Origin of the sequence: Stutzerimonas nitrititolerans (assembly GCF_003696285.1) — a bacterium.
GTDB lineage: Bacteria > Pseudomonadota > Gammaproteobacteria > Pseudomonadales > Pseudomonadaceae > Stutzerimonas > Stutzerimonas nitrititolerans.
The window spans coordinates 1-56,227 of record NZ_RFFL01000010.1; the positions used below are offsets into that span (position 1 = coordinate 1).

General features: G+C 62.6%; 53 protein-coding genes and 5 tRNA genes (1 of these 58 cut by a window edge). 25 read left to right on the top strand and 33 right to left on the bottom strand.

What is annotated here, in order from left to right:
- On the bottom strand, nt 1-88 hold an 88-nt coding region (locus EA795_RS21415), incomplete at its 3' end, for a hypothetical protein (RefSeq protein WP_240645022.1).
- Nucleotides 89-392: 304 nt separating this feature from the next.
- On the opposite strand from EA795_RS21415, the gene qhpR reads away from it, so the two are divergent.
- Nucleotides 393-1,481, top strand: coding sequence for an AraC-like transcriptional regulator QhpR (qhpR, locus tag EA795_RS13335; RefSeq protein ID WP_014852227.1), 1,089 nt, complete (start codon nt 393-395; stop codon nt 1,479-1,481).
- Between the two features lie 90 nt (nt 1,482-1,571).
- Here qhpR and EA795_RS13340 read toward each other — a convergent pair.
- Nucleotides 1,572-1,661: transfer RNA gene (locus EA795_RS13340), tRNA-Ser, on the bottom strand.
- 226 nt (nt 1,662-1,887) lie between these two features.
- Between EA795_RS13340 and EA795_RS13345 the strand changes: the two genes are divergently transcribed.
- From EA795_RS13345 to EA795_RS13360, 4 genes are all read left to right on the top strand, one after another.
- Complete coding sequence (locus EA795_RS13345) at nt 1,888-3,192, top strand: HD-GYP domain-containing protein (protein WP_122077809.1); 1,305 nt, start codon at nt 1,888-1,890, stop codon at nt 3,190-3,192.
- Between the two features lie 116 nt (nt 3,193-3,308).
- On the top strand, nt 3,309-3,998 hold the full coding sequence (locus EA795_RS13350; protein ID WP_014852229.1) for a crotonase/enoyl-CoA hydratase family protein: 690 nt from the start codon (nt 3,309-3,311) through the stop codon (nt 3,996-3,998).
- 123 nt (nt 3,999-4,121) lie between these two features.
- A complete protein-coding gene (locus EA795_RS13355) occupies nt 4,122-5,342 on the top strand; it encodes an aspartate aminotransferase family protein (RefSeq protein ID WP_122077811.1) in 1,221 nt (406 codons plus the stop codon).
- Between the two features lie 52 nt (nt 5,343-5,394).
- Nucleotides 5,395-5,682, top strand: coding sequence for a hypothetical protein (locus EA795_RS13360; protein ID WP_058076601.1), 288 nt, complete (start codon nt 5,395-5,397; stop codon nt 5,680-5,682).
- A 47-nt stretch (nt 5,683-5,729) separates the two neighbouring features.
- Here the strand turns inward: EA795_RS13360 and EA795_RS13365 are convergent, their stop codons facing one another.
- Entirely contained in the window at nt 5,730-6,089 is a 360-nt protein-coding gene (locus EA795_RS13365) for a YgaP-like transmembrane domain (RefSeq protein ID WP_122077813.1), read from the bottom strand.
- A gap of 124 nt (nt 6,090-6,213) precedes the next feature.
- The gene (locus tag EA795_RS13370; protein ID WP_122077815.1) at nt 6,214-8,247 is read right to left on the bottom strand and encodes a S9 family peptidase; all 2,034 of its coding nucleotides are present in this window, start codon (nt 8,245-8,247) and stop codon (nt 6,214-6,216) included.
- Between the two features lie 434 nt (nt 8,248-8,681).
- Here EA795_RS13370 and fadB point away from each other — a divergent pair, with 434 nt between their 5' ends.
- From fadB to EA795_RS13395, 5 genes are all read left to right on the top strand, one after another.
- Nucleotides 8,682-10,829, top strand: a complete 2,148-nt coding sequence (gene fadB / locus EA795_RS13375) for a fatty acid oxidation complex subunit alpha FadB (protein ID WP_058076604.1) — start codon at nt 8,682-8,684, stop codon at nt 10,827-10,829.
- An 18-nt stretch (nt 10,830-10,847) separates the two neighbouring features.
- Nucleotides 10,848-12,023: an acetyl-CoA C-acyltransferase FadA gene (gene fadA, locus EA795_RS13380; protein ID WP_058076605.1), complete on the top strand. Its 1,176-nt coding sequence runs from the start codon at nt 10,848-10,850 to the stop codon at nt 12,021-12,023.
- Nucleotides 12,024-12,105: 82 nt separating this feature from the next.
- Nucleotides 12,106-12,339: a DUF1653 domain-containing protein gene (locus tag EA795_RS13385; RefSeq protein WP_058076606.1), complete on the top strand. Its 234-nt coding sequence runs from the start codon at nt 12,106-12,108 to the stop codon at nt 12,337-12,339.
- A 280-nt stretch (nt 12,340-12,619) separates the two neighbouring features.
- The gene (gene topA, locus EA795_RS13390) at nt 12,620-15,232 is read left to right on the top strand and encodes a type I DNA topoisomerase (RefSeq protein WP_122077817.1); all 2,613 of its coding nucleotides are present in this window, start codon (nt 12,620-12,622) and stop codon (nt 15,230-15,232) included.
- 70 nt (nt 15,233-15,302) lie between these two features.
- Nucleotides 15,303-15,812, top strand: coding sequence for a DUF6586 family protein (locus EA795_RS13395; protein WP_122077819.1), 510 nt, complete (start codon nt 15,303-15,305; stop codon nt 15,810-15,812).
- An 8-nt stretch (nt 15,813-15,820) separates the two neighbouring features.
- Here EA795_RS13395 and EA795_RS13400 read toward each other — a convergent pair whose 3' ends face one another.
- Complete coding sequence (locus EA795_RS13400; RefSeq protein WP_122077821.1) at nt 15,821-16,660, bottom strand: DMT family transporter; 840 nt, start codon at nt 16,658-16,660, stop codon at nt 15,821-15,823.
- 189 nt (nt 16,661-16,849) lie between these two features.
- On the opposite strand from EA795_RS13400, the gene EA795_RS13405 reads away from it, so the two are divergent.
- On the top strand, nt 16,850-17,083 hold the full coding sequence (locus tag EA795_RS13405) for a hypothetical protein (RefSeq protein ID WP_014852240.1): 234 nt from the start codon (nt 16,850-16,852) through the stop codon (nt 17,081-17,083).
- Between the two features lie 63 nt (nt 17,084-17,146).
- Here EA795_RS13405 and sulA read toward each other — a convergent pair whose 3' ends face one another.
- On the bottom strand, nt 17,147-17,617 hold the full coding sequence (gene sulA, locus EA795_RS13410) for an SOS-induced cell division inhibitor SulA (RefSeq protein WP_122077823.1): 471 nt from the start codon (nt 17,615-17,617) through the stop codon (nt 17,147-17,149).
- A gap of 10 nt (nt 17,618-17,627) precedes the next feature.
- Nucleotides 17,628-18,236, bottom strand: coding sequence for a transcriptional repressor LexA (lexA, locus tag EA795_RS13415; protein WP_014852242.1), 609 nt, complete (start codon nt 18,234-18,236; stop codon nt 17,628-17,630).
- 174 nt (nt 18,237-18,410) lie between these two features.
- Between lexA and EA795_RS13420 the strand changes: the two genes are divergently transcribed.
- The 7 genes from EA795_RS13420 to EA795_RS13450 all read left to right on the top strand — a co-directional run bounded on the left by EA795_RS13420 (nt 18,411) and on the right by EA795_RS13450 (nt 24,646).
- A complete protein-coding gene (locus EA795_RS13420; RefSeq protein ID WP_014852243.1) occupies nt 18,411-19,118 on the top strand; it encodes a TetR/AcrR family transcriptional regulator in 708 nt (235 codons plus the stop codon).
- Nucleotides 19,119-19,151: 33 nt separating this feature from the next.
- Nucleotides 19,152-19,676 carry a L,D-transpeptidase gene (locus EA795_RS13425; protein ID WP_122077825.1) on the top strand — a complete coding sequence of 175 codons (525 nt, stop codon included), beginning with the start codon at nt 19,152-19,154 and terminating at the stop codon, nt 19,674-19,676.
- A gap of 15 nt (nt 19,677-19,691) precedes the next feature.
- Nucleotides 19,692-20,687 carry a beta-N-acetylhexosaminidase gene (nagZ, locus tag EA795_RS13430; protein WP_058076610.1) on the top strand — a complete coding sequence of 332 codons (996 nt, stop codon included), beginning with the start codon at nt 19,692-19,694 and terminating at the stop codon, nt 20,685-20,687.
- Between the two features lie 184 nt (nt 20,688-20,871).
- Nucleotides 20,872-21,369, top strand: coding sequence for an LEA/WHy family protein (locus EA795_RS13435; RefSeq protein ID WP_043942541.1), 498 nt, complete (start codon nt 20,872-20,874; stop codon nt 21,367-21,369).
- A gap of 6 nt (nt 21,370-21,375) precedes the next feature.
- Nucleotides 21,376-21,570 (top strand): SEC-C metal-binding domain-containing protein, encoded by a 195-nt coding sequence (locus EA795_RS13440; protein WP_014852247.1) that lies wholly within the window; start codon nt 21,376-21,378, stop codon nt 21,568-21,570.
- 7 nt (nt 21,571-21,577) lie between these two features.
- Complete coding sequence (locus EA795_RS13445) at nt 21,578-22,036, top strand: DUF2489 domain-containing protein (protein WP_058076611.1); 459 nt, start codon at nt 21,578-21,580, stop codon at nt 22,034-22,036.
- 75 nt (nt 22,037-22,111) lie between these two features.
- Nucleotides 22,112-24,646: a penicillin acylase family protein gene (locus tag EA795_RS13450; RefSeq protein ID WP_122077827.1), complete on the top strand. Its 2,535-nt coding sequence runs from the start codon at nt 22,112-22,114 to the stop codon at nt 24,644-24,646.
- Between the two features lie 97 nt (nt 24,647-24,743).
- Here EA795_RS13450 and tsaA read toward each other — a convergent pair whose 3' ends face one another.
- From tsaA to EA795_RS13565, 23 genes are all read right to left on the bottom strand, one after another.
- On the bottom strand, nt 24,744-25,436 hold the full coding sequence (gene tsaA, locus EA795_RS13455) for a tRNA (N6-threonylcarbamoyladenosine(37)-N6)-methyltransferase TrmO (RefSeq protein ID WP_058076649.1): 693 nt from the start codon (nt 25,434-25,436) through the stop codon (nt 24,744-24,746).
- Between the two features lie 133 nt (nt 25,437-25,569).
- On the bottom strand, nt 25,570-26,892 hold the full coding sequence (gene rimO / locus EA795_RS13460; protein ID WP_058076613.1) for a 30S ribosomal protein S12 methylthiotransferase RimO: 1,323 nt from the start codon (nt 26,890-26,892) through the stop codon (nt 25,570-25,572).
- An 80-nt stretch (nt 26,893-26,972) separates the two neighbouring features.
- Nucleotides 26,973-28,043 (bottom strand): acyltransferase family protein, encoded by a 1,071-nt coding sequence (locus EA795_RS13465; protein WP_122077829.1) that lies wholly within the window; start codon nt 28,041-28,043, stop codon nt 26,973-26,975.
- Nucleotides 28,044-28,087: 44 nt separating this feature from the next.
- On the bottom strand, nt 28,088-29,086 hold the full coding sequence (locus EA795_RS13470; protein WP_058076615.1) for a glycosyltransferase: 999 nt from the start codon (nt 29,084-29,086) through the stop codon (nt 28,088-28,090).
- An 85-nt stretch (nt 29,087-29,171) separates the two neighbouring features.
- Complete coding sequence (locus EA795_RS13475) at nt 29,172-29,378, bottom strand: hypothetical protein (protein ID WP_122077831.1); 207 nt, start codon at nt 29,376-29,378, stop codon at nt 29,172-29,174.
- A 16-nt stretch (nt 29,379-29,394) separates the two neighbouring features.
- Nucleotides 29,395-29,697 (bottom strand): hypothetical protein, encoded by a 303-nt coding sequence (locus tag EA795_RS13480; RefSeq protein WP_122077833.1) that lies wholly within the window; start codon nt 29,695-29,697, stop codon nt 29,395-29,397.
- Nucleotides 29,698-29,727: 30 nt separating this feature from the next.
- Nucleotides 29,728-30,945, bottom strand: a complete 1,218-nt coding sequence (locus EA795_RS13485) for a glycosyltransferase family 4 protein (RefSeq protein WP_122077835.1) — start codon at nt 30,943-30,945, stop codon at nt 29,728-29,730.
- A gap of 134 nt (nt 30,946-31,079) precedes the next feature.
- A complete protein-coding gene (locus EA795_RS13490) occupies nt 31,080-32,198 on the bottom strand; it encodes a glycosyltransferase family 4 protein (RefSeq protein WP_122077837.1) in 1,119 nt (372 codons plus the stop codon).
- On the bottom strand, nt 32,137-33,567 hold the full coding sequence (locus tag EA795_RS13495; protein WP_122077839.1) for a hypothetical protein: 1,431 nt from the start codon (nt 33,565-33,567) through the stop codon (nt 32,137-32,139). Before EA795_RS13495 ends, EA795_RS13490 begins: the two co-directional genes overlap by 62 nt.
- Nucleotides 33,564-34,898: a hypothetical protein gene (locus EA795_RS13500; RefSeq protein WP_122077841.1), complete on the bottom strand. Its 1,335-nt coding sequence runs from the start codon at nt 34,896-34,898 to the stop codon at nt 33,564-33,566. The genes EA795_RS13495 and EA795_RS13500 overlap by 4 nt, the downstream gene beginning before the upstream one ends.
- Nucleotides 34,840-36,093 carry a glycosyltransferase family 4 protein gene (locus EA795_RS13505; protein ID WP_122077843.1) on the bottom strand — a complete coding sequence of 418 codons (1,254 nt, stop codon included), beginning with the start codon at nt 36,091-36,093 and terminating at the stop codon, nt 34,840-34,842. The genes EA795_RS13500 and EA795_RS13505 overlap by 59 nt, the downstream gene beginning before the upstream one ends.
- A 9-nt stretch (nt 36,094-36,102) precedes the next feature.
- Nucleotides 36,103-36,615, bottom strand: coding sequence for a transcription/translation regulatory transformer protein RfaH (gene rfaH, locus EA795_RS13510; RefSeq protein WP_122077845.1), 513 nt, complete (start codon nt 36,613-36,615; stop codon nt 36,103-36,105).
- Between the two features lie 52 nt (nt 36,616-36,667).
- Nucleotides 36,668-37,408, bottom strand: a complete 741-nt coding sequence (locus EA795_RS13515) for a WbqC family protein (RefSeq protein ID WP_122077847.1) — start codon at nt 37,406-37,408, stop codon at nt 36,668-36,670.
- A gap of 19 nt (nt 37,409-37,427) precedes the next feature.
- The gene (locus EA795_RS13520; protein WP_014852263.1) at nt 37,428-39,638 is read right to left on the bottom strand and encodes a polysaccharide biosynthesis tyrosine autokinase; all 2,211 of its coding nucleotides are present in this window, start codon (nt 39,636-39,638) and stop codon (nt 37,428-37,430) included.
- Between the two features lie 59 nt (nt 39,639-39,697).
- Nucleotides 39,698-40,621: a glycosyltransferase family 2 protein gene (locus EA795_RS13525; RefSeq protein WP_058073407.1), complete on the bottom strand. Its 924-nt coding sequence runs from the start codon at nt 40,619-40,621 to the stop codon at nt 39,698-39,700.
- A gap of 5 nt (nt 40,622-40,626) precedes the next feature.
- Entirely contained in the window at nt 40,627-42,153 is a 1,527-nt protein-coding gene (locus tag EA795_RS13530; RefSeq protein WP_240645019.1) for a lipopolysaccharide biosynthesis protein, read from the bottom strand.
- A gap of 4 nt (nt 42,154-42,157) precedes the next feature.
- Entirely contained in the window at nt 42,158-43,354 is a 1,197-nt protein-coding gene (locus EA795_RS13535; protein ID WP_122077851.1) for a DegT/DnrJ/EryC1/StrS family aminotransferase, read from the bottom strand.
- A 67-nt stretch (nt 43,355-43,421) separates the two neighbouring features.
- Nucleotides 43,422-44,195, bottom strand: a complete 774-nt coding sequence (locus tag EA795_RS13540; protein WP_205891489.1) for a hypothetical protein — start codon at nt 44,193-44,195, stop codon at nt 43,422-43,424.
- A 746-nt stretch (nt 44,196-44,941) separates the two neighbouring features.
- Nucleotides 44,942-45,018 (bottom strand) — tRNA-Met (locus EA795_RS13545).
- A 133-nt stretch (nt 45,019-45,151) separates the two neighbouring features.
- Nucleotides 45,152-45,228 (bottom strand) — tRNA-Met (locus EA795_RS13550).
- A 133-nt stretch (nt 45,229-45,361) separates the two neighbouring features.
- Nucleotides 45,362-45,438 (bottom strand) — tRNA-Met (locus tag EA795_RS13555).
- 133 nt (nt 45,439-45,571) lie between these two features.
- A tRNA-Met gene (locus EA795_RS13560) sits at nt 45,572-45,648 on the bottom strand.
- Between the two features lie 76 nt (nt 45,649-45,724).
- Nucleotides 45,725-45,961, bottom strand: coding sequence for a hypothetical protein (locus EA795_RS13565; protein WP_122077853.1), 237 nt, complete (start codon nt 45,959-45,961; stop codon nt 45,725-45,727).
- Nucleotides 45,962-46,030: 69 nt separating this feature from the next.
- Here EA795_RS13565 and EA795_RS13570 point away from each other — a divergent pair, with 69 nt between their 5' ends.
- The 3 genes from EA795_RS13570 to EA795_RS13580 all read left to right on the top strand — a co-directional run bounded on the left by EA795_RS13570 (nt 46,031) and on the right by EA795_RS13580 (nt 47,781).
- A complete protein-coding gene (locus EA795_RS13570) occupies nt 46,031-46,345 on the top strand; it encodes a hypothetical protein (protein WP_122077855.1) in 315 nt (104 codons plus the stop codon).
- Between the two features lie 111 nt (nt 46,346-46,456).
- The gene (locus EA795_RS13575) at nt 46,457-46,738 is read left to right on the top strand and encodes a hypothetical protein (protein ID WP_122077857.1); all 282 of its coding nucleotides are present in this window, start codon (nt 46,457-46,459) and stop codon (nt 46,736-46,738) included.
- 71 nt (nt 46,739-46,809) lie between these two features.
- Nucleotides 46,810-47,781, top strand: coding sequence for a tRNA dihydrouridine synthase (locus EA795_RS13580; protein WP_122077859.1), 972 nt, complete (start codon nt 46,810-46,812; stop codon nt 47,779-47,781).
- A gap of 75 nt (nt 47,782-47,856) precedes the next feature.
- Here the strand turns inward: EA795_RS13580 and EA795_RS13585 are convergent, their stop codons facing one another.
- On the bottom strand, nt 47,857-48,603 hold the full coding sequence (locus EA795_RS13585; protein ID WP_122077861.1) for an SDR family oxidoreductase: 747 nt from the start codon (nt 48,601-48,603) through the stop codon (nt 47,857-47,859).
- Nucleotides 48,604-48,719: 116 nt separating this feature from the next.
- On the opposite strand from EA795_RS13585, the gene EA795_RS13590 reads away from it, so the two are divergent.
- On the top strand, nt 48,720-49,166 hold the full coding sequence (locus tag EA795_RS13590) for an Hsp20 family protein (protein ID WP_014852273.1): 447 nt from the start codon (nt 48,720-48,722) through the stop codon (nt 49,164-49,166).
- A 31-nt stretch (nt 49,167-49,197) separates the two neighbouring features.
- Here the strand turns inward: EA795_RS13590 and EA795_RS13595 are convergent, their stop codons facing one another.
- Nucleotides 49,198-52,020 (bottom strand): EAL domain-containing protein, encoded by a 2,823-nt coding sequence (locus EA795_RS13595; RefSeq protein WP_122077862.1) that lies wholly within the window; start codon nt 52,018-52,020, stop codon nt 49,198-49,200.
- A 151-nt stretch (nt 52,021-52,171) separates the two neighbouring features.
- The gene (locus EA795_RS13600; RefSeq protein WP_014852275.1) at nt 52,172-53,092 is read right to left on the bottom strand and encodes a LysR family transcriptional regulator; all 921 of its coding nucleotides are present in this window, start codon (nt 53,090-53,092) and stop codon (nt 52,172-52,174) included.
- 216 nt (nt 53,093-53,308) lie between these two features.
- On the opposite strand from EA795_RS13600, the gene leuC reads away from it, so the two are divergent.
- The 3 genes from leuC to leuB form a co-directional block, all read left to right on the top strand.
- Complete coding sequence (leuC, locus tag EA795_RS13605) at nt 53,309-54,736, top strand: 3-isopropylmalate dehydratase large subunit (protein ID WP_122077864.1); 1,428 nt, start codon at nt 53,309-53,311, stop codon at nt 54,734-54,736.
- A gap of 10 nt (nt 54,737-54,746) precedes the next feature.
- Nucleotides 54,747-55,394 (top strand): 3-isopropylmalate dehydratase small subunit, encoded by a 648-nt coding sequence (gene leuD, locus EA795_RS13610; protein WP_122077866.1) that lies wholly within the window; start codon nt 54,747-54,749, stop codon nt 55,392-55,394.
- 93 nt (nt 55,395-55,487) lie between these two features.
- A protein-coding gene (gene leuB / locus EA795_RS13615) for a 3-isopropylmalate dehydrogenase (RefSeq protein WP_058075041.1) crosses the window boundary here: on the top strand, nt 55,488-56,227 show its 5' portion. It continues 343 nt past the right edge of the window; only the first 740 of its 1,083 coding nucleotides appear in the window; its start codon is at nt 55,488-55,490; the stop codon falls past the right edge of the window.

The following is a 56,227-nucleotide window of genomic DNA, read 5'->3' on the forward strand; positions in this document are numbered from 1 at the left end:
GGGCGACGAATTCGCCACCGATGTAGTTGCCATAGCGCGGCTTGAGGGAAACGACGGCGCCGGTGGTGCCAGGTTTGGCGTAGATCATGGGATCCTCCAGTCTTGTTGTTGTGCAGCTCTCAAAAGCGGCTCAGGTTGATCATGAGTCAGTTTCACGTGCCCAACTTGACCCGGGCAGAGCTCTGCTGTCGTCCAGGGTCAAGTTGTGGGGGAGTGCCGGTGTGTCGTCGGGTGTCATTCCGGTGCCCTGATTCGATGCAAGTGTTTCCCGTTTACCCGCATCAAAGCGATGAAATGGACGGACCACTCTCCGAATCGAGCGTCCTAGAGCTGTTCTGGGAGCACGGCGTGCTTCTTGCTTCATTCCGTGGTTCGTTAGGATGGAGGCTCTGATGAATTCCTTGTTCGCCAACCCTGAAGCGTCGGCCGGTCTGGCGCTCGTCACCGACGGACAAAAACATGCTGGCGTGCTGGCCGCGGCTGCCAGCGGCCTGTGTGGCTTCATCGAGAAGCAGGGGGGCGATGCCGAGCGTGTGCTCGGTGTGTCGGGAATCGATGCGGAGCTGTTGCAGCACCCCACCCTCAGTCTGGCACTGCCGAATTATTGCCAAGTGCTGGAGGAAGCGGCACGGCAGTCGGGCTGCGACAACTTCGGCCTCTACTACGGCCAGCAGTTCAAGCCGCAGGCGCTGGGCCTTTTGGGCTACATCGGCCTGTGTTCGGCCACGGTCGAGCAGGCGCTGATCAACTTCGCCCGTGCCTTCCCGCTGCACCAGCGCAACAGCCTGATCCGGCTGGTCGACGACGGGGAATGCTATCGCTTCGACTATCAGGTTCGGCACGGTGCCATTCTCTGCCGGCGGCAGGATGCCGAGCTGACCCTGGGCATGGCTCGCAACCTGATCCGTCACGTGCTCGGAAGCCAATGGGCGCCGCGTGCGGTGCACTTCGAGCACCCGCGTCCGGCGGACTGGCACGAGCACGGTAAGGTCTTCGATGCGCCGGTGTACTTCGAGCAGCCCTGCAACTCGCTACTGATCCCCAAGAGCGGCCTGACACGCGCGATGCCGGGACATGATCCGGTCCTGCTGATGGTGATGCAGGATTCCCTGCGTCAGCTCAGCCTGGCCGGACGCAATGAACCGGACGTCGTGGATGATGCCCGCGCGCAGATCCGCCAGCGCCTGGTGCTGGGCGAGCCGGTGCTGGAGGATATCGCCGAGCAGATGGGCATGAGCAGCTGGTCGCTGCAGCGTCGCTTGCGTGAGCAGGGGCTGACTTTCACCACGCTGGTGGACAAGCAGCGTCAGGAACTGGCCACTTACTATATGCGCCAGCAGCAGCTGCCCATCTCGGAGTTGGCTCCGTTGCTTGGCTACTCCGAAACCAGCGCGTTCTCGCGTGCGTTTCGCCGGTGGTTCGGGGTGAGTCCTCGCCAGTGGCGTCAGCATAGCGATCTGGTGACCACGAGCCGTCACTAGTCCGCTTTCCGAGCCTTCCGCATGTGATCGGCACGCAAACGAAAAAGCCCTGAAAACTCTTCAGTTTCCAGGGCTTTTCAGTATCGAAAGTGGCGGTGAGGGTGGGATTCGAACCCACGATACGATTTCTCGTATACACACTTTCCAGGCGTGCTCCTTCAACCGCTCGGACACCTCACCGGATCCCGACGGAGGTTCATGTCCGTCGAGGCGCGCTAATGTATCCGAAGCGTTCTGCGATGGCAAAAGTTTTTTAGCTTTTTCATGTGTTTATGCGGCAGTTTGTGGAACGGGGAAGCGCTGCTTGAAATGAACCTCTCGCTTCGCCAGGGTTCCTAAATTGCGTGGCCGCCAGGCTGGAAGATCTTGCGCCGGGGCATCGTCGATATAAGCCAGGATAGGCTGTATGAAGCTGTTCAAGAATAGACGCAAGCGTCTCGATACGCTGCAAGTGCCAACCAGACGTCGCCTTCACGTGAGCCATCTCGAGATCGGGATGTACGTGTGCGAGCTCGATCGGCCCTGGCGGCAGACGGATTTCCTGTTCCAGGGCTTTCCGCTGCTCAAGATCGAGCACATCCATGCCGTACGCGAACGCTGCGACTATGTTTTCGTGGACGACACCCGGAAAGTACGCCTCGATCAGGGCGAACTCCTGGTGCCCTCGGCGGCGCCTGGGCGGGTGCAGCGCAATCTGCCGCGCATACCCTTGTCGCTGGAGGTCGAGGAGGCGCGTCGGGCGTATCGAGCCGGTAGCCTCGTCATCGATCAGGTGCTTCTCGATGTGCAGCAGGGGCGGCCGATCGACACCCGTTCCTGCCAGGTGCTGGTCAAGCGAAACCTCGAGAGCTTGCTTCGCAACGAAAGCGCCATGCTCTGGCTGACCCGCCTGAAAGCGCAGGATCGCTATACCGGCCTGCACTGTCTGTCGGTTTCCATCCTCGCGATGGGCTTCGGCGTGCACCTGGGGCTTTCCGACGAGAAGGTCGAAACGCTCGGCATCGCCGGCTTGCTGCACGACGTCGGCAAGATGAAGATCGATCCTCGCATTCTCAACAAGCCGGGCAAGCTGACGCCGGAGGAGTTCGAGCAGATCAAGCTGCACCCCGCCTTCGGTTTCCAGGCGTTGCAGAACCAGCCCGGTATTCCGCCGGCTGCCGTTCAGGCGGCCCATGCGCATCACGAGCGCCTCGACAGCCGTGGCTATCCCCTGGGGCTGGATCGCTATCAGATTCCTTTCACCACCCGCATCATCACCATCGTCGATGCGTTCGATGCCATCACCAGCCACCGTTCCTACGATGACGCCAGGCCCATTCAGGTGGCCTACGACGTGCTGCGCAGCGGTGGCGACAAGCAGTTCGACGAAGCGCTGGTGCACGAATTCATCCGCTGGCTGGGAGTCTTCCCTGTCGGTACGCTCGTCGAGCTGCACACCGGTGAAGTGGCGCTGGTGCTGGAGAAGCACGAGAAACTGCACCTGCGACCGAAAGTGGTGGTGCTGCGCGATGCGCACAAGCAGCCTTGCGAGGCGCGCTATCTCGATCTGGCGCAGCTCACGGTGGATGCCGAGGGCGTGGCGTATCGGATCAGCACAGGATTGTCCGACGGCTCTCACGGGCTATACATGGCCGATCCCGAATTGCAGTCGATCCTGCATCCGGAGCTGCTCGCCACGCTGGAGCCGGAGCGCGAACCGGCGTTCGACTGACATCGAATCCGCGATCGCGGCTGCCGATTTCCATGACTCGCCAGTCAGTCAGCGCGCTTTACCTCGAGAGATGTGCTGGGTAACGTCGGCCCACTTCTTAAACAAGGAATTGAGTCATGAGCGATCTGGTTGCCTACCAACTCGACGATGGCATCGCCACGCTGACCCTGAACAACGGCAAGGTCAATGCGCTGTCCCCGGCCGTTTTCGAAGCCCTCAACGCGGCGCTCGACCGTGCCGAACAGGACCGCGCCGTGGTGATCCTCACCGGTCAGCCGGGCATCCTGTCCGGTGGTTACGACCTCAAGGTGATGACCTCCAGCCCTGAGAATGCCATGGCGCTGGTGGCCACGGGATCCACGCTTTCGCGGCGGATGCTCGCCCATCCGTTTCCGATCGTCGTCGCGTGCCCGGGCCATGCCATCGCCAAGGGTGCCTTCCTGCTGCTGTCGGCCGATTACCGCATCGGTGTCGAGGGTGCCTTCAATATCGGTCTCAACGAAGTGCAGATCGGCATGACCATGCACCATGCTGGTATCGAGCTGGCGCGCGATCGCCTGCGCAAGTCCGCCTTCCATCGTTCGGTGATCAACGGCGAGATGTTCGATCCGCAGGGCGCGCTGGACGCGGGCTTCCTCGACAAGGTGGTCGCACCTGAAGAGCTGATGACGACGGCCCGAGCCGCCGCCGCGCAATTGCAGAAGATCAACATGACGGCGCACAAAAACACCAAGCGCAAGGTGCGCAAGGCGCTGCTGGAAACCCTGGATCAGGCGATCGCGCTGGACCAGCAGCACTTCGGCTGAACTTCAAGAGAATTTTCTTGCGAGCGCTCAATCCGAGTGCTCCTGCGTTTAAACTGCGACGGCAACGCCCCGCCATGCCGGGGCGTTTCATTTCCCTTCATGTCGCATCGCAGGAGAATCCTGATGTCCGCCCCGCACACCCCGGTAGAACGTTCCGATTTCGACCAGGTCATCGTTCCTACTTTCGCCCCAGCCGCCTTCATTCCGGTGCGTGGTCAGGGTTCGCGAGTATGGGATCAGCGCGGGCGTGAACTGATCGACCTCACCGGCGGCATTGCCGTGAACGTGCTGGGGCATGCGCACCCGGCGCTGGTGCAGACGCTTACCGAACAGGCCGGCAAGCTCTGGCACATCTCCAACATCTTCACCAACGAACCGGCGTTGCGCCTGGCCAGAAAGCTGGTGGACGCGACCTTTGCCGAGCGTGCCTTCTTCTGCAACTCCGGTGCCGAGGCCAACGAGGCGGCCTTCAAGCTGGCGCGGCGTTATGCCCATGACACCTTCGGCTCGGAGAAGTACGAGATCGTCTCGGCGCTCAACAGTTTCCACGGCCGCACCCTGTTCACCGTCACGGTGGGCGGGCAGCCGAAGTATTCCGATGGTTTCGGCCCGAAGATCGAGGGCATCAAGCATGTGCCTTACAACGATCTGGAGGCGCTGAAGGCCGTCGTTTCCGACAAGACCTGCGCCGTGGTGCTGGAGCCGATACAGGGAGAAAGTGGCGTTCTGCCGGCCGATCAGGCCTATCTCGAGGGTGCCCGCAAACTGTGCGACGAGCACGGCGCGCTGTTGATCTTCGACGAGGTGCAGACCGGCATGGGGCGTACCGGCGAGCTGTTCGCCTACATGCACTACGGTGTCACGCCGGACATCCTCACCAACGCCAAGAGCCTGGGCGGCGGCTTCCCGATCGGGCTGATGCTGACCACCGACAAGGTCGCCAAGCACTTCAGCGTCGGCACCCACGGCACCACCTTCGGCGGCAACCCGCTGGCGTGCGCGGTGGCGGAGACGGTCGTCGATATCGTCAACACGCCGGAAGTGCTGCAGGGCGTCAGGAATCGGCATGAGCGGCTGAAGGCTGGCCTGCTGGAGCTGGGCGAGCGCTACGGCGTGTTCAACCAGGTGCGCGGCATGGGCCTGCTGATCGGCTGCGTGTTGAACGAGGCCTGGAAGGGCCGCGCGCGCGAGATTTTCGATGCGGCCGAGCAGGAGGCGCTGATGCTGCTGCAGGCCGGCCCTGACGTCATCCGTCTGGCACCGAGCCTGGTGATCGAGGAGGCGGACATCGTTGAAGGGCTGGCGCGTTTCGAGCGTGCCCTGGCGAAGCTGACTCAGGCCTGATTTCCTCGGGGCGGCTGTGTCGCCCCGTTTTTCCAGACAGAGAGAAACCAATATGAGCGATGCCCTGCAACTGATCCTCGAAGACGTGGACGGCACCCAGCTGGAAACTTCCTGCACGCGTTTTGCCGTGATGTGGCAGGGGCGCGAGGTGTGGATCCAGCAGGTGGGTAACAACCAGTTGATGATCGGCGTCGATGTGGAGGATGGCGACACCGAGTACGCCAACCTGCTGCTGCGTCCGCTGGCGACCAACCTGGTCAGCCTGGAGCTGGAAATGGAGCCGGTCGAAGCGGGCGACGAGGGGCACGTGCATGGTCCCGACTGCGACCACGATCACTGATATGCGGCTTCGGCTACTGCCATGACGGCGTGGCCGTCGGGTAGCTTTCAGGCGCCCGCTGGCGGGTTGTCCAGCGAATCGTTGCCGGTCACCGTCGCCGTGGCGGTGGCCGCCTGGGCGTTGGTCTTCAGCTGTTGCTGATCGGTTTCGCGATGCAGGGGCATGCTGCGCGAGGTACCTTCGGCCATCGCCGCATGTTCGTTCAGCTCGCACAGCACCCGCTTGGCTTCACAATGGCCGCTGATGCCACGAGCCAGTGCCAGGCCGCCCACGGCCAGTTGCAACAGGCTGCCCAGCCCGCCGCGACCGAGCCCTTTGCCCAGAAAATAAAGCCCGCCGGCAATGGACGCGGCGCGTTCCCAGCCATGCACGTTCGAAGTGGATTGCGCGGAAGGATTCTGTTTCATGGTGCTCGCTCCAGCTGGATGGTCTGAGTGGATGACTGCTGCAACCCAAGCGCGTTCCAGCCGCAGGTCGGATGCTGCTGCGGATCGTTGAGGCCGGCGCGCAGCGTTCAACGACCTGCTCGCATCAGACGTCCGTCAGGCCGAACACCTTCAGTACGAAGGCATATTCCAGCGCGGCATCCTTGAGTGCTTGATAACGACCGCTCATGCCGCCGTGGCCGGCGCCGAGCTCGGTCTTGAGCAGCAGCAGATTGCTGTCGGTCTTGTTGGCGCGCAGCTTGGCGACCCATTTCGCCGCTTCCCAGTACTGAACCCGGCTGTCGTTGTAGCCGGCGACCGCCAGGATCGCCGGATAGGCCTGGGCCTGGACGTTCTCGTAGGGCGCGTAAGCCTTTATCCGCGCATGCACGTCCGGCTCGTTGGGGTTGCCCCATTCGTCGTACTCGGTGACGGTCAGGGGCAGCTCTTCGTTGAGCATGGTGTTGAGCACATCGACGAAGGGCACTTCGGCGATGGCGACAGCGAAGAGTTCCGGACGCTGATTGAGCACCGCGCCGATCAGCAGGCCGCCGGCGCTGCCACCGCTGATGGCCAGGCGTTGTGGCGTGGTATGGCCGTCGGCGATCAGTGTCTCGGCGCAGGCGATGAAGTCGCCGAAGGTGTTCGTCTTGTGCTCCAGCTTGCCGGCGCGATACCAGGCTTCGCCCAGATCGCCGCCGCCGCGCACGTGGGCGATGGCGAAGATGAAGCCTCGGTCGAGCAGCGACAGCCGCGCGTGGGAGAACCAGGGGTCGAGGCTGTGGCCGTAGGCGCCATAGCCATACAGATAGAGCGGTGCGGCTTTGCCGAAGGTCTCGCGGCGTCCCACCAGGCTGATCGGCACCTGGGTGCCGTCCGCCGCGGTGGCCCAGATACGTCGGCTCTCGTAGGCGTCGGCATCGAAGGGGCCTTCCACCGGGGTTTCCTTGAGCACCTGTTGTTCACCGTCGGCCAGTTGCAGCTGACGAATCTGCGCGGGGCGGTTCAGCGCTTCGTAGCGCAGGCGAATCACCGGACTGTCGAACTCCAGGGTGTTCTGCACGTGCAGGCTGTAGGCCGCGTCCGGCAGTTGCAGGCGATAGGCCGCATCGTTCTGCGGCCGCACCTCGATGATCGGCAGGCCGGCTTCGCGCAGGCTGAGGGTGAGGGCGCTGGCGTTGAGGCTGATGTCCTCGAGCATCACCTCGTCCCGGTGGGCGACCAGCTCTTGCCAGTGCTCGCGCTGCGGCGCACTTTCCGCCGCCTGATACAGGGCGAAGTTGATGCCGGTCTGGTTGCTGCGCACGAACCAGCACCACTGGCCATCCAGTCGGCCATGGTCGGGGTAGTACTCGTGGTTTTCCTCGCGCGGAGCGAGGCAGGTCCAGCGGCCTTCCGGTTCGTCGGCCGGCAGTACCCAGGCTTCGCTGGTGGTCTTGCTGTTGGAGAGGATCACCAGCTGGCGCTCGGAACTGGCGCGGTAGCAATGCACGAAATAACGACCATCCGGATCGTGATAGACCTCGCTGCGGCCTTCGCTGCCGAGGCGGTGACGGTGGATCTTGTACGGGCGATGGGTGTCGTCGAGTTCGCCGAAGAACAGCGTCTGGTTGTCATTGGCCCAGACCATGCTGCCGTCGCAGTCGTCGAAGGGCAGGGCGGTGATTTCGCCGCTTGCCAGGTCCTTGACGAACAGCCGGTAGATTTCGTCGCCCTGGGTGTCGAGGCTGTAGGCCAGCTTGCTGTGATCCTGGCTGACGCTGAACGCACCTAGCGACAGAAACCCTCCGGCGGCCAGAACGTTGGGGTCGAGCAGCAGTTGCTCGGCGTTGTCGTCCACGCTGAACGAGCCGTCGGCTGGTCGTGGGCAGCGGTAATGGCGTGGGTATTCATCGCCAGCCGTGGTGCGCTGGTAGTACAGCCAGGGCCCCCAGGGCGATGGCAGTGACAGATCGGTCTCGCGAATACGTCCCTTGATCTCCTGGAACAGCGTTTCGCGCAGCTCGGCCTGGTCGGCCAGCTGCTGCTCCAGATAGGCATTTTCCGCTTTCAAATAGTCGAGCACGTCCGGTGCATCGCGACGTTCCAGCCACTTGTATGGATCCTGGCCGTTATCGACTCGGGCAATCGGGGCTGACATGCGGAACTCCTGGCAATCGGTGGCGGCTACGGCCGGTAGGGATGTGGTTTTTGTGCGCAGTGTACAAGGCGCCTCGTGAATTGGGACGGCTGGCTTCTGTGCAGGTTCATCCGGGGCGTGTGGTGTGGATCAGCTTCGTGAATGCATGCAGATAGAGCTGCTGGAGCTGCGCCCGTGCCGGGCGTGATCGAGAGTGCGCGATGGGGCAGTGGAAACATCTGTCCGGCTTGATCGCCGATTGACAATACGCCGCTTTTCCATGAAGGTGTGCCGACCCAAATCAAACGGGCGTATGAATCGAGTGTTTGCCATGCAAATACCGTCTACCCGGATTATCGTGTCGGTGGGTGTCGTTTCATCGAATTCGGTGACGGTCGTTCAGGCCGGCGACGTGCGACACGTAACGTTCAGCTTCCATTCCTGGAGATCAGTTGATGATTTACGAAGGTAAAGCCATCACGGTTAAGGCTCTTGAGAGCGGCATCGTCGAATTGAATTTCGACCTCAAGGGTGAGTCCGTCAACAAGTTCAACCGCCTCACCCTCAACGAACTGCGCCAGGCTGTCGATGCCATCAAGGGCGACGCTTCGGTCAAGGGCGTCATCGTCACCAGCGGCAAGGACGTGTTCATCGTCGGCGCCGACATCACCGAATTCGTCGACAACTTCAAGCTCCCGGACGAGGAACTGGTCGCCGGCAACCTCGAAGCGAACAAGATCTTCAGCGATTTCGAAGACCTGGGCGTGCCTACCGTCGTCGCCATCAACGGCATCGCCCTGGGTGGCGGTTTCGAGATGTGCCTGGCGGCCGATTACCGTGTCATGTCCGCCACCGCCAAGGTCGGTCTGCCAGAAGTCAAGCTGGGAATCTACCCGGGCTTCGGCGGCACCGTGCGCCTGCCGCGCGTGATCGGTGTCGACAATGCCGTCGAGTGGATCGCCTCGGGCAAGGAAAACCGCGCCGAAGACGCCCTGAAAGTACATGCCGTCGATGCCGTGGTCGCGCCGGAAAAGCTACAGGAAGCTGCGCTGGACCTGGTCAAGCGCGCCATTTCCGGCGAGCTGGACTACAAGGCCAAGCGTCAGCCGAAGCTGGAAAAGCTCAAGCTCAACGCCATCGAGCAGATGATGGCCTTCGAGACCTCCAAGGGCTTCGTCGCCGGCCAGGCCGGTCCGAACTACCCGGCGCCGGTCGAAGCCATCAAGACCATTCAGAAAGCGGCCAACTTCGGTCGCGACAAGGCCATCGAAGTCGAGGCTGCCGGCTTCGCCAAGCTGGCCAAGACCTCGGTCGCCGAGAGCCTCGTCGGCCTGTTCCTCAGCGACCAGGAGCTGAAGAAGAAGGCCAAGAACTACGACAAGCAGGCCCGTGAAGTGAAACTGGCCGCCGTGCTGGGCGCCGGCATCATGGGTGGCGGCATCGCCTACCAGTCGGCCATCAAGGGCACGCCGATCCTGATGAAGGATATCCGCGAGGAAGGCATCCAGATGGGCCTGGACGAGGCGTCCAAGCTGCTCGGCAAGCGCGTCGAGAAGGGTCGCATGACCCCGGCGAAGATGGCCGAAGCCCTCAATGCGATTCGCCCGACCACTTCCTATGGTGATTTCGGCAACGTCGACATCGTCGTCGAGGCCGTGGTCGAGAACCCCAAGGTCAAGCAGGCGGTACTGGCCGAAGTCGAAGGCCTGGTGCGCGAGGACGCGATCATCGCCTCCAACACCTCGACCATCTCCATCAGCCTGCTGGCCCAGGCGCTCAAGCGCCCGGAAAACTTCTGCGGCATGCACTTCTTCAACCCGGTGCACATGATGCCGCTGGTGGAAGTGATTCGTGGCGAGAAGACCAGCGAAACTGCCATCGCCACCACCGTCGCCTACGCCAAGAAGATGGGCAAGAGCCCGGTCGTGGTCAACGATTGCCCGGGCTTCCTGGTCAACCGCGTGCTGTTTCCGTACTTCGGCGGCTTCGCCCGCGCCATCGCCCACGGTGTCGACTTCGTACGCGCCGACAAGGTGATGGAGAAGTTCGGCTGGCCCATGGGCCCGGCTTACCTGATGGACGTCGTCGGCATGGATACCGGCCACCACGGCCGCGACGTCATGGCCGAAGGCTTCCCGGATCGCATGAAGGACGACAGCAAGACCGCGGTCGACGTCATGTACGAGGCCAACCGCCTGGGCCAGAAGAACGGCAAGGGCTTCTACGCCTATGAAGTGGACAAGAAGGGCAAGCCGAAGAAGGTCGTCGACCCGCAGTCCTACGAGCTGCTCAAGCCGATCGTCAGCGAGCCCCGCGAGCTGTCCGACGAGGACATCATCAACTACATGATGATCCCGCTGTGCCTGGAAACCGTTCGCTGCCTGGAAGACAGGATCGTCGAGACCGCCGCCGAAGCCGACATGGGCCTGATCTATGGCATCGGTTTCCCTCCCTTCCGTGGGGGTGCACTGCGGTACATCGATTCGATCGGTGTCGCCGAGTTCGTGGCGCTGGCCGACAAGTACGCCGACCTGGGCCCGCTGTACCACCCGACTGCGAAGCTGCGTGAAATGGCTGCCAACGGCCAGCGCTTCTACGGTTAATCGAGCGAGAGTGAAGATATGAGCCTTAATCCGAGAGACGTCGTCATTGTCGACTTCGGCCGTACCCCGATGGGTCGTTCCAAGGGCGGCATGCACCGCAACACCCGCGCCGAGACCATGTCCGCGCAACTGATCGAAGGCGTGCTCGCGCGCAACCCGAAGATCGACCCGGCAGAAGTGGAAGATGTGATCTGGGGCTGCGTCAACCAGACCCTGGAGCAGGGCTGGAACATCGCCCGCATGGCTTCGCTGCTGACCCGCATTCCTCACACCAGCGCCGCGCAGACCGTCAGCCGGCTGTGCGGTTCGTCGATGAGCGCGCTGCACACTGCCGCTCAGGCGATCATGACCGGCAACGGCGACGTGTTCGTCGTCGGTGGTGTCGAGCACATGGGCCACGTCAGCATGATGCATGGCGTCGACCCGAACCCGCAGCTGTCGCTGTACGCCGCCAAGGCGTCCGGCATGATGGGTCTGACCGCCGAAATGCTCGGCAAGATGCATGGCATCACCCGCGAGCAGCAGGACGCCTTCGGTGAGCGCTCGCACCGCCTGGCGCACAAGGCGACCGTCGAAGGCCTGTTCAAGGATGAAATCATCCCGATGCAGGGCTACGACGAGAACGGCTTCCTCAAGGTCTTCGACTACGACGAAACCATTCGCCCGGAAACCACCCTGGAAAGCCTGGCTACCCTCAAGCCCGCGTTCAACCCCAAGGGCGGGACCGTGACAGCGGGTACCTCCTCGCAGATCACCGACGGCGCGTCCTGCATGATCGTGATGAGCGCTCAGCGGGCCAAGGACCTGGGTATCCAGCCGATGGCGGTGATCCGTTCCATGGCGCTGGCGGGCGTCGACCCGGCGATCATGGGCTACGGTCCGGTGCCGGCCACGCAGAAGGCGCTCAAGCGCGCCGGCCTGACCATGGACGACATCAGCCACGTCGAACTGAACGAGGCCTTCGCTGCGCAGGCGCTGCCGGTGCTCAAGGATCTCAAGCTGCTCGACAAGATGGACGAGAAGGTCAACCTGCATGGCGGCGCCATCGCACTGGGCCATCCGTTCGGCTGCTCCGGAGCGCGTATCTCCGGCACCTTGCTGAACGTCATGAAGCAGAACAGCGGTACCCTTGGCGTTGCTACGATGTGTATCGGGCTCGGCCAAGGTATCACCACGGTGTTCGAACGCGTCTAAGCTGTTCTAGCACGAAGAGCCGGGGCCTAGTGCCCCGGTTTTTCATTGCTGGCCCCGATGGATTTTTACAGAGGCAGTCGAGATGCAGATCACCCCAGGGCGTTACCGCCACTACAAGGGACCCGAATACCGGGTATTCGCGGTGGCCCAGCATTCCGAAACGGAAGAGCACATGGTGTTCTACCAGGCGCTGTACGGGGATTTCGGGCTCTGGGTCCGGCCGCTGTCGATGTTCACCGAAACGGTGGAAGTCGATGGTGAGACGCTGCCTCGCTTCGCGCTGATCGAGGAAGAGGCCAGCCTGTTTGCTGGTTGATTCGGCCGGTGGGCTTGGCCCTTATGCTTGACCTCGGCTCGCTCGCCACTATATATAGCGGTGCTTTCAGGGCAGAGCGAAAGCGACACGCCCCGATTCGAAGCAATGCAAGACCCGCTGGACGGCCCTGCTGACCGCGGATGATGAATGACCTTTCGGGGCATGGACTGCCCTGTGCAGCGGATTAAACGCTGCTTCGCTTCTTTCCGGCAGTGCAGGCTTTCTGCGCTGCGGAGCAAATCTTCTCAGTTCACCTCTCGATTCAGGAACTCTGCTCTCCATGGGTAAATCGCTGGTCATCGTGGAATCACCGGCCAAGGCCAAGACCATCAACAAGTACCTGGGCAACCAGTACGTGGTGAAATCGAGTATCGGCCACATCCGCGACCTTCCCACCAGCGGTTCCGCTTCCCGCGAGCCGGTCAAGCGTGGCAAGGCCGCGGCCGCCGAAGCGCCGGCGCTGTCGCCCAAGGAAAAGGCCAAGCGCCAGCTGTTCACCCGCATGGGCGTCGATCCCGAGCACGGCTGGAAGGCCAAGTACGAGATCCTGCCGGGCAAGGAGAAGGTGATCGAGGAACTGCGTCGCCTGGCCAAGGAAGCCGACACCATCTATCTCGCGACCGACTTGGATAGAGAGGGGGAGGCGATTGCCTGGCACCTGCGTGAATCCATCGGCGGCGACGACAGCCGCTTCAAGCGCGTGGTGTTCAACGAGATCACCAAGAAGGCCATCCAGGAAGCCTTTTCCAAGCCGGGCGAGCTGGATATCAACCGTGTCAACGCGCAACAGGCGCGGCGCTTCCTCGACCGCGTGGTGGGTTACATGGTCTCGCCGCTGCTGTGGGCGAAGATCGCCCGCGGGCTGTCGGCCGGGCGCGTGCAGTCGGTGGCGGTGAAGCTGGTGGTCGAGCGCGAGCGCGAGATCCGCGCCTTCGTGCCGGAAGAGTACTGGGAAGTGCACGCCGACCTGGCGACGGCCGAGAAGGCCAAGGTTCGCTTCGAGGTCACCCGCGAGAATGGCGAAGCTTTCAAGCCGCTGAACGAAGGCCATGCCATGGCCGCGCTGGAGCAGCTGCAAGGCGCCAACTACAGCGTCAGCAAGCGCGAGGACAAGCCGACCAGCAGCAAGCCGTCCGCACCCTTCATCACTTCGACCCTGCAGCAGGCGGCGAGCAATCGTCTCGGCTTCGGCGTGAAGAAGACCATGATGATGGCCCAGCGGCTGTATGAAGCCGGCTACATCACTTACATGCGTACCGACTCGACCAACCTCTCGGCCGATGCGATCGGCATGGTGCGCGGCTTCATCCAGGACGAGTTCGGCGACAAGTACCTGCCGGAGAAGCCCAACGTCTATTCCAGCAAGGAAGGCGCCCAGGAGGCGCACGAAGCGATCCGCCCGTCCGACGTCAACCTGCGCCCCAACCAGCTCTCGGGCATGGAGCGCGATGCCGAGCGCCTCTACGACCTGATCTGGCGCCAGTTCGTGGCCTGCCAGATGCCGCCGGCGCAGTACCTGTCCACCAGCGTCGTGGTCACGGCGGGCAATTTCGAGCTGCGCGCCAAGGGCCGTATCCTCAAGTTCGACGGCTACACCAAGGTCATGCCGCAGCAGAGCAAGGGCGGCGAAGACGATGTGCTGCCGGAAATGAACAAGGGCGACGCCATGGCGCTGCTCAAGCTTGATCCGAGCCAGCACTTCACCAAGCCGCCTGCGCGCTATTCCGAAGCGAGCCTGGTCAAGGAGATGGAAAAGCGTGGCATCGGTCGTCCGTCCACCTATGCTGCGATCATTTCCACCATCCAGGATCGCGGCTACGTGTCGCTGCACAACCGTCGTTTCTACTCCGAGAAGATGGGCGACATCGTCACCGAGCGCCTTTCGGAGAGTTTCAACAATCTGATGGACTACGGCTTCACCGCCGGCATGGAAGAACACCTCGACGACGTCGCCCAGGGCGAGCGCGAGTGGAAGGCCGTGCTGGACGAGTTCTACGGTGACTTCCGCAAGAAGCTGGAGATCGCCGAAGCCGGCGAGAATGGCATGCGCGCCAACCAGCCGACCCTGACCGATATCCCGTGCAAGGTCTGTGGCCGGCCGATGATGATCCGCACCGCCTCCACTGGCGTGTTCCTCGGCTGCTCCGGCTACAGCCTGCCGCCGAAGGAGCGCTGCAAATCCACGGTGAACCTGATTCCGGGCGACGAGATCGCCGCCGACGACGAGGGTGAGTCCGAATCGCGGGTGTTGCTGGGCAAGCGCCGCTGCTCGATCTGCAGCACCGCCATGGATGCCTATCTGCTGGACGAGACGCACAAGTTGCATATCTGCGGCAACAACCCGGATTGCACCGGCTACGAGATCGAAGAGGGGCAATACCGCATCAAGGGCTACGAAGGCCCGAGCCTGGAATGCGACAAGTGCGGCAGCGAAATGCAGCTCAAGACCGGTCGTTTCGGCAAGTTCTTCGGCTGCACCAATGCCGAATGCAAGAACACCCGCAAGCTGCTCAAGAGCGGCGAGGCGGCGCCGCCGAAGATGGACGCGGTGAAGATGCCCGAGCTCAAGTGCGAGAAGGTCGATGACACCTACGTGCTGCGCGATGGCGCGTCCGGGCTGTTCCTGGCTGCCAGTCAGTTTCCGAAGAACCGCGAGACCCGCGCACCGCTGGTGCTGGAGCTGATCCCGCACAAGGATGAGATCGATCCGAAGTATCACTTCCTGCTGGATGCGCCGAAGAAGGACCCGGAAGGCCGGCCAGCGGTCATCCGCTACAGCCGCAAGACCAAGGAGCAGTACGTGCAGACCGAGGTGAACGGCAAGCCGACGGGCTGGAAAGCCTTCTTCGACGGCGGCAAGTGGAAGGTCGAGGACAAGAGCGTTAAAGGCTGATGCGCTGGAGGCCGCGGCTGGAGGGAAGCCGGCTGCGGCCTCGATACTTTCTTGAAGCGAGGCTGCCGTCATGGCTCACGAGCGCTACACCCGAACCAATCAGAAGCTCTATTTCGCCGGGCTGGCGCTGAGCAGCTGGCGACGAGCCGAGGAGCAGGGTACGCAGGGGCCTGTGCAGGCCGAGCGCGAGGCTTGCCTGTTCCATCTCTATGGGGCGCTGCTGGGGCTCTGTCACGAGATTGCCGGCTACTACCGTCTGCCGGGCGCCAATGCGGCGCGGGTGGAGCTGCTACTCACCCGCTCGCCGCAGGATTCGTCACCGAGTCCCGAGCTTGCCGAGCTCATGGAGCTCGCCGGGCAGCCGCAGAGCTGGCTGGCGCAGTTGCTGGCTGCCCATGCGGCGCTGTTCGAGCCGCCTCGTGCACCGGCCAAGGCCAAGACCGATCCCAGCCTGCCCTTGATCGAGGCGGTCGGTGTAGACGATGAGGTGGCCCCGCTGTCGGCTGATGAGGTGGCGGCCTGGCGGCAGCAACTGAAGGAGCTGACCCTGCGCTATCGCGAATCCCTCACGGAGTGGTGAAACGCGCCTCAGGCCTTCTTTCCAGCCCAGAGCACCATCACGATGCCACCGAGTATCGCGAGGCCGGTAATCACCAGGCGGCCAGTCAATGCTTCACCCAGTAGCAGGCTTCCCGCCAGGACGGTCAGCAGTGGCACGCTGAGCTGGATGCTGGCGGCCTGGGTTGCCGCCAGGCGCGGCAGCACGGCATACCAGAGGGCATAGCCGATGCCCGACGTCAGGCCGCCGGACAGCAGCGCATAGATCACGCCGGCGCGATCCCATTCCAGGCCAGGCAACATCAGCAGGCACAGCGCCGCCCCCATTGGCAGCGCGCGGATGAAGTTGCCAGCGGTTGACGCCAGCGGATCGCGGGTGCCACGCCCCAGCAGCGAATAGGCGCCCCAGGCGATCCCGGACAGAATCATCAGCAGCGCGGCGCCCATCGCCGGCGCGCTGGCGTCGGGCAGCAACAAGCCAATCAGGCCAGCCAGCGCCAGGGCTGAGCCCAGGGTCTGCATGGCTGAGAGCCGCTCGCCCTTGAACAATCCCCAGGCGATCATGCTCAGCTGCACCGCAGCGAACAGCATGAGCGCACCGGCGCCCGCATCGAGCTTCACATAGGCGTAGGAAAAGGCTGCCGCGTACAGGAACAGCGTCACTGCGCCCGACCAGCTGCCTGCCGGGATCGAAGACCCCTGGCGCAAACGGAGCAGCAACCACAGCACCAGCGCGCCAGCCAGCAGGCGCAGCGTGGTGAAACTTGCCGGATCGATGTCCGTATCGCGCAGCGCGACGCGGCAGAGCAGCGAGTTGCCAGCGAAAGCGAGCATGGCCAAGGCGGTGAGTAGCAGGGTTCTGGTGGTCACGCGGGCAAGTTCCCTTTGTCGAAGATCGCCCGGCTGAAGGTCGGGTCTGTTGTCATGTGTGCCCATGCTATGCGCGATCAGACTGCAGCGCATCCCCGAGGAAGCTGAGCTCTCCCGACCTGCTCGACCAGAGGGCTGCCGCCCGGCTGGTCGGCTGCTACAATGCGCGCCTTTCACGGGAGCGGACTCATGCCAACATCTTTTCTTGAAATCGTCGAGCTACCCGATGGCAGCATAGTGCTGCGTCGCGCTGAGGACGAAGAGGTGCTGGTCACGCTGGATTTCTCCGAGGACGCCAAGGTATTTCTGCAGGGGCAGCACGTTGAGGTCGCCAAGGCGATGTTCAGCGTCGGCGTGCAGATGGCCGGACAGATGGCCGAGGGAGAGCTGGTGCACGAAGAGGTTCCGCAGGTACTGCATTGAGCCGGGAAGCGCGGCGAGTGAACGCGGAAGGGAAGGGGTAGGCACATCCGTGTGCCGCGGGTTTCAGTTACCCAGGCGTATGTTCAGGCTTTGCGTATGCCCCAGTTCAGCCGCGGCGCGCAGCCTGGATCGGCTGGCCCTGTCGAGGTGCGCGAACCAGGTAACTACCGTGTGGCTGCAGCCGGAGATCAGCGCCTTGCAGGCCAGGTCCAGCGCACCTTGGCTCTCGTTGGCAGGTAACAGCAGGATGCGGTCAAGGTTGAGGCTGGTTTCCCGCAGCCAGCGTTGAGAGAGCGATGCCGGTGGCGCGATCAATGTAAGCCAGCGTGTATCGGTCGCTTCGCTGAGCTCACGCAGGATCGGAGCGAGCAACAGGCGGCAATGGCCATTGCTACCGCTCAAGGTCATTTCGCTCAGGCGATCATCCGCTGGCGGCGGTGTGGCGATGTCCGCAAAGGGTGTCAGGCTGTGGGCGATGAGCCCTTCGAACAGGGAAAGCTGTGGTGGTTTGCCGGTGATGGGTTGGTACTGCATGAACCTCTCCTTAGCGGCGAATCACGCCGACACTCAAACCTTCGATGACCAGTTCCTGATGTTCCAGATCGACTTCGATAGGGGCGAATTCAGGGTTCTCCGCCAGCAGCCAGACCTTTTTCCCCTCGCGTTTGAAGCGCTTGACCGTCACCTCGTCGTCGATGCGTGCCACGACGATCTGGCCGTTGCGTGCTTCACGAGCGGTATGGACGGCGAGCAGGTCGCCATCGAAAATACCGACGTCCTTCATGCTCATGCCATGTACCCGCAGTAGATAATCTGCAGGGGGATGGAAGAAGGCGGGGTTGATCTGGCAGGACTCTTCGACATGCTGCTGAGCGAGAATCGGCGCACCGGCGGCGACGCGACCGATGATCGGCAGGCTGCTTTCATCGGCTGCAGGTTCGAAGCCGGGGATACGTATCCCGCGCGATGCGCCGGGCGTCATTTCGATAGCGCCTTTCTTATTCAGCGCCTTCAGATGTTCCTCGGCGGCGTTGGGCGATTTGAAACCCAGCTCCTGAGCGATCTCCGCACGCGTCGGCGGGTAGCCGTTTTCTTCCAGGCAACGCTTGATGAAGGCAAGGATTTCCGACTGGCGAGGGGTCAGCTTGATCATGAGGGTCTCTGTTCTTTTATACAGTGACTGGGATTATATACAGTGCTCTGGGCTTGGCAATCGTTGTTTGCCGAGCGCCCGGCAGGCTGCAGGTCGACGGTGACTGAAGAGTCAGTTGACTTGTCAGCGAGTGAAACGTAAGTTTCAAACAGATGTTTGTCGTTTGGAGGGGGCATGGCGCAGTCGGAAACAGTGGAGCGGATTCTTGATGCAGCGGAACAGCTGTTTGCGGAAAAAGGCTTCGCCGAGACTTCGCTTCGCCTGATTACCAGCAAGGCTGGGGTCAATCTGGCAGCGGTCAACTATCACTTCGGCTCAAAGAAGGCGCTGATCCAGGCGGTCTTCTCGCGCTTCCTCGGGCCCTTCTGTGTGAGTCTCGAGCGTGAGCTGGACCGGCGCGAAGCGCAGTCCGATCGCAAGGAAAGCCTCGAGGAGCTGTTGGAAATCCTGGTCGAGCAGGCGCTCGCGGTGAAACCGCGCAGCGGTGACGATCTGTCGATCTTCATGCGCCTGCTGGGCCTGTCGTTCAGCCAGAGCCAAGGTCACCTGCGTCGTTATCTGGAAGACATGTACGGCAAGGTGTTCCGGCGCTACATGCTGCGGGTGCACGAGGCGGCACCCTCGATACCGCCGATCGAGTTGTTCTGGCGTGTGCATTTCATGCTGGGTGCGGCGGCCTTCAGCATGTCCGGGATCAAGGCGCTGCGGGCCATCGCCGAGAACGACTTCGGCGCCAAGACGTCCATCGAGCAGGTCATGCGGATGATGGTGCCGTTCCTGGCGGCAGGAATGCGAGCCGATTCGGGGGTGGACGATTCGACCCTGGCCCAGGCGCATCCTATCGCCCGTCGCAATGCCCTGGCGATGCCTGCCAAGGGGTGACGCGGTCGGGGATTGGCCGCTAAGCTAACCGCCATGTCCGATCTCGATCTGCTGCATATTTCCATTGCCGACCAGATGCTCTACGGCTTTACCGCCGGCCGGCTGCGGGTCCGTTTGCCCGTATCCACCGCGTTGAATGGCGTGGGTGAACACAACGGCTCCGGTTGTACACCGCGCGGTTGCCATCAGGTGCGCGCGCGCATTGGCGACGGCCTGCCTGCGGGCGCCGTGCTGCGCGGCCGGCGCTGGACGGGCGAGATCTGGAATCCGGAGCTGCACGCGCAGTTTCCCGGGCGCGACTGGATCCTGTCCCGTATTCTCTGGCTCAGCGGCTGCGAGCCGGGTTACAACCGGATGGGGCAGGTCGATACCTTCCGGCGCTACATCTATCTGCATGGCACGCCCGATACGGAACCCATGGGCGTGCCGCTTTCCCATGGCTGCATCAGGCTGCGCAATGCCGACCTGCTCGAGCTTTTCCCCTTGGTACCAACGGGCTGCGCGGTACGGATAGGGGAAGAAGCCTGTCCGAGCTGGTCGAGCGCCACACTCAATTAAGGATCTGCCAACAACATGCAAGGTTCATTGATGCTGGACATCGCTGGCACCTGGCTGACCGCCGAGGATCGCCAACTGCTGCGCCAGCCGGAAGTCGGCGGACTGATTCTGTTCGCCCGCAATATCGAGAACCCTCGCCAGGTACGCGAGTTGTGCCGCGCGAGCCGCGCGATACGGCCGGACCTGCTGCTGGCGGTCGATCAGGAGGGAGGCCGGGTTCAGCGGTTGCGGCGTGATTTCGTTCGTTTGCCGGCAATGCGCGAGATCGCCCAGCGTGCCGATGCACTGCAACTGGCCGAAATCTGTGGCTGGGTCATGGCGACGGAAGTGCAGGCGGTGGGGCTGGATTTCAGCTTTGCGCCGGTGCTGGACCTGGATCATCAGCGCAGCGCGGTGGTCGGCACGCGGGCGTTCGAGGGCGATCCGCTGCGTGCTGCCGAGCTGGCAGGCGCCTTCATGAAAGGCATGCGTGCTGCCGGTATGGCCGCCACGGGCAAGCATTTTCCGGGGCACGGCTGGGCGGAAGCCGACTCCCATGTAGCGATCCCGGTGGACGAACGCAGCCTGGATCAGCTGCGCGCGGCCGATCTGATCCCGTTCAAGCGTCTGAGCAGCGAACTCGACGCCGTCATGCCGGCGCACGTGATCTATCCGAACGTCGACGAGCAGCCGGCTGGTTTTTCGCGCCGCTGGCTGCAGGACATCCTGCGTGGCGAGCTGGGATTTCGTGGCGTCATCTTCAGCGACGACCTGTCCATGGCCGGTGCCCATGTGGCGGGGAATGCGGCCGAGCGCATCCAGGCTGCACTGTCGGCCGGCTGCGACATGGGGCTGGTGTGCAACGACCGGGCCGCGGCCGAGCTGGCGTTGGCCGCACTGCAACGTATGGGAGTCGCGGCTTCGCCGCAATTGGGCAGGATGCGCAGCCGCCTCGATACCTCGTCCGAGTACAAGCAGAATCCTCGCTGGCGCGCTTCCATCGCCGCGCTGAGAGCTGCCGAGCTGCTTTGAGGAAGCTGAGGCGGGATCGGCGCGATAGCGCTGATCTTTTGGCTTTTGTGAGCGCTACCCGAGGCCGGGCGGGCGATAGCTTGGGGCTATCCGCAAGGCGTGACGCGCGCAGGTATTTTCGTGCTCGCGCCCGTTGCAGACGGCATGCCGCTTGTTACACTTGGCCGTCCTTTGGAGTACCGGAATGCTTTGCCAGGAACGCACGATAAAAATACTTAGAACGATGGCGTTGCTCAGCCTTCTTGTCGGCCTGTCAGGATGTTCGACCTGGCTGAGCAGCGACTTCGAAGAACCGCAGGTCCAGCTCGCCAAGGTCGATATCATCAAGGCGAGGTTGCTGGAGCAGCAGTTTATGCTGCGTTTCCGTATCGACAACCCCAACGATCACAGCCTGCCCGTGCGTGGGTTGGCCTACACGGTTCACCTCAATGACATCGAGCTGGCCAGTGGCGAGTCCAGCGGCTGGCTGACCGTGCCCGCCCATGGTTTCGACTATTACGAGGTGCCAGTGCACACCAATCTCTGGCGGCACATGAAGTACATCGTGCGATTGCTGGAGAAGCCCGACAGGCCCATCGCCTATCGCCTGGATGGCGATCTGAAGATCGGGCTTCTGTTCAGCCGGCAGGTGCATATTTCCAACAATGGCGAGATAATTCCCGGCTCTTTCATTCCAGAGTAAGGCTCGATGAATCACGAACCCCATGTGCATGGTCCCGACTGTAACCACGACCATGATCACGGTCACGACCATCCGCATGTCCATGGCCCTCACTGCAATCACAGCCATGACCCCGTGCGTAACCCGCTGAAGGATATCGGTCGCAACGACCCGTGCCCTTGCGGCAGCCAGAAGAAGTTCAAGAAATGCCACGGGGCCTGAGCCGTCGATGACGCCGCTGGTCGCTGTGCTGCTGAGCATCGGTGCGCTGCTGATCGCGGCATTGGCTGGTTATGCGCTGTACCTCTGGCGCAGGGTATGGCGCAACGAGCGACAACAGGCGGCCTTGCAGGCCCGTCGGCATGCCGAAATCGCGGCGGATTTGCGAATACTCGCCAACTGCCTGCTGGACGAGCAGGTGCCCCTGATCGAAGGCGCCATTCGCATCAAGGTGCTGCTGGATAACTACGATGTGGGCCTGGGCCAGGACCCGCGTTGCCAGGTTTTCCAGGACTTGTTCGATGCGACCGCGCAGGTGCCGACCCATGCCGCCTGGAAGGCGCTGGACAAGGCAGAGCGCCGCCGTCATGAAGCCGCTTTCAGTGCGCTCGAGCTGCAACACAAGGCCGCCGCACGCCGTTCGGCACGCTGGCTGCTGGATGAGGCGCTGGCACCCAAGGCCGCCTGAGGCCGCTATCCGCCGTACGCCCCGGCATCTATCCTGACTATTCCCCTGTTGCGCTTCAGCTCAAAGGAGCCGTCGATGTCGTTGCGTCTGCCATCAACCCTGGTTCGTCTGATTTCCGGCGCCACCCTCGCTGCCGTCGGCCTGAGCGGCTGCCAGGCCTATCTGGACAGTCGCTATGCCGACAGTCTGCCGCCCAAGCAGGGCGTGCAACCGTTGACCGGGCTGGCCGAGCGCGTCAGCATCAGGCGCAATGCCATGGGCATGCCGCTGATCGAAACCTCGACGTTCCACGATGCGCTGTTCGGCCTGGGCTACGTTCACGCTACGGATCGCCTGAGCCGGATGGTCAGCCTGCGGTTGATGGCTCAGGGCCGACTTGCCGAGATGGCCGGGCCCGGTGTGCTGGAAATCGATCGATTCATGCGCGCCGTCAACCTGCGCAAGAGTGCCGAGGTGCTCTATCGCGAAAGCTCGCCGCGCATGAAGAAGTACTTCGAGGTCTATGCGCGTGGCGTCAACGCCTACCTGTTCCGGCATCGAGACAGGTTGCCGATGGACCTGGCGGCCGCCGATCACTTGCCCGAGTACTGGAAGCCCGAGGATTCGGTGCTGGTGTTCTGCCTGTTGAATTTCGGCCTGGCGGTTAACCTGCAGGAAGAAATCGCCGCCCTGGTGCTGGCGCAGCGGGTCGGCAGCGACAAGCTTGCCTGGTTGTTGCCGACCTATCCCGACGAGCCGCTGCCGTTCGAGGAGGCGGCGAAGCTCGAAGGCCTGCAGCTGAGCGGGCAGATTCCCGGCCTGGCCGCGCTCGATCGTGCCGCTTCGCAGGTGGCTGAACTGAATATGCTCGGGGTGGCGGCGTCCAACAACTGGGCGATTTCCGGAAGCCGCACGCGAAGCGGCAAGCCGCTGATGGCCAACGATACCCATCTGCCGCTGTCGATGCCGTCGTACTGGAGTTTCGTGCAGCTGCGTTCGCCGAAATTCCAGGCGGCCGGGGTGACCATCGCGGGGGTTCCGACCGTGGTGGCCGGCTTCAACGGCAAGCTTGGCTGGGGCATGACCATGGTCATGGGGGACAACCAGGATCTGTTCCTGGAACAGGTCCGGCGCGAGAACGGCCGCCTGCTCTATCTGGCCGATGGGAAGTGGGTAGCGGCGCGCGAGCGCCACGAGACGTTCATCATCAAAGGACAACGTCCCGTGCGCGAGACGGTCTACGAGACCCGCAACGGGCCCCTGCTCAACAGCGTGCTGGGCGAGCGCAAGCATCCCTTGCAACCCCTGCAACTGAGCAGCGGTTACGGACTGGCGTTGAAGACCACCCAGTTCGAGGCGGACAGATCGCTCGATGCCTTCTTCGATCTGACGCGCGCAGGGAACGTCGACGAAGCCTTCGAAGCCACCCGCGACGTGCGGGCGATGGCGCTGAACATGGTGTTTGCCGACGAGCAGAGCATCGGTTGGCAGGTCACCGGCCGGTTCCCCAATCGCCGCGGTGGGCTGGGGTTGCTGCCGTCCCCGGGCTGGGACGGCCTCTACGATTGGGATGGCTTCGCCGATCCCATGCTGCATCCCTACGACCAGGACCCGGCTCAGGGTTGGCTCGGCAGCGCCAACCAGCGCAGCGTGCCGCGTGGCTATGGCATGCAGCTGTCGAACTCCTGGTACTACCCCGAACGCGCCGAGCGTATCGCCGAGCTGGCGGGGCTGGGCCGCCACGACACTGCCAGCATGATCGCCATGCAGTACGACCGCAAAACGCCGTTCGCCGCCAAGCTCGCCGCCATGTTCAACGATCCTGGGATGCAGCAGCCGCTACGACAGGCGATCACGGCGCTGCCGGCGACAGAGCGCGCCAAGGCGGATGAAGCGCTGGCTCGCCTGCTGAAATTCGACGGCGTGCTGGACGCCTCATCCGGCGATGCTGCCCTGTACGCGGCATTCCTGCATGAAAGCGCGCGGATGATCTTTCTCGATGAGCTCGGCCCGGACGACAGTCCCGCCTGGCAGGCGCTGGTCCAGAGCGCCAACGCGTCCTATTCGGCGCAGGCCGATCATCTGCTCGGGCGTGACGACAGCCCCTACTGGAACGACGTGAACACGCCGGCGCAGGAAGACAAGCCGACCATCCTCGCGCGCAGCCTGGCGGCCGCCGTCGATCATCTCACGGCGAAACTGGGCAACGACCGCAATGCCTGGCAGTGGGGCAAGCTGCACAGCTATACCTGGGCAACGGGCACCACCCAGCTGGCGCCCTACATGCCAGCCAGCCAGCGCAGCGGGATCAATGCCATCCGCGGCTATCTCGATCGCGGCCCCTATCCGGCCGGCGGCGACCACAGCACGCTGAACGTTGCGGCGTACCGCTGGGGACAGGATTTCGATACCTGGCTGATCCCCGCGATGCGTATCGTCGTCGACTACGGCCGCGACGAGCCGCTGATCGGCCTGAACAGCTCGGGGCAATCGGGCAACCCGGCCAGCCCGCATTACGCCGATGGCATCGAGGCCTGGATGAAGGGGCGCTACATGAGCTTCCCGTTCAAGGCGCAGAACCTCGACGCGATCTATGGCACCCAGCGCCTGTGGCTGGTTCCGGAGCGCTGAAGCCGGGTAGGGTGGAAAACGCCGCAGGCTTTTCCACCCGCAGATGGGGAGTGGCCGGTGGAAAGTCGCTGTGCGAGTTTTCCACCCTACGGGTGTGTCAGGCAGGCACCACTTCGAGCACGCGAATGCTTTCGCCGTCGGGATAGTGCCAGCGAACGTCCAGGTCCCAGAACTGCGCGCCGTAGCGCCGTTCGGGATCGGGTTTCTGATAGGCCGGGCGCGGATCCTGGGCCAGGCATTGCTCGATCAGCTCCACCACCGGCTCATCCAGACGCAGTGCCTGGCTGCGGGCCTGGGCGAGGGCGCTTTCACTCCATTGCACCTCGATCAGTTCGGGCGCTTCTGCCGCCATCTCGTTGCGCGCCTCGGGCAGCGCATCGGCGTAGGGCACATAGGGTTTGATGTCGACGATCGGCGTGCCGTCCAGCAGATCGATGCCCGAAACGAGCAGGCGTCCCGCTTCGACCCGGTCGAGCCTGACCACCGACTGGCCGATGCCGTTCGGCCGATGCGTCGCGCGCGTGGCGAATACGCCGACCATGCGGTTGCCGCCCAGGCGCGGCGGTCGAACCCGCAGACGCGGCTTGTCCTCCAGCGCCTGATGGAACAGGAACAGCAGCCAGACATGGCTGACCTGCTCCAGCCCCGCGACCGCCTCGCCGCTGTCGAATGGCGGCAGCAATTCCAGCACGCCACGGGCGGCAGGAGCCAGGTGCGGCTGACGCGGAATGGCGAACTTCTCCCTGAAGCAGGAGCGCAGATAGCCGATAGGCTCGATGTCATGGGGCATGGCGGGTGTCGGTTCGAGGTCGGGCTGGGTAGCGATGTTGCCATCATTCCCGACGGCGCCGCCAGAAAGGGCGCTGATCCAATTCACTTTCCGATGCCCGTCGGAAAGCCGACGGGCATCAGCGGGGTCGCTCTCAGATCGCTTCGGCCCAGAGGTCGTATTCGTCCGAATGGGTGACGCGCACCCGGACCTTGTCGCCGGCCTGCAGCGGTTGCTCGCTGTCGATGTAGACCAGCCCGTCGATCTCCGGCGCATCGGCACAGGAGCGGCCGATGGCGCCATCTTCGTCGACTTCGTCGATCAGCACTTCGAGTTCCTGGCCGATCTTGCGTTCCAGGCGTGCGGCGCTGATGGCCTGCTGGTGGGCCATGAAGCGATCCCAGCGATCCTGCTTGATCTCGTCCGGCACCGGCTCCAGGCCCAACTCCTCGGCGGGTGCGCCTTCGACCGGCGAGTACTGGAAGCAGCCGACGCGATCCAGTTGCGCTTCGGTGAGCCAGTCCAGCAGGTACTGGAAGTCCTCCTCGGTCTCGCCGGGGAAGCCGACGATGAAGGTGGAACGAATGGTCAGCTCCGGGCAGATCTCGCGCCATTGCTTGATGCGGGCCAGGGTCTTGTCCTCGAAGGCCGGGCGTTTCATGGCCTTGAGCACCTTCGGGCTGGCGTGCTGGAAGGGGATGTCCAGGTAGGGCAGCAGCTTGCCTGCGGCCATCAGCGGAATCACGTCGTCGACGTTCGGGTAGGGGTAAACGTAATGCAGACGCACCCACACGCCCATGCTCGACAGCGCCTGGCACAGCTCCAGCATGCGCGTCTTGACCGGCTGGCCATTCCAGAAATCGGTCTTGTACTTGACATCGACGCCGTAGGCGCTGGTGTCCTGGGAGATCACCAGGATCTCCTTGACGCCGGCCTTGACCAGCCGCTCGGCTTCGCTGAGCACATCGCCCACTGGGCGGCTGACCAGCTTGCCGCGCATGGACGGGATGATGCAGAAGCTGCAGCTGTGGTTGCAGCCTTCGGAAATCTTCAGGTAGGCGTAGTGACGCGGGGTGAGCTTGATGCCCTGCGGCGGCACCAGATCGAGGAAGGGATCGTGGTCGATGTTCGGCGGCACCACTTCGTGCACCGCATTGACGACCTGCTCGTATTGCTGAGGACCGGTAACGGCAAGCACGCTGGGGTGCACGTTACGGATGTTGTCTTCGGCCACGCCCATGCAGCCGGTGACGATCACCTTGCCGTTCTCGGCGATGGCTTCGCCGATGGCATCCAGCGATTCCGCCTTGGCACTGTCGATGAAGCCGCAGGTGTTGACCACCACCACGTCGGCGTCCTGGTAGGTGGGCACGATCTGGTAACCCTCCGTACGCAGCTGGGTCAGGATGCGTTCGGAATCGACCGTTGCCTTGGGGCAACCCAGGCTCACAAATCCGACAGTTGGCGCTTTGCTCATCGACACTCCCAGGACGTCGTGTATAAAAAAGGCGCGGGAGTATACAGCGAATCGCGGTTTTTCGATCTATCCGTGCGTCGTCAGGGCGCAGGGCTGAAATCCGTGCGCGCGAGGTGCTTGCGTGTGCGGGGCAGATAGCGTTTCAGCTGCAGGGCGGGGGATTCGATGAAGTGCCAGGACAACGCCGCGATGGCGATGCTCGCCGACAGGCTGATCGCCATGAACGTACCCAGCGAGAGTTGCGGGCCGAGCCAGTGCATCAGCAACTGCTGGATCGGGAAGCTGAAGATATAGATGCCGTAGGAAAAGTCGCCGTACTTGCCGAAGCCGGACGGCCGCGGAATGCGCAGGTGGGCCAGGTAAATGGTCAGATACGGCAGCGTCAGCACGTGGATGTAGAACCAGAGCTCCGTCCTGGCGCTGAGCAGTGTCAGCGCAAGTAAGCTCAGGGCTATTTTCCAGTTCCAGGGCAGCTCGCGGCGATACAGATACAAGGCCGAGCCGAAGAAGAAGAACATTCCCAGCCGGGTGGATTTGCGCAGGATGTCGCTTTCCAGGCCCAGCGCCGGCGCCAGGTGGAAATGGATGATGAGCAGCGACATCGGCACCACAAGCACGGCGATGCGCCCGAAGAGCCTGAGCAGACCCAGCGCCAGCACGGTGGCATACATCAGCACTTCGTAGGGCAAGGTCCAGACCGACCCGTTGACGGTATCGGGGAAGGGGTTTCCGGTGAACACCCCAGGAAGATGGAAGTGCGTGATCAGCACCATATTGCCCAGATAGCGCAGGGTCTCGCTGCTGGACAGGTAATCCTTCAGCGGCAGTCCGGTCGCCAGCGGCCCGACCACCAGCACCGTGAACAATACCGAGACACAGAGCGCCGGAAATATTCGCAGTGCGCGTTTGGCGGCGAAATCCAGCACGCTTCGGCTGTTCATCCATGAGGCGGCAATCAGGAAGCCGCTCATCACGAAGAATAGGTTCACGGCGATATCGGCCATGTCCATCGATCCGGTGAACAATCGCACGGGTTCGGCAGTGCCGGCCCCGGACAGCCAGTAGCAATGGCCGATGACGACAGCCGAAGCGGCGAAGAACCGCAGAAAGTCGAAGTTGTTTGCGTCACGCTGAACCGATGCGACGTCCATGGAGAGTGCCCTCGATAAGCCGGAGCGGTGCGTCGCCGAGGAGGTCAACGCAATGGAAAGGTCTTGCTCATGCCCAGCGCGCCGCTCTCCCCGTCCCGGATTGCCTGCTCGATGAGTGCCAGGCGATCGCCGGTGTTGCGCAGCCGCGCGAACAGGCGCAACAACATGAGGAAGATCGTGCGGTTGAGGCGAAGCAGGCGGGGTGAAGCGGCCCAGACGTTCTTGTCGAACCAGGCCTGGTTGCGCGCCGCGTAATAGGCGCGGAAGTCCGACTCGCCCAGGAGGAAGGTCTCGTAGATGTTGCGCGTGCGGGCCTTGATGTTCCAGGACTGCTCGAGTTCGTCGATCACCGCATCGGTGAAGAGAAACAGCCGGCCGCCGCTGGCGGTGATGCGCCGGGTGTATTCCGTGTCATCGACGTACAGCACCAGATCCTTGCGCGGCAAACCGATCCGCTGGTACAGGCTGCGATGCGCCAGCATGCCGCCGTAGGGCGCGAACGGCAGGCTGATGCTCGCCGGTCGCTTGCCGGACCTCCTGGCCCACGGGAGGCGACGCCAGATCTTGTAGGGCAGTTGGGCGACGTGGAAGCCGAAGTAGCTCGAACGCGGCTGGCGAATGTAGCGGGGTGGCACGCCTGCGGCGATATCGGCCTGCTGCGTCGCCCGATAACCCAGCACGGCGGCACGGTCCGGCCCGAGCAGGCCGGTGAGGCGCGCCAGCTCGCTGTGCAGGATGGAAACCGCGGCGGCCGTCGGTGCGTTGTCGTCATCCATCATCCAGATGTAATCGGCTCCACCGGTCAGCGCAGCTTCGAGCGCCACGGCATAGCCGTTCGCCGAACCGGTGTTCTGTTGCAACTCGATCAGCCTGACCCGGCCCGGCCAGCGTTCGAGCAATCGATGCAGGGGCGCGGATGAGGCATTGCTCACCACCAGCACGTCGCTGATTTCGGCGAAGGACAGCGCCCGCTCGATCATCTGCTGCAGGTAGGACAGTCGATCGCCGTAGGTCACGGTGACCACAGTGGTTTTCGAAGTCATGGGTTGTCTCGGTGCTATTGCGTGCTCTGCCAGCGCGTGCATCCTCTGGCGAGGTATTCGCGGGGCGGCAGGGGAAATGGGGCGATCAGGCGACCTGATCGGGCTCGGATGGCAGCATGGGGTCCGGCTCGGCATCAGGGATGTCGCGCTCATCGCAGGACGATGGATGGAAAATGCGAATCAGCTGATTGCCGCCGGGTAATCCTGGAAGATCAGGCAACTGAAATATCTCGGTGTAGGAATACCCGTCGGCATAAATCAGCGATTGCCTCTTTGGATCTGCACGGTTCATGGCGCCTCCTCGCGGGTCAGAATGAATAGCGGATGTTGTCCCCCGAGCGAAGGTACTGGCTCCCGGACAGCGGTTTCACCAGCCTTATCGGCGGTGGCGTGAGGGATTCGAAGTCACCCGGAGTGTTGCAGGAAAGGTGGTCGACGTCGTTCACCGACGGCTCGTGACTGTCGGCGCAACCTGGCGAGGCCCGTATGAGCTGTTCGGACCGGTCGCCGCCGGTGTGCTGATGAGCGCCATCGCTCGTCAAACTGGCCAGCAGGGCCAGGCTCAATACGCAGATGGCCTGGAGTCGTTGGGTTGCGGTTGCTGTGTTCATCCTTGAAACCTCGCAAGCGAATCGCCCTGGTCAGGCGTGCTTCATGGGGACCGCGGTCGGGTATACCTGCGTGACGTTCGCCGGTGTCGCGGTTGGGTGGTGCCTCAGTGCGTCCTGCTCCTGATGGAGGGAAATTTCCAGAACCCTGGTCTCGACGAAGGCCTTGATCTCCTGCCTGAACCGTTCGGTCGAGAAGCGCTCTGCGCTGGCGCGGCAAGCGTCCGGGAAAATGTGGTGCGCTTGCGCTTCGAATTCGCCGATCGCGGCGATGAGCGACTCCGCTGTCTGTTCGTCGTAGAACACCCCTGTCGGCTCGGGGTGGTCGATGCCCCGCACGGTTTCCAGCACGCCACCTCTGCCGAAGGCGATCACCGGCGTGCCGCAGGCCTGGGCTTCGATGGGCGCGATGCCGAAATCCTCTTCGGCGGCGAACACGAAGGCGCGTGCGCGTTGCATGTGATGCAGCAGCACGGCGAAGTTCTGATAGCCCATCAGCGTCACGTTCGGCGAGGCGAGCTCCTTGGCCTTGTCCATTTCGGGCCCCGCACCGATCACGATCAGCTTCTTGTCCGGCATCCGCGAGAACGCTTCGACGATCATCGGAATGCGTTTGTAGGGCACCAGTCGCGATGCCGTCAGATAGAAATCCTCCTTCTCGGCATACAGCGTGAAGTTTCGGGTATCGACAGGGGGATAGATGACGGTGGATTCGCGCCGGTAACTTTTGTTGATGCGCCTGCCGATGAAGTGCGAATTGGCGATGAACTCGTCGACGCCGCTGGCGGTACGCTGATCCCACATGCGCATGTAGTGCAGCAGCATGCGCGCCAGCTTGGCCTTGATCCCGCGGTCCAGGCTCGCTTCGTGCAGATACTGGTGCTGGAGGTCCCAGGCGTAGCGGATCGGCGAATGCACATAGCTGATGTGCAACTGGTTCGGGCCGGTGAGCACGCCCTTGGCCACGGCGTGGCTGCTGGAAATCACCAGGTCGTAGGCCGACATGTCGAGCTGCTCGATGGCCAGCGGCATCAGCGGCAGGTACTTCTGGTAGTGCGTCTTTGCCTTGGGCAGTTGCTGGATGAAGGTGGTAGTGGCGCGCTTGCCACCCAGGCTGGCGCGATCTTCGTCGGAGAGAAAGTCGATCACGGCAAACAGGTCTGCGTCCGGCCAGGTCTCGATCAGTCCGGCAAGCACCCGTTCGGCACCGGCGTAGGTCACCAGCCAATCATGAACAATGGCGATTTTCATGCGATAGCCTTTCGTGGATAGGAGTGAGGGGCAACGGGATCAATCGTCGAGACGGCGGCGACTGGGTTCTTGAGATGCTCGGTGACGCGGAGCCTGAACTGCGAGGTTTCGCCGTAGCCGCAGTGGAATGTCGGCTAATGCTTCGGCTGGCCGAGCGGGAACTGCTGCAGGTCGGTGGGGGTGGCGTCACGCACGCCGGTGAAGGCCTGGTCGATCAGTCGGGAAACCTGGCGGGCCGATGCATTCCAGCAGTAGCGCTTCACGTTCGCCTTGCCGCGCCGGCGCAGGTCCTGGCGTAAGGCTTCATCCCGCAGGACCCGCTGCATGCAGGCAGTGATGTCGGTCACCTGCAGCGGGTCGAAATACAGTGCGCTGTCGCCCAGAACCTCCGGGATGGAGGCCGCGCGCGCAGCAATGACCGGGCAGCCACAGGCCTGCGCCTCGAGCGGGGGAATGCCGAACCCCTCGTAGACGGACGGAAACACGAAGGCCGTGGCCCCCTGATAGGCCTCTACCAGCTCTTCGTCGGTGAGCCTGCCGAGCATTCGTATGCGCCGGTTGCCGGCCGCGTCGTGCAGGCTGCCGGAGAAGATCCGGCTGGAATCGCCGATGATGCGCAGCTCCACCTCATCGAGCCCTTCGAGCCTGAGAAACGCCGCGATCATCCGCGCGAAGTTCTTGTGCGCGCTGGGCGACGACACGGCCAGCAGATACGGCGCCGAACCGCGAGGGCACTGCTCGGCGCAGAAGGGCTGGAAGCGTGCATCCACGGCATTGGGAATCACGCATATATGGCGTGCTGGATAGCCGTAGAAGCGAGCTATTTCGTTCCGGGAGAATTCGCTCACGGTGATCAGGGCCTTGATTCGTTTGAGCAGTAGCGGGGTCAGGCTGCGATAGACGGCTCGGAATACGCGCGAGTAGCTGTCCGGGTGCCTGACGTAGGTGATGTCATGATGGGTCGCGATCTGGTTGTGGTAGGCCAGCGGCGCGGTGTTGCACAGCGATACCAGGGGCGGGCTGCCCTGCTTGGCGAGCCACAGGGGCAGATCCAGCTGCTCCCATAGGTGCCCGCAGTGCCGGCCGATGCGGCGTACGTTGAGTTGTTCGGCGCTTCGGTGCAGACGTATGTCGTGTGGCGCAACGAAGACCAGGTCATCGCGCAGGTTTCCGAGCTCCAGACAGATCTGTTCAGCGAAGCGCTGTACGCCACGTATTTCCTGGGTCAGGAAGCGAGCGTTGATCACAATCATCCGAAATTCCTCTTTTCGAAGCGCTGTTCTCGAAACGACAGCCATTGTCAGGCGTGGAGCGAGCTGGAGCGGACTTGCCGAGGCTGATGATCTTCGGAAAGCCGTCGAGCGTGATTCTCGTGGTGCAGGTGCTGGTCGTGCTTGCGCAGGTCCAGGAGGTGGCGGCCCTGGTCCGGCCCCTTTCCGGCTGGGCGGTATCGATCAGCTCCAGCTGGCCTGGCATCGAACCGGTGGATTCGATGCTGACCGAGCGCGACTTGCCGGTGCTCCAGGCAACCAGCAGCTGCTCTTCCGCGTTACCGAAGCGCAGCAGGATGACGTCCTTCGCCGCGCTGTCGGCCGTGCCGAGGAACGGGTAGTTCTGGATGATCGGGCTGATCGCCTTCAGCACCCGATACGCCGGCTTGAGGGAATAGTCCTGTCGGAGCAGGCCGAAGTTGTGCTCGCGCTCGCGTTTGTCCGTGCCGTCGTTGCGGAAGTCGTACCACCAGTAGCCCCGCACGTTGAGTATCGTTCTGACGAGGAAGAAGCTGCGCGCCAGATAGGCGGCCTGAAGGTCTTCGTCGATGCCGCAGCTGCCCTGGTGGGCCGGCCAGCTCATTTCCGTGAGGTACAGCGGCACCGGCTCGCCGGCGATGCGCGACAGTTCGAGATTGACCTCGGTCAGCCACTCGATCCAGGCCTCCGGCGTGTTCTGGCCACGACCGCGGCAGTGAACGTAAGGATGCAGCGAGAGACCGTCGATCGATTGCATGATGCCGGCCTTGAGCAGGCGCTGGGCGAAACCGGATTCGATTCCCTTGGTGGTTACCGCACCGGCGAGCACCGTTGCGTGCGGATCGTGCTGGCGGATGATGCCCGCCGCATCGGTGATCAGCCGGACGTAGTCCTCGGTGAACCGTGGATCGTGTGGGTTCTCGACATCCCACTCGTTCCAGACCTCGTAATGCGTGACGCGACCCCGGAACTGCTGCGCGACGAATGCGACGTAACGGTTGAACGCGGCGCGAACCGGCTCGCTGCGAGGCTTCTCCCCGCCGCCGTGAAAGTGGTTGCCATAGCCCAGGATGAACAGGTTGCCGAGCTGGTGCGCCTGCGCATCCGCAAGGTAAGGGTGCCAGTGGGGTTCGACCCTGAGCTGATCGCGCTTGCGCTCCAGAAAGGCCCAGTGCGCATCGGTTCGTACCGATTCGACACCCGCCTCGCGCAGCAGCTGGTTGCCTTGGCCACGACTGTCGGACAGATGCAGGTCATGGGAGCAGACGCCGATGATGAAGGAATCTTTTGCCTGCTGTGCCGGTGCTTGCAAGGCCAGGCCGGATAGGGCAGCGGTCAGTGCCAGGCGGTGCAGGTAAGTGCGACGGGTCATGGCAACGCGTCCCTGGGCAGCTGTGCATGCGGTTCGACGCCGCGATGCGGGGGTGGAGTTTCGATTCGGCTGTACGGCCTCTGGCGCGGGAGATCCCGCGGCATAAGGACATGGGCGATGGCCATGCCGAGAAACAGGGTGGCCGTGGGTACTTCCAGTACATCGGTGGCCCAGCCGATCAGGCAGGTACAGAAGACGATGCCCAGCAACGCGTCGCGGATGCGCGGCCCGCGATCATGCAGGCGCAGCAGCAACGGAAACAGCAGCAGATACAGCCGCACGCCGAACACACCGAGCATGCCCCAGAGGTACAGCGCCGTGTTGTCGGCGATGGCCAGCAGTTCCAGCCAGGCCAGGGGAAAGGCCGCGGCACTGCTGCCAACCGCACCGAAGCCGGCACCCCACCAGCCCCATCCTTCGTTGGCGATGACCTCGATGAAGTTCGGCCAGCTATGGATCAGGCGGTCGTTGAAGGAGGCGAACATGCTGGCGCTGTAGGCCTCGCTCTGGGGAATGTTGAGCAGCAGGCTGGCAATCGGCAGCGCCATTCCGGTCAGTACCGCGATGGCAAACGCGGTGGCGCTGGGCAGGCGATAGCCTGCGAGAAACAGCATCATCAAGGTCAGCAGATAGGCCGCGGCGGTGGACTTGTTGGTGGTGAGGAAGATCGCGCCGAAGGCCAGCGGGTAGAGCATCATCCGCAGCAGCCGGGACCGCAGGAAGGCGGCGAGGAACAGGCTGTACAGGGCGATCATCACGGCCAGGTTGGTCGACATCCGGGCAAATCCGGCAAGACGGTCGGTGCTGCCGAAGGCCCAGGATTTGTTCGCGGTGATCTCGACATCGCCCATCATGTAGCTGTATCCCTTCCAGGGCACGCTGGTGAGCATGTCCAGTGCGATGCCGGCCAGCGAGGCGATCAGGCACAGGCCGATCACCCAGCACAGCAGGCCGGCCCGGCGCTCCAGATAGCTGCCGCAGAACAGCCCGAACAGCAGGGGCAGGTAGATGAACACGCTGAAGCCGATGTTGCGCAGCGTGGCGCCGTGAAGCAGCGCCAGCAGGCTCGAAACCAGCAGGGCGAACAGCACCAGCCATACCCCAGGTTTGCTGCGTGCGCCCGGCAGTTCCAGCGCCACCGCCGCGAGGCAGGCCAGCTTCGGCAGGTAGAGCAGGGCGGACACGCCAGCCATGTCCAGGTAAAAACGCAGCGCCCCGGCGAAGGTTTCGCTGATCAGCAGCGAGGCTGCGATCAACGTCAGCACCGTGGGTTTATCGATCGCCAGCAGGCTCGGCCTGGGGTGCGTAATGCTCAGCGAACTCGGGTTCATCATAGGCTCTCCGGCCGTGCAGCGTGGCATGCAGGATCGACTGGTACTGATCGAGCATCCGTTCCGTATTCAAGAAAGGCGCAACGCTGGCGCGCGCCTGCCGCGACAGGTGTTGGCGCAGGCCGCTGTCCAGGTAAAGCCGGAGCATCGCCCTGCCGAGCGAGTCGGGATCGTTCGGCGAGCAGATCAGCCCGTTGAGGTTGTCCTGGATGATTTCCGGCAGGCCGCCCATGTCCGTGGCGATGACCGGCAGGTGTCGGGCGCAGGCTTCAACGGCGACCAGCCCGAAGGGTTCGTCCCATAGCGAAGGCACCACCAGCACGTCGATGTTGCGCATGAAGACTTCGGCGTCCTGGTAGCCGACCAGGCGGACCTTGGCCGGATCTACCATGGCATTGAGCTGCGCTTCGTAATCCAGCTTGCCGCGCCCGGCGATTTCCAGCGTGGCGTTGATCGACAGCGCCTGAAACTGCCTGATCAGCCAGGCCACGCCCTTGTTTTCCGAAAGCGTGCCGATGTAGCCGTAGCGCAACAGACCGCTGTGATGCTGGCGCGGTGCGGCCTCGGATGCTGTCGTGGCGTTGTGCACCAGGTGGCGGCTGGCCTGGCCGAAATAGCCGTGGCCGGACACCTTGTCCAGAATGAAGCGGCTGACGCCGATCACCGCGGCGACCTGCGCCGAGGCCGCCGCGTGGCGCTGACGAAAGGCCGAACACAGGCCGCATTGGCGTTCGCAGCTACGGCCCTTGTCGAACATGGTGTCCTTGGGGCACAGCAGATAGAGGTCGTGCAGGACCTGAACGATGGGGATTCCGGTGGCACTGATCTCGTCCCAGGCCGATATCGACCATCCGGTCAGGTTGTTGCAGAGGACCACGTCGGGCCGTTCGCGGGCGATCACCTCGCGCACATGCTGGCGCATGCGGCGGTTGTAACGGTCGCGGTAGTGCCAGCCCAGGCGCAGCAACGGGTTTGCCCGGGCTTGGGTATAGTGCCAGTAGAAGTTGTACAGGCCGGCGCGATAGATCCTTACGCCGTTGTGCACCTCTTCGTGCAGCCCGGTTTCAGGGCCTGTGACAAGTACCGTCACGTCGCAGCCGCGGTCCTGAAGACCTTCGGCCAACTGGCGCACGACGATTTCCGCGCCACCGCCCACATGGGGCACATACAGGCTGTGTAGAAGCAGGATCTTCATGATCGAACCTCACTCGATGCGGCAGCCCATGACGAGCTCCGGTTGTGCGCAGAGGCTGAGGAACTGCGTCGGCACGCGCACTTTCTGCTCGCGTTGCAGGAGGTTCAGCAATATCACCGAGCGTTCTTCGCCATCGGCGCTGACGAAGATCGCTTCCAGCTCCCGGAAGCTGCCGCCATGAAGTTGCACGCGCTCGCCGGGCTGGAATCTCGGTTTCTCGGCCGGGGCCGCGAGGCGCTCGCGCAATTGCTCGATCAGTTCGTCCCGGACCGGTGTCGGCTCGCCGCCGAACGAGATCACCCGAGCCACGCCGCGGGTCGAGCGGATGGGGTACCAGTTGTCCAGCTGTCGATCGAGGCGTATGAAGAGGTAGCCGGGAAACAGCGGCTCCTCGGTTTTGCCGTGCTTCTGCGGTCGGTAGCACTCGAAATGCTGCCGCCGCAGGTTCTCTTCGGCGCGGGCTTCCTGGCGTGGTTTTGTCTGGATCAGGTACCAGCGTGGACTGCTGATTGGCGCTGCCATGTGAACGACCTTCCATAGAGTAAGTGGCTGATGTCCGTACTTCGGTCAGGTTTCATGCCCGCTGCAGCGCGGGCTGTTCGATCCCCTCGACGAGAGAAAACCTTTTCAGCAAGGCCTGTACCTCGCTTGGGCTGTTGAACATCAGCACGTCGATGATCGACAGCGAAGGGACGAAGGGTTGGTTGAACTGCGGGTAGCTCAGTTCGTCCATGCGCAGAAAACGCAATGCCAGGCCATGCGCGCGGAAGAGGGCGGGGCAATACAGCGCCAGGCCGCCGATGGGGTTGATGTAGAGGTCCGCATCCAGTTTTTTTGCGATGCTGATGACCCGTTCCTGTTTGTCCATGCGGGCCGGCAAGCCCAGTTCCGAGCCGATCCGGAAAGGGGTCGTTATCTGCAGATGGGCGCAGATGCAGCGGATGGCGTATTCGGTGAATTTCGCCAGGTTCCGCTCGGGGTTCGCCAGGATCTGGCGAATCATCGCCATGGTTTGCTCAAAGTGCGGGGCGCGGGCGTAGGCGAGCTCGAGCGTTCTAAGCAGTCTCTGGAATTCCTTTGGGGTGTCGTCGCAGAGCCAGCGCTGGTTGATCGAGTCCTGTTGCTCACCTTTGCGCAGGGGGAAGGTGAGCAGTTTCGGTTGCCCGTTCACCAGCACGCGGTTGCGGTTGATCCACGAGGCCTTGACGTACTGCAGGTCGTCGCCCAGCACGAAGGCGTCGCTGTGGGCGATCAGCTGAAAGTAGCCAAGGTAGGGGAACAGATAGGGTTGCATCATCGAAACGGTTCTGAGCACGGCGTTTCCCTCGCATGTGTCAGGCTTTCTGAGCGTAGCTGTAATAGCCGTAAGCGCCGGTTTCATATGCCGTGCTCGAGGCCCTGCGCTTGACGCCATTGAGGATGGCGCCCTTGAGCAGCACGCCGTTCTGCGCCAGGCGCCGCTTCGACGCCTCGATCTGGCTGGCCGTGCTCAACCCGTAGCGGGCAACCAGCAGGCAGGTGCCCGCCTGTTGCGCGACCAGCACGGCATCGGTTACGGCCAGCACCGGTGGTGTATCGATGATGATGAAGTCGTAATCGCGCTCCGCTTCCTTGAGCAGCTTGGCGAAGTTGTCGTGCATCAGCAGCTCGGAGGGGTTTGGCGCCGAGCAGCCGCTGGCGACGAAATGCAGGTTGGCCAGCCCGGTCTTGTTGATGATCGCCCCGAGACGCAGGCCGCTGGCCAGCGCATCTGACAGGCCGTTGCGTGGCTCTACGCCGAAGACGCCGGCGAGATAGCCACGGCGCATGTCGGCGTCGATGAGCAGTACACGCTGCCCCGCCTGGGCGATGACTGCGGCCAGATTGCTCGAAACGAAGGACTTGCCCACCGAGGGCGTCGGGCTGGTGATGACCAGCACCGGGTTGCGTGCCTCAAGCATGGCGAACTTGAGGCTGGTACGCAGGCTGCGCAGGGATTCGATGGCCAGCTCTGCCGGGTTGGTGCCGGCCAGCAGCTTGAGCTTTCCGTCGCGCACCTTTCGCACCCGGTGCAGAGGCTCCTGTTTCGTTGAAAAAGGCAGCGCGGCATACACCGGGACGCCCAGATGCTCGATCATCTCCGGGCTTTCGATGCCGCGATAGAACACCTGGCGCAGCAGTATCACCACCGCCGAAGCCAGCAGGCCGAGAAAGATCGCGACCAGCACCACCAGCGGCTTGATCGGTTTGGCCGGCTTTTCCACCACGGCGTAGGCGCTGTCGATGATGCGCACGTTGCCAATGGTGCCGGCGCGCAGGATGTCCTGTTCCTGCGCCTTGTCCAGCAACAGGGTGTAGGTGCGGGTGGTGACCTGCATGTCACGGTTCAGGCGCAACAGTTCCTGCTGGGTCATCGGCAGCGCATCGATCTTGCCCATCAGCTTGTTCTTCTGCGCCTCCAGCTGACCGATCTTTTTCACCAGGGTCTGATACGTCGGGTGTTCGGGGGTGTAGAGCTGGTTGTATTCGGTGCGCTTGAGGTTGTGTTCGGAGATCTGTGCTTCCAGCGCGACGATCTGGTCCAGCACGCCCTTGGTCTCGATGCTGATGTCGACCGACTGGGCGCTGGTCTGATAGTCGTTGAGGGCCGCTTCGGCCTTTTCCAGCTGCTTGCGCACCAGCGGCACCTGCGATCGCAGGAACTCCAGGCGCTGTGCGGCCTCGGCGGAGCTGCGTTCGATGTTCTGGCGCACGTACAGGCGACTGATCTGGTCCAGTACGTGGTTGGCCTTCTCGGGGTCCGGGTCCTCGAGGGTGAGGTAGATGATCCCCGAGTCCTTGCCGGCTTCGCCCACCTTGAGGCGCTTCTGGTAATCCAGTGCGGTGGTCTGCGGCCGGCTGCGCACCAGCGCGAACTCGGTGCCGGGACGCGCCTTGAGTTCGGCGATCTGTACCTGGAAGCCCTGATGCTGCACGGTCTCGTTGACCTTGCCGGTCAGCAGCAGCTGCTCGTCGGAGTCATACAGGCTGAATGCGCCTGCGCTACCGGCGCGCAGCACCAGCTTTTCTCCCAGGTAGGCTTCGGGAACGTCCAGCTGAAACACATCCAGTTTTTCCCCGCCCCAGGCGTAGCTGCTCAACCCGAGCAGTGGCGCGGCGAGCTCGCCGTCCTTTGCCGGATCGTGCAGGCGCGCCATGAAGCCGCCGATGAGCGGAAAGTGCTTCGGCTGGGTGGTGATGTAGAGCTTCAGGGCATCGACGGTGCGCCCCAGCACCGAGCGCGACTTGAGCAGTTCGATCTCGGTCACCGCCTGGGACACCGAGTTCGGCCTGGGAATGGCTTCCGGGACGCCGGTAATGCCGGCTTTCTTCGGCTCTATCTGGATCATCGCGCTCGCGCGGTAGACGGGCGTGGCGACGATCGCATAGGCAACGCCGAGCAGGGCGAAGAGGGTGGTAATGGTGAAAATCAGTGCCTTGTGATCGAACGCCACGCGCAGAATACGCGCCAGGTCGATGCGATTGTCTCCATCGTATTCCAGTGACGAGCGGGCCATTGCGGTCATTGCGGATCCTTCCTTGCTTATGTGCGCCACAGGTGCGGCAGTCGACAACTACGTGCTGGTCAGGTGTTCGGCATCAACCGGCGCAGCAGGTTGAGGCTGATGTTCTGAAAGACCTTGGCCAGCGCCTGAAGCTTGCTGAGCGGGGATATCGAGGCCAGTGCCTGGGAAAACACCTGGACCATGAAGTACTCGTAGAGCGACTGTTCGCCGATGCGCTGGTAATAGCGGGCGAGGCTGTAATAGGCGTGCATGGACATCTGGATGCGCTGCTTGCTGCTGCGCATCGAGAAGATCCCGCCCTCGTGCGCGCGGTAAGCGGCGGGCTTTATCTGTGCGAGGAACTTGCCCTTGCCATGGGCACCCAGCAGCGACCACCAGCAGATATCCAGCACTTCGACGCCGAGCAGTTCCGGGGGCAATTCGTGCACCAGGTTGCGAAAGCACACCGTCAACGTGGACATCGGGCGCGCCTGCTGCAGCTGGCGAGCGCTGGCGTCCCGACGGTACTTGCCCTGCAGGTGCGGGCTGCGCAGCACGCCCTGGCTGTTGAACATGAAGGCATCGTGATAGGTGATGACGTAATCGCGGTGCCGTTCGAGGAAATCCACCTGGATCTGCAGCTTGTGCGGGTCGGTCCAGTAGTCGTCCCCTTCGCAGTAGGCGATGTATCGGCCCCGAGCCTGCGCGAACAGCCGGGTGCTGAACGGCACACCCTGGCGGTACTGGTTTTCGCGCTGATAGATCGGCTTGAGCACGTTCGGATAGCGAGCGGCGAATTCACGGATGATCGCCGCGGTGGTGTCGGTCGAGGCGTCGTCATGAACGATCACCTCGAAAGGGAAGTCCGTTTCCTGCCGGAGAAAACCCTCCAGCGTTTCCCTGATGAAAGCTGCATGGTTATAGGCCAGGCAGACGATGCTTAGCAGCGGTTCCCGGCTATCGCCCCAGGCCGCCATCAAGTCCTGCTCGTTTCTCGGTTCCATGTCGTTCAGACGCTCGTTTTGGTCATCAGTAGGTAAAGCCGCGTCACCACGGGCCTGGTGGTGAAGGTGACCAGCGCCAGGCAGATCAGGCCGCTGACCGCCAGCCCCAGGAGGATGTCGAAGCGGTTGTCGCTGGCGATGGCGTTGAACACGGGTTCGCCGAGCAACAGGCCCAGGCCCGTCATGGCGGTGATGCGCAGCAGGTCCTGCAGCCAGTGCCGATGCAGCCCGGCGGCGAAGCGCTTGTGCACCATCGGCGGCCAGATCAGGAAGGTCAGCATGCGCAGCCCGAACCAGGCCAGCGCTGCGCCATGAACGCCATGCTCGAGCGCGGCGTAGACCACCAGCGGAATGCTCAGTGCTGCGCTGACCAGGCTGAACCACACGTGGAGGCGCAGCTGGCCATGGGCGTACTGCAGGTAGAACTGGAAGGCTGTGGCCGCCATGAGGGCGCTGCCGAGTACATACCAGGGCAGGATCAGCCGGCTCCACTGCGCGGCCTCCTGGTCGCCGGTCCAGGCGAAAACCAGTTCGGCGGAGTGAAAGGCGATCACTCCGGACAGCGGAAACAGCAGGCTGCAGACGAACCGCGAGGCGTTCAGGTAGAGCGCCTGCATGTCGCCGATCCGGCCTTCGGAGACGAGCATCGTCATCCGCGGCAGCAGCGTCTGCACCAATGGATTGGTCAGCGTCATGATGCCGGTCGATACCAGCGCGACCAGCGAAAAGTAGCCGTACTCCTTGAGCAGCAGCACGTTGGAGAGCAGCACCTTGTCCAGCTGCGTCAGGAGTATCCAGAGCACCGAGGTGAGCGACATACCGGCGGCGAAGGGCAGCACCGGCTTGACCACTGCCCAGTCGAAACCGGTCAGCGCGCGGGGAGGCGGCATCAGGCTGTACGCCTTGGCGGCGAATATCAGCGTCTCGATCAGTGCCACCGCCAGCTGGAAGAGAAAGAAATCCAGCGGGTCCTGACTGATGGTGGCGACTAGAAACAGGCCGCCGAAGTAGCGCAGCGTGGCGATCAGGACGTTCGCGCCGTTCAGCCAGGCGTGCAGTTCAAGCCCCTGCAGGCCGCTCTTGTAGAGCGTGGCGTACAGCTTCAGGCCGATCATCAGCCCCATCAGGCTGATGCAATGCACGATGGTCGTCGTGCTCAGCTCCTGTGCCTGCAGCCAGTGGTGGGCTATCCATTCACTGCCGAGATGAATGCCCAGGACCGACAATGCCGCCAACGGCAAGAAAATGACCTCGAACGAGCGCAGCAGCCGGCCCGGCTCCTGACGCTGTGCCGCCATCGTCGTCTGGCCGCGAAAATGCGCGATCCGATGGACCAGCGACGGGGACAGGCCCGCATCCAGCAACTGCAGCCAGGCCTGCAGCACCGCGAAGAAGCCGATCAATCCGTAGGCTTCGGCCCCCAGGTGCCCGAGGTAGAAGGGCAGGATGAGGAGGCCGATGAGCAAGGCATACGCCTGGCCGGCATAGCTCAGCCCGGTGTTGCGAATCATCGAGAGTTTTCGATCGGACATGTAATCAGGTCGCCGATGGGTCGGAGATACGCTTGCACTCGGAAGCCGTCAGGCTGAAGCGATGCTCCATCAGCCCGGCCGTTTCGATCTGCGACCAGAAGCGTCCGGTCTGCGGCTGGCTGCGCCTGGAGGTTTCGCCCAGCAGCGTCTGGATTACGCTGTCCTGGACATGCCGCGGCAGCCCCAGATAGATCGGCAGGCACAGCACGCGACGACTCAAGGAGCGCGACTGCACTTGCGGCGGCTGCGGCTGCAAATAGCCGAGGGTGTCCAGCGACGGGTAGAAGTAGCGCCTGGGGTTGACGCCCTTGGCATTGAGCGCCGCGCGACAGCGCAGCAGCTGGTCTTCGTTCGCCAGGGCGATCGGGAAATAGCTGTGGTTGCGTTCGGAGTGTGGTTGTTGCTGCTGCAAGTCGAAGTGATCGCCCAGTCGATCTTCGTAGCGCCGGGTAATTTCTTCCCGTTGCTCCAGGATCAATGGCATGTCGTCGAGGATGCACAGGCCCATGGCGGCGGCGAACTCGTTGAGTTTGGCGTTGATGCCGATGCCGTCGATGACATCGGTATCGACGATGCCGAAGTTGCACAGCAAGCGGATCCTGGCGGCCAGGGCGTCGTCGTCGGTGATGATCGCCCCGCCTTCGATGGTGTGAAACAGCTTGGTCGCGTGGAAGCTCAGCGTGCTGACATCGCCCCAGTTGAATACCGAACGGTTCCTGTAACGGACGTTGAACGCGTGGGCCCCGTCGTAGATGACCTTCAGACGATATCGCTCGGCCACCTGGGCGATGGCTTCCACATCGCAGGCGTTGCCGAAGACGTGGGTGGCGACAATCGCGCTCGTATCGCTCTCGATCCGCTCTTCGATGGCCTGCGGATCCAGGTTCCAGCTGGCCTTGTCGATGTCGACGAAAATCGGCCTGATACCTTCCCACTGCAGCGAGCTGGTGGTGGCGACGAAGCTGAACGGCGTGGTGATGGCGCTGCCGGACAGCTTCAATGCCCGATAGGCGACCTGCAGCGCCAGGGTGCCGTTGTTGGTGAGCACGATGTTGCGAACGCCGAGGTAATCGCGCAGACGCTCTTCCAGTTCGGTGACGAGCGGCCCGTGATTGGTCAGCCAGCCGGACGCATAGATGCTGTCCACGTAGCCCATGAACTTGCTCTTGTTACCCAGATACGACTTGGTGACATTGATCATCGCGATGTCCCTATCGGTAGCCACGTCGAGATCGAGAAGCGGAACCAACGGCCGAGGCCCGGTCCGGTCAGGCGGCAGGTTGCGTGTCGAGGGCGGATGCGCGCGCCGCGCGGCGCTGGTTCAGCTTGAGAATCAGCCGGGTCGCCAGGCTCCCTGCATGGGGGTCGCCATAGTGGAAAATGGCGGTCGCGCGCCGGCTGGCGGGGTCGCATGGCTCGTTCGCGTGGAGCGTGCGATAACCCCAGAACAGGTACAGATTGCCTGGAATCAGCTGCAGCCGTTGCGGCTGCAGCAGCCTGTGGCGGATGGCTGCGCTGATCAGCTTGCGACTCAGTGCATTCTGCAACAGTGCCTTCTCGAGCACGTTCAGCAGAACGCTCCAGCGGACGCGGCGCAGATTGGGAAACATGATCAGATCGCCCCGATCAATTCCCTCCTGAGGGATCTCGATCGGCAATAGCACGGTCACGAGGCTGGCATCGTAATGAAAGCAGTTGGATTCGCGGCGGCCCGAGTCTCCCTGGACGCAGCGCAGCACTTTCAGGATCTCGCTGCTATAGGCGTTCCGCCCGGTTCCTGCCCGATAAACATCGCCAAGCGTCTCTCGGAACCCGGGAGCAGCGCCCAGGGCACCTAATAAAGTGCCTTCGATTGCATCGCCACCATGGTGTGCGAAGTATTGTCCTTTGTGTTTTTCAGCGTCTAACCTGACGTTTTCCTGTAATAAGGATAGTTGCTCGCTGGTTAGGAAGTTGGCAATGCAACAAAATCCCTTCGTATCCATTTCATCCAGGATCGACGAATTATTTTTTATATCAATGCTGCGGAATAGAGCATCCACGAGAGTGCACTCCGAGTTGGATAATCCAAACGGGCGATGGCGTTTTAAAGTTTCTTATTTCAGAGCGAGACGAAGTAGAAGACCGCCAAGGGCGATCGCCTAATTATTGGTGAAGTGTTTCGTTTGGCAGCTTTCCGGTCGTGCTTTTCGGCGATCAATGCTACCGCCACTGGCGCTATCTGCGTCATTCAGGCTGTATCGCCAGAAATCTTCCCGCCTGACATCCGGCACGTATAGTTTGTCTTCAGACAAAGCTACCGCACTCGGCCAAGTTACGAGATGAGCTAAGAAGTGTTTTGCCAACGCAGAGCAGAACAGCAAAGAGCTGTAACGGGGAATGCGATCCCTGCGTACTAACGGCAGCAATGCCGAATATATCGGCTTACGGCTCGGGAACATCCTGTCTCGGTTTTGTGTGACGTAGTTATCGTTCAGAAGTTGATTGCAGTCAAGATGGGGAATAAAGATTTTTTGCGGAGAAGCGGACCGTCTGTCGTAATCCATTGAGGCAGATAACGAAACGCCGTGACTTCCGTATAGCCATCGACAGCGCTAATACGCAAATCATGGCGAGGATTAATCCGTTGGAAGTCGAAGTTGCTGCAAGTCGAAAATGGCTCAGGCGTAGCTATTTTGATGCCAAAAAAGACTTAGGCAGTGGCCAGCAAGCGAAACGGAAGCTTGTCGTTCGGCCTGACTAAGGCAGAAACGAAAAAGGCCACTCCTGAGAGTGGCCTTTTCGAAAGTGGTTGCGGGAGCCGGATTTGAACCGACGACCTTCGGGTTATGAGCCCGACGAGCTACCAGACTGCTCCATCCCGCGTCTGTGGGGCGGCATTCTACAGCCTGGCGCTGGGTTGTCAACCGAAAGTGTTGGGAATTCAGTTGGTTAGGGTTCGTTGCCGTTTTGCACTACAAACGAAAAAGGCCACTCCTGAGAGTGGCCTTTTCGAAAGTGGTTGCGGGAGCCGGATTTGAACCGACGACCTTCGGGTTATGAGCCCGACGAGCTACCAGACTGCTCCATCCCGCGTCTGTGGGGCGGCATTCTACAGCCTGGCGCTGGGTTGTCAACCGAAAGTGTTGGGAATTCAGTTGGTTAGGGTTCGTTGCCGTTTTGCACTACAAACGAAAAAGGCCACTCCTGAGAGTGGCCTTTTCGAAAGTGGTTGCGGGAGCCGGATTTGAACCGACGACCTTCGGGTTATGAGCCCGACGAGCTACCAGACTGCTCCATCCCGCGTCTGTGGGGCGGCATTCTACAGCCTGGCGCTGGGTTGTCAACCGAAAGTGTTGGGAATTCAGTTGGTTAGGGTTCGTTGCCGTTTTGCACTACAAACGAAAAAGGCCACTCCTGAGAGTGGCCTTTTCGAAAGTGGTTGCGGGAGCCGGATTTGAACCGACGACCTTCGGGTTATGAGCCCGACGAGCTACCAGACTGCTCCATCCCGCGTCTGTGGAGCGGCATTCTACAGCTTTCTGTCCTGTTGTCACGGCTTCTGTTCAAAAAACATCGATCCGTCAAATGTTTAGGAGCGGAAGCGAGGGATCGGTGCGTTCGGCTCATGGCGGTGGTGATGGCGCAGTACCCGCCGCAAGCCCCACAGCATGGCTGCGGTCGCAGCGCCCCAGCCGAGGATTATCAGAACGACAGTCACAGCAGGCGTAATCATGATTGGATTCCTTTCTCGCACGGCAGCAGCAGCGTTGCCCTCGAAGAAATTGACCTGCCTGGCGTGATGCAGTTCCACCCTGCCATCGGTCACCCGATCCCTCCTGCCGTTGCACTCACGGGCTGGCGAGCTGCCTAACCGAATGAATCGTGGAGGTGTGCTATGCAGTGCTATCTGAAGTGCTTGGCTGGCTGCGTGACGGCGTTGCTGGCGATGGGCGCGGTGGCGCAGGGCGAGGTAAATCCGGAGACCGCCATCGTGCAGAATTCCGGCCCGGTCGATCGGGCGGCCGGCAATGGCTCGATGGGAATGGGAGAGGGCATCGACTATCCCACCGGGGAGGCCGAGCAGCGTACCGAGCTGCCCAGGCGGAAATACGAACCCGCCGATTCCTCGGAGGCTGAATTGCGCCACGGCGGCAACGAGACGGATATGGAACATAAACGCCGACCCACGCTGGGCGATAAGCGGGATTGAAATTGCGACAGACAGGCCGGGCCGCGTAGGCCGAGCCGCGTAGGCCGGGTCGCGGCAGATAGAAGCGTTGTGTACCGAGCGGCGTTGACCGACCCAACAGTGGAGGAACTCATGAAAAAGATGATCAGTTTTGTTTTTACCGGGATGCTGATGACTACGGTGGCGGTGGCGGGAACCGAGCATGACGAGCGACGTGTCGATCATCAGACCTCGTCTGAAGCCACCGGTGAGAAAGCGGGCTCACAGCATGATCATCGGCAGAAGGAAGAGCACCGCGAGCATGAGAAAAAGGATGCCCATGGCGACAAGGAAGGCCTGGGCACCATGGGCACGGGCGCAACCGGCACAACGGGCGGCATGGGTGCGACCACTGGAACCGACTCCATCGAGTGATGCTGGTCTGGTAAAGCGCAACGCGGGCCGTACAATGCCTTCCCTTTTGTATTGGCGGGATTCAGCGGCGCATGCAGATTGCCTTGGCACCCATGGAAGGGCTGGTCGACGAAATTCTTCGTGATGTACTGACGCGCGTTGGTGGCATCGACTGGTGCGTGACCGAGTTCATTCGGGTGTCGGATCGTCTGTTGCCGCAGGCCAGTTTTCGCAAACTGGCTCCGGAGCTGGACAGCGGTGCCCGGACCCGCTCGGGCACGCCCCTGCGGGTGCAATTGCTGGGGTCCGATCCGGTCTGCCTGGCGGATAATGCGGCCTTCGCCTGCACACTTGGCGCGCCGGTGATCGACCTCAACTTCGGCTGTCCGGCCAAGACGGTGAACAAGTCCCGGGGCGGCGCCGTGCTGCTCAACGAACCCGAGCTGCTGTACAGCATCCTGCACGAGGTACGCGCTGCGGTGCCTGCGGATATTCCGGTTACCGCGAAGATGCGTCTCGGTTTCGACAGCACCGACGGTGCGCTGGACTGTGCACGGGCGCTGGTCGACGGCGGGGCGGCGCAACTGGTGGTCCATGCGCGCACCAAGGTCGAGGGCTACAAGCCGCCGGCTCACTGGGAATGGGTGGCGAAGGTGCAGGACGCGGTGAGCGTGCCGGTATTCGCCAACGGCGATATCTGGTCGCTGGACGATTGGCGCCGCTGTCGCGAGGTGAGTGGCGTCGAGGACATCATGCTGGGGCGCGGTCTGGTTTGCCGCCCGGATCTGGCGCGGCAGATCCAGGCAGCGAAGCGGGGCGCAGCGGTCCAACCGATGAGCTGGGAGGAACTGCAGCCGCTGCTTGCCGACTTCTGGCTGCAGGCGCGGCGCAAGATTTCACCACGCTACGCCCCGGGCCGCCTCAAGCAATGGTTGTCCATGCTGACCCGCAGTTATCCGCAAGCCGTTGCGCTCTTCGCCCAGTTGCGGCGAGAGAACGATTGCGAGCGAATCGATCGACTGTTGGGTGTCGAAGGCCGGAGCGTACGGCCAGGCCCGCTGTAGGGCCGAACTTGTTCGGCCTTCCCCCTTGGCCGAATGAATTCGGCCCTACCGCAGTGGCCTGAAAGAGGCGCCGACCTAACGTCCGCCGCTGACATCCAGCAGCGCGCCGCTGGTGTAGCTGGCCTTCTCGCCGGCCAGCCACAGGATGGCTTCGGCCACTTCCTCAGCTTCGCCGCCGCGGCCCATGGGTACGCTGGCCTTGACTCGTTCGACGCGTCCCGGCTCGCCGCCGCTGGCGTGGATCTCGGTGCGGATCACGCCTGGTCGCACGGCATTGACCCGAATGCCTTCGGCGGCAACTTCCTTGGCCAGGCCGAGCGTCATGCTGTCGATCGCGCCCTTGGCGGCGGCGTAGTCGATGTATTCGTTGGGCGCGCCGAGTTTCGCCGCGATCGAGGAAACATTGACGATGGAGCCGCCCTTGCCACCATAACGGGTGGACATGCGCTTCACTGCCTCCCGAGCGCAGAGAAAGCTGCCGGTCACGTTGACCGCGAACACGCGCATCAGCCGCGCGGCGTCCATTTCATCCAGGCGCATCTGGCGCTCCAGCATGCCGGCGTTGTTGACCAGCACATCGAGCCTGCCGAACTGCTCGTCGATGGTCGCGAACAGCCTGGCGACCTGAGTCTCGTCCGCCACGTCGGCAGCCACCGCGATGGCCTGCGTGCCGGTGCTTTTCAGCTCCTCGAGCAATTGCTGCGCAGCATCCGCGCGGTGATGGAAGTTCAGGCACAGCGCGTAACCCTCGGCCGCTGCGAGCCTGGCGGTAGCGGCGCCAATCCCGCGGCTGGCGCCTGTGATCAACATGACTCTGGACATGGGAAAGCTCCGACGAACGGTCTTGAAATGAGCCGAACAGTTCTTATCTAGGGTCGTGCAGGGTGCCGAATTCGGGCCCTGCAGCAACCACTCGCTGAATATCAGGAGATAGCAAGATGACCAGTTTTTCGATGGCTCCACTGTTTCGCCAATCCATTGGCTTCGATCGTTTCAACGATCTGTTCGAGTCTGCCCTGCGCAACGATGCGAACAGCTCGTTTCCACCCTACAACGTTGAAAAGCATGGTGATGATCAGTACCGCATCATCGTAGCAGCTGCGGGTTTCCAGGAATCCGATCTGGAACTGCAGGTCGAGCGCGGCGTGCTGACCATCAGTGGCGGCAAACGCGAGAGCGGTGAGAACGTCACCTATCTGCACCAGGGCATCGCCCAGCGCGCCTTCAAGCTGTCGTTCCGCCTGGCCGATCACATCGAGGTCAAGGGCGCAGCGCTCAACAACGGCCTGCTGAGCATCGATCTCGAACGCATCGTGCCCGAAGAGGCCAAGCCCAAGCGTATTCCGATCGGTGCTGCCGCAGAGCGACCAGCGCTCGAGGGTTAAGCTGCATGAGGGCGTCGCGAGACGCCCTTTTTCATTTCCGGGGCCGGTCCGGCTGCTTGCGCAGCAGCTCGCCGAATTCGGTGAACGGCAATGGATGGCTGAACAGGTAACCCTGGTAAAGCTGGCAGCCCTGCAATTGCAGTAGCTCCAGTTGCCCCTGTTGTTCCACTCCTTCGGCGATGACCTGCAATCCCAGGCTCCGGGCCATGGCTACGATGGCACGGATGATCTCGGCGTCATTGCCATTGTCCAGCGCATCGCGCACGAAGGACTGGTCGATCTTGAGCAGGTCAACCGGCAGTCGCTTGAGGTAGGTGAGCGATGAGTAGCCGGTGCCGAAATCATCCATGGCGAAGCTCACGCCATGCCTGCGCAGCCGATGCATCTTGGCGATGGTGTCGTCCAGGTTCTGGATGACCATGCCCTCGGTGATTTCCAGCTTGATCATCTGCGCCGGCAGGCCCGTCTGCTCGAGCGCCGCGAGGATGCGTTCGACGAATTCGCTCTGGTGGAACTGACGGGGGCTGATGTTGATGCACAGGCTGAACCGGTCGGTCCGCACCAGGCCGGCCGCCAGCAGCGAAGCCGCCATGCGGCAGGCCTGGCCTATCACCCAGTCGCCCACATCGATGATCAGCCCGCTTTCTTCCAGCACCTCGATGAAGTCGGCCGGCGAACGCAGGCCTCGCTCGGGATGCCGCCAGCGCAGCAGCGCCTCGGCTCCGATGATCATCCCCGAAGCGGAGTCGATCTGCGGTTGCAGAAAGAGTTCGAATTCGCCATGCGTCAGTGCCAGGCGCAGTTCGCTCTCCAGTTGCAGGCGAATGCTGGCGGCCTCCTGCATGGTGCTACGGAAAAGCTGGGTGGCGTTGCGGCCTGAATCCTTGGCTCGATAGAGCGCGATATCGGCGCGTTTGAGCAGATCGGCGGGCGTGTCGCCGTGGTCGGGTATCAATGCGATGCCTATGCTCGGCGTCACCTGCAGCTGATTGCCTTCGAAAGTCATCGGCTCTGCCAGCAGCTTGCGCAGCTTCTCGGCCACGTCCCGTACATGGCGAGTGACTTGCGAGCGCTTGCCGCTCAGCCCGGTCAGCAATATCACGAATTCGTCGCCACCGAGGCGGGCGACGGTATCTTCCCGGCGGGTACTGGCTTCGAGGCGCCTGGTCACCATCTTCAACACGCTGTCGCCGACCGGGTGGCCGAGCGAGTCGTTGATGTGCTTGAAGTGATCGAGGTCGAGAAACAGCAAGGCACCGCGCAGATTTTGGCGCTTGTGCAGAGCGATCTGTTGCACCAGGCGCTCCATGAGCAGGGCGCGGTTGGGCAGGTTGGTCAGGGGGTCGTGATAGGCCAGATGCTGGATCTGGGCATGCGCGGCCTTCAGCATGCTGATGTCCCGGGCCGACAGCAACATGCATTGGATGCCGTTGAGCTCGATCGGCTCCACCGAGACCTCGATATGCTTCGGCCGTCCGTGGCGGTCCTGGCCGAGCATCTCCCAGTTGGAAACGCGACCGTCGCGCGCCAGCAGATCGAGAATCTGCTGGCGCTGGTCGCCGGGCCATACCGCAAGCTCCGTCGCGGTGCGACCGATTACCTCCTCGGGGTGATAGCCGGTAAGGCGGTAGAAACCCGCGTTGACTTCGATGAAGCGCCCGGTGCTGCGCTCGCTGATGGTGATGGCGTCCGGGCTGGCATGAAACGCCTTGGCGAACTTGGCCTCGCTGGCTCGCAGCGCCGCCTCGGCCTGCTGCCGCAGGGTGATGTCGCGGAAGGTGGTGATGATGCAGAGTTGCCGATCGATACGAATGAAACGGCTGGACACCATACAGGTGATCGGCACGCCGTCGCGGGTGCGGAACTGGGCTTCGACGCTGTCCAGATGCTGTTCTCGCCTCAGCTGCTGATAGAGCACCTGTCGCTGCGCATCGTGCTGCCAGAAGCCGATTTCCGGCGCGGTGCGTCCGACGATCTCGCTTGGAGGCCATCCGAAGGTCTTGGTGAAGCTGGGGTTGATCTCCAGAAAGGCGCCGTCGCGGATGCGCGACAGGCTTATCGGATCGGGGCTGCCCTGGAAGAGCGTGGCGAACTTGGCCTCCGAGGCGGCCAGGTGCTGCTCGCGAAGCACCCGCTCGGTGATGTCCATGATGATCCCGGCCATGCGCAAGGGTGCGCCTCGTTCGTCGCGATAGAGCCGGGCGGTGCTTTCCAGATGACGTACCGTACCGTCCTGCAGCCGTGCCTGATAGGTGACCTGGTAATCGCGTCGCTGGCCTTCCACGAGTTCGCGATAGGCCTGGCGCATCCTGCTGCGGTCTTCGGGCAGGATGCAGGAGAAGAACTCCTGGAACGGGCCGTGGAAAGAGCCTTCGGTGATGCCCTGCAATTCAGCGGCGCGTGCCGAGGCGTACAGGGTGTCGCTGGGGATATGCCAGTCCCAGGTTCCCAGTTCCACCGAGTTCAGCGCCAGGCCGAGGCGTTCCTGGCTGTCCTCCAGCTCCTGCGCCTGGAGATGCTCGGCGCTGATGTCGCGCACCAGGCCAACCAGGATCGTCTGTCCGCACGCATCGATCTGGCGTTGGCCGATCAGTTCGAGCCAGTGGAGGCTCGAGTCTGGCCAAAGGGCCCTGTGTCGTATCGTGAAGTTGGCGGTCTCGCCGGCTATAACCGAGCGGAACCGGGCCTCGACCGAGGCACGATCCTCCTCGACGACCAGTTGCAGGTAGCGGGTGCCGGCGGGAATCTGCTCTACAAAGAAGCCGAACAGCTTCGCTACGCCTGTCGACCATTGCTCGGTCTCGGCCAGGTCCCAGGACCAGACGCCCAGGCCGGAGCCGTCGAGCACCGCCATGAGGCGTGCGGCATCCGGCAGGGCCTCGTTCGTTCCGGGCACCTTGACGCTGGGGTGGGATGAGACTTTATCGAGTGACAAGAGCGACATCCCCCATAAGTACTGAATCGGCGTATCTCAAGCACTGGAAGCGGATGTTCATACGGCACGCTTATTCTTGTTGTGTATCGACGTTATCTTCAGATGATGGCGATATGCAAGTATCTCGCTCGCTGTCCAGCAACGCCATGAAGGCCATGGCCGCGTTGGACAGCGTGCGCTCGGTATGAAAGATATAGCCCAGCTGCCGTGCCAGTTGTACGCCCGGCAACGGCAGGCGCACCACCTGCTCATCGAGCATGGTGCGCGGCAGCACGCTCCAGGCGATGCCGATGGACACCATCATCTTGATCGTTTCCATGTAGTTGGTGCTCATGGCGATGTTCGGCCTCAGGCCCGCACGGTCGAACAGTTGCTGCGCGATATGGTGGGTGAAGGTGTTGCCGCCCGGAAAGACCGCCGGGTGGCCGGCTACGTCGGCCAGGGTGACGTCGGGCATCTGGGCCAGTGGGTGCTCGGGCGCGACGACGAAATCCAGCGGGTCATCCCATACCGTGCTGGCGCGAACCGGCGGCGCGGTTCGTGGCGCCAGGGTGATGACCGCCAGCTCGGCACGGCCGTGCAGCACTTCCTCATAGGCGACTTCCGAGTCGAGAAAACGAATGTCCAGCGAAACCTGCGGATGGGCGCGGGTGAAGGTGCGCAGCAACGACGGCAATCGATGCAGGCCGATGTGATGACTGGTGGCCAGGCTCAGGCGGCCGCCGATGTCGCCGTTGAGATTGCTCAAGGCGCGGCGGGTATCGTCCAGCACGCTGAGAATCTGGTAGGCCCGCGGCAGCAGCGCGCGGCCGGCTTCGGTCAGCCCGATCTCACGCCCCAGACGATCGAACAGGCGCACATCGAGCTGTGCTTCCAGGGCAGCGAGGCGCTTGCTCACGGCGGGTTGAGTCAGATGCAGACGCTCGGCGGCGAGCGAGAAACTCCCGGTTTCGGCGATGGCGATGAAAGCGTTGAGGCCGGCCAGGTCCATGATTTCCTCTTAATAAGCTGACGAAAGGGCGCTGCAATGGGAAGACGAGTGACGTTGCGGCCAGGTTTTTCTTGACCTGCTTCCAGTTTAGTTCGAATTCCTTGAAGGAATGCGTTGGATAAAAAATATGAATTTGAGTAATTCGACGCAACCCCATAGCATCAACCCCATAAGCGAAAGGGCTATTGCCCGCATAAAACTGATGAGGAACGTCCGATGGCCGGCAAAACGCTGTACGACAAGCTCTGGGAAATGCATGAGGTCAAGCGACGCGACGATGGCTCGTCGCTGATCTACATCGACCGTCACATTCTTCATGAGGTGACGTCGCCGCAGGCCTTCGAAGGGCTGCGCCTGGCCAATCGCAAGCCTTGGCGCATCGACGCCAACATCGCCACTCCGGACCACAACGTGCCGACCACCAAGGGCGAACGTCAGGGCGGTCTGGAAGCCATCGCCGACGAGGTCTCGCGCATCCAGGTGCAGACCCTCGACGAGAACTGCGACGATTTCGGCATCCTCGAATTCAAGATGAACGACGTGCGTCAGGGTATCGTCCACGTCATCGGCCCGGAGCAGGGCGCGACTCTGCCGGGCATGACCGTGGTCTGCGGCGACTCGCACACCTCCACCCATGGCGCTTTCGGCGCGCTGGCCCACGGCATCGGCACGTCCGAGGTCGAGCATGTGCTCGCTACCCAGTGCCTGGTGGCCAAGAAGATGAAGAACATGCAGGTGCGCGTCGAGGGCAAACTGCCGTTCGGCGTCACTGCCAAGGACATCGTGCTCGCGGTGATCGGCAAGATCGGCACCGCCGGCGGCAATGGCCATGCACTGGAGTTCGCCGGCAGCGCGATTCGCGACCTGTCCATGGAAGGCCGCATGACCATCTGCAACATGTCCATCGAGGCCGGTGCCCGCGTGGGCATGGTGGCTTGCGACGAGAAGACTGTCGCCTATGTCGAAGGTCGTCCCTATGCACCCAAGGGTGCGGACTGGGAGCGTGCGGTCGAAGCCTGGAAGGATCTTGTTTCCGACGAGGATGCGGTGTTCGACACCGTCGTCGAATTGAAGGCCGAGGACATCAAGCCGCAGGTGAGCTGGGGCACTTCGCCGGAAATGGTCCTGGCTGTAGACCAGACTGTACCGGACCCGGCCGTCGAAGCCGATCCGGTCAAGCGCGACTCCATTGCCCGCGCGCTGAAGTACATGGGACTGCGCGCCAACCAGCCGATCACCGAGATTGAGCTCGATCGCGTCTTCATCGGCTCCTGCACCAACTCGCGCATCGAGGACCTGCGTGCCGCCGCGGAAGTGGCCAAGGGCCGCAAGGTCGCCGCGACCGTCAAGCAGGCGCTGGTGGTTCCGGGGTCAGGCCTGGTCAAGCAACAGGCGGAGAAAGAAGGGCTCGACAAGATATTCATCGAGGCCGGTTTCGAATGGCGCGAGCCGGGTTGTTCCATGTGCCTGGCCATGAACCCGGACAAGCTGGGCAGCGGCGAGCATTGCGCGTCCACCTCCAACCGCAACTTCGAAGGCCGTCAGGGGGCCGGTGGGCGTACCCATCTCGTCAGCCCGGCCATGGCGGCTGCGGCTGCGGTGACCGGTCGCTTCGTCGACGTTCGCGAATTGATCCAGGTCTGAGGAGATACCGATGAAAGCCTTTACCCAACACACCGGCCTGGTCTGCCCGCTGGACCGCGCCAACGTCGATACCGACCAGATCATCCCCAAGCAGTTTCTGAAGTCCATCAAGCGCACCGGCTTCGGACCGAATCTGTTCGATGAATGGCGCTACCTGGATGTTGGCCAACCCAACCAGGATTGTTTGCAGCGCCCGGTGAACCAGGACTTCGTGCTGAACTTCCCGCGCTACCAGGGCGCCAGCGTGTTGCTGGCGCGTGAGAACTTTGGCTGTGGCTCTTCTCGCGAACATGCGCCTTGGGCGCTGGACGAGTATGGCTTCCGCACCATCATCGCGCCGAGCTTTGCCGACATCTTCTACAACAACAGCTTCAAGAACGGCCTGCTGCCGATCGTACTGAAAGAGGATGAGGTCGACGAGCTGTTCCAGCAGGCCGAAGCCACCGAGGGTTACCAACTGACCGTTGATCTGGCTTCGCAGACCGTTACCCGTCCGGACGGCAAGCAGTACACCTTCGAAGTCGATGCCTTCCGTAAGCACTGCCTGCTCAACGGCCTGGACGATATCGGCCTGACTCTGCAGGATGCCGAGGCGATCCGCGCCTTCGAGAGCAAGCACCAGCAGAACAACCCCTGGCTGTTCGGCGCGATCAAGTGATGTAGGGCGGAAAACCGCGTAGCGTTTTCCGCCACTGTTTCCGGTGGATAAGGCCTGCGGCCGTTATCCACCCTACCGAGATAGAGAGACGTGATGAGCAAACAGATTCTGATTCTCCCCGGCGATGGTATCGGTCCGGAAATCGTCGCCGAGGCGGTCAAGGTATTGCAGCTGGCCAACGACAAGTTCCAGCTCGGTTTCGAACTGAGTTATGACGAGCTGGGCGGAGCGGCCGTCGACAAGTACGGCGTACCGCTGGCCGACGAGACTCTGGAGCGCGCGCGCAAGGCCGATGCGATTCTGCTTGGCGCGGTAGGTGGCCCGAAGTGGGACAAGATCGACCCGGCCATCCGTCCCGAGCGTGGCCTGCTGAAGATCCGTTCGCAGCTGGGCCTGTTCGGCAACCTGCGTCCGGCGCTGCTGTATCCGCAACTGGCCGGGGCCTCCAGCCTCAAGCCGGAAGTGGTGGCGGGGCTGGATATCCTGATCGTGCGTGAACTGACCGGCGGCATCTATTTCGGCCAGCCGCGCGAGAGCAAGGTACTGGAGAATGGCGAGCGCATGGCGTTCGACACGCTGCCCTACAGCGAAAGCGAGATTCGCCGCATCGCCAAGGTCGGCTTCGACATGGCTCGCGTGCGTGGCAAGAAGCTCTGCTCGGTGGACAAGGCCAACGTGCTGGCATCCAGCCAGTTGTGGCGCGCCGTGGTGGAGGAGGTCGGCAAGGACTATCCGGACGTCGAGCTCAGCCACATGTACGTCGACAACGCCGCGATGCAGCTGGTCCGTGCGCCCAAGCAGTTCGACGTGATCGTCACCGACAACATGTTCGG

What these genes read in the sequence shown, in the direction of transcription:
- EA795_RS13425 (WP_122077825.1), top strand. Translation starts at nt 19,152, where the DNA reads ATGTCCGATCTCGATCTGCTGCATATTTCCATTGCCGACCAGATGCTC.
- EA795_RS13585 (WP_122077861.1), bottom strand. Translation starts at nt 48,603, where the DNA reads ATGTCCAGAGTCATGTTGATCACAGGCGCCAGCCGCGGGATTGGCGCC.
- topA (WP_122077817.1), top strand. Translation starts at nt 12,620, where the DNA reads ATGGGTAAATCGCTGGTCATCGTGGAATCACCGGCCAAGGCCAAGACC.
- EA795_RS13360 (WP_058076601.1), top strand. Translation starts at nt 5,395, where the DNA reads ATGAGCGATGCCCTGCAACTGATCCTCGAAGACGTGGACGGCACCCAG.
- EA795_RS13530 (WP_240645019.1), bottom strand. Translation starts at nt 42,153, where the DNA reads ATGTCCGATCGAAAACTCTCGATGATTCGCAACACCGGGCTGAGCTAT.
- EA795_RS13365 (WP_122077813.1), bottom strand. Translation starts at nt 6,089, where the DNA reads ATGAAACAGAATCCTTCCGCGCAATCCACTTCGAACGTGCATGGCTGG.
- EA795_RS13575 (WP_122077857.1), top strand. Translation starts at nt 46,457, where the DNA reads ATGAAAAAGATGATCAGTTTTGTTTTTACCGGGATGCTGATGACTACG.
- EA795_RS13590 (WP_014852273.1), top strand. Translation starts at nt 48,720, where the DNA reads ATGACCAGTTTTTCGATGGCTCCACTGTTTCGCCAATCCATTGGCTTC.
- EA795_RS13480 (WP_122077833.1), bottom strand. Translation starts at nt 29,697, where the DNA reads ATGAACACAGCAACCGCAACCCAACGACTCCAGGCCATCTGCGTATTG.
- fadA (WP_058076605.1), top strand. Translation starts at nt 10,848, where the DNA reads ATGAGCCTTAATCCGAGAGACGTCGTCATTGTCGACTTCGGCCGTACC.
- EA795_RS13445 (WP_058076611.1), top strand. Translation starts at nt 21,578, where the DNA reads ATGACGCCGCTGGTCGCTGTGCTGCTGAGCATCGGTGCGCTGCTGATC.
- rfaH (WP_122077845.1), bottom strand. Translation starts at nt 36,615, where the DNA reads ATGGCAGCGCCAATCAGCAGTCCACGCTGGTACCTGATCCAGACAAAA.
- EA795_RS13405 (WP_014852240.1), top strand. Translation starts at nt 16,850, where the DNA reads ATGCCAACATCTTTTCTTGAAATCGTCGAGCTACCCGATGGCAGCATA.
- EA795_RS13370 (WP_122077815.1), bottom strand. Translation starts at nt 8,247, where the DNA reads ATGTCAGCCCCGATTGCCCGAGTCGATAACGGCCAGGATCCATACAAG.
- EA795_RS13485 (WP_122077835.1), bottom strand. Translation starts at nt 30,945, where the DNA reads ATGAAAATCGCCATTGTTCATGATTGGCTGGTGACCTACGCCGGTGCC.
- EA795_RS13520 (WP_014852263.1), bottom strand. Translation starts at nt 39,638, where the DNA reads ATGACCGCAATGGCCCGCTCGTCACTGGAATACGATGGAGACAATCGC.
- tsaA (WP_058076649.1), bottom strand. Translation starts at nt 25,436, where the DNA reads ATGCCCCATGACATCGAGCCTATCGGCTATCTGCGCTCCTGCTTCAGG.
- EA795_RS13475 (WP_122077831.1), bottom strand. Translation starts at nt 29,378, where the DNA reads ATGAACCGTGCAGATCCAAAGAGGCAATCGCTGATTTATGCCGACGGG.
- EA795_RS13450 (WP_122077827.1), top strand. Translation starts at nt 22,112, where the DNA reads ATGTCGTTGCGTCTGCCATCAACCCTGGTTCGTCTGATTTCCGGCGCC.
- EA795_RS13500 (WP_122077841.1), bottom strand. Translation starts at nt 34,898, where the DNA reads ATGAACCCGAGTTCGCTGAGCATTACGCACCCCAGGCCGAGCCTGCTG.
- EA795_RS13580 (WP_122077859.1), top strand. Translation starts at nt 46,810, where the DNA reads ATGCAGATTGCCTTGGCACCCATGGAAGGGCTGGTCGACGAAATTCTT.
- EA795_RS13570 (WP_122077855.1), top strand. Translation starts at nt 46,031, where the DNA reads ATGCAGTGCTATCTGAAGTGCTTGGCTGGCTGCGTGACGGCGTTGCTG.
- fadB (WP_058076604.1), top strand. Translation starts at nt 8,682, where the DNA reads ATGATTTACGAAGGTAAAGCCATCACGGTTAAGGCTCTTGAGAGCGGC.
- rimO (WP_058076613.1), bottom strand. Translation starts at nt 26,892, where the DNA reads ATGAGCAAAGCGCCAACTGTCGGATTTGTGAGCCTGGGTTGCCCCAAG.
- leuC (WP_122077864.1), top strand. Translation starts at nt 53,309, where the DNA reads ATGGCCGGCAAAACGCTGTACGACAAGCTCTGGGAAATGCATGAGGTC.
- EA795_RS13505 (WP_122077843.1), bottom strand. Translation starts at nt 36,093, where the DNA reads ATGAAGATCCTGCTTCTACACAGCCTGTATGTGCCCCATGTGGGCGGT.
- EA795_RS13490 (WP_122077837.1), bottom strand. Translation starts at nt 32,198, where the DNA reads ATGATTGTGATCAACGCTCGCTTCCTGACCCAGGAAATACGTGGCGTA.
- EA795_RS13470 (WP_058076615.1), bottom strand. Translation starts at nt 29,086, where the DNA reads ATGACTTCGAAAACCACTGTGGTCACCGTGACCTACGGCGATCGACTG.
- EA795_RS13350 (WP_014852229.1), top strand. Translation starts at nt 3,309, where the DNA reads ATGAGCGATCTGGTTGCCTACCAACTCGACGATGGCATCGCCACGCTG.
- lexA (WP_014852242.1), bottom strand. Translation starts at nt 18,236, where the DNA reads ATGATCAAGCTGACCCCTCGCCAGTCGGAAATCCTTGCCTTCATCAAG.
- EA795_RS13385 (WP_058076606.1), top strand. Translation starts at nt 12,106, where the DNA reads ATGCAGATCACCCCAGGGCGTTACCGCCACTACAAGGGACCCGAATAC.
- nagZ (WP_058076610.1), top strand. Translation starts at nt 19,692, where the DNA reads ATGCAAGGTTCATTGATGCTGGACATCGCTGGCACCTGGCTGACCGCC.
- EA795_RS13465 (WP_122077829.1), bottom strand. Translation starts at nt 28,043, where the DNA reads ATGGACGTCGCATCGGTTCAGCGTGACGCAAACAACTTCGACTTTCTG.
- leuD (WP_122077866.1), top strand. Translation starts at nt 54,747, where the DNA reads ATGAAAGCCTTTACCCAACACACCGGCCTGGTCTGCCCGCTGGACCGC.
- EA795_RS13345 (WP_122077809.1), top strand. Translation starts at nt 1,888, where the DNA reads ATGAAGCTGTTCAAGAATAGACGCAAGCGTCTCGATACGCTGCAAGTG.
- EA795_RS13495 (WP_122077839.1), bottom strand. Translation starts at nt 33,567, where the DNA reads ATGACCCGTCGCACTTACCTGCACCGCCTGGCACTGACCGCTGCCCTA.
- EA795_RS13535 (WP_122077851.1), bottom strand. Translation starts at nt 43,354, where the DNA reads ATGATCAATGTCACCAAGTCGTATCTGGGTAACAAGAGCAAGTTCATG.
- EA795_RS13600 (WP_014852275.1), bottom strand. Translation starts at nt 53,092, where the DNA reads ATGGACCTGGCCGGCCTCAACGCTTTCATCGCCATCGCCGAAACCGGG.
- EA795_RS13435 (WP_043942541.1), top strand. Translation starts at nt 20,872, where the DNA reads ATGCTTTGCCAGGAACGCACGATAAAAATACTTAGAACGATGGCGTTG.
- EA795_RS13595 (WP_122077862.1), bottom strand. Translation starts at nt 52,020, where the DNA reads ATGGCGGTGCTCGACGGCTCCGGCCTGGGCGTCTGGTCCTGGGACCTG.
- EA795_RS13355 (WP_122077811.1), top strand. Translation starts at nt 4,122, where the DNA reads ATGTCCGCCCCGCACACCCCGGTAGAACGTTCCGATTTCGACCAGGTC.
- EA795_RS13395 (WP_122077819.1), top strand. Translation starts at nt 15,303, where the DNA reads ATGGCTCACGAGCGCTACACCCGAACCAATCAGAAGCTCTATTTCGCC.
- EA795_RS13525 (WP_058073407.1), bottom strand. Translation starts at nt 40,621, where the DNA reads ATGGAACCGAGAAACGAGCAGGACTTGATGGCGGCCTGGGGCGATAGC.
- EA795_RS13420 (WP_014852243.1), top strand. Translation starts at nt 18,411, where the DNA reads ATGGCGCAGTCGGAAACAGTGGAGCGGATTCTTGATGCAGCGGAACAG.
- EA795_RS13440 (WP_014852247.1), top strand. Translation starts at nt 21,376, where the DNA reads ATGAATCACGAACCCCATGTGCATGGTCCCGACTGTAACCACGACCAT.
- sulA (WP_122077823.1), bottom strand. Translation starts at nt 17,617, where the DNA reads ATGCAGTACCAACCCATCACCGGCAAACCACCACAGCTTTCCCTGTTC.
- qhpR (WP_014852227.1), top strand. Translation starts at nt 393, where the DNA reads ATGAATTCCTTGTTCGCCAACCCTGAAGCGTCGGCCGGTCTGGCGCTC.